The organism is Massilia sp. LXY-6, assembly GCF_051233485.1.
GTDB lineage: Bacteria > Pseudomonadota > Gammaproteobacteria > Burkholderiales > Burkholderiaceae_D > Telluria.
The window spans coordinates 1-49,716 of the sequence record NZ_JBKFGF010000063.1; the positions used below are offsets into that span (position 1 = coordinate 1).

A 49,716-nucleotide genomic window follows, 5' to 3' on the forward strand; every position below is an offset into this window, starting at 1 on the left:
GGCGAAACGGCAGTAGGGACGATCCTATTCGCCCAGCAACTCCGCCACCACCTCCATCCCCTCCACGCGCTCGGCCACCACCTTGATCACCACCACCACCGGCACGCCGAGCAGCAAGCCCCACATGCCCCACAGCCAGCCCCAGAACAGCAGGCTGACGAACACGGCAGCTGGGTTCATCTTCGCGATCTTGCCGGTCATCCAGGTGGTGACGACCATGCCCACCAGGGTCGCGATCGCCAGCGAGGCGCCGGCCACCAGAATCACCATGCGCAGCGATTCGAACTGCAGGAAGGCGACCAGGCCGGTGGCCGACGTGATCAGCAACGGCCCGAAGTACGGCATGATGTGCGCCACGCCGGCGAAGGTGGCCCAGGCGCCGGCATTCTCCAGGCCGATCATGCGCAGCGCAGCCCACAACAGCAGCGCCAACAGCGTGTTGGTGACGAGCAGCATGAACATGTAGTTCTGGATCGAGGTGTTAATGTCCTCGAGAATGTGCACGGTGACTTTCTTGCGCGTCAGCGAAGGGCCTGTCAGCTTGACCAGCTTGCGCTTGAAGGTGTCGCCCGCCAGCAGCAGGAAGAACACCAGGAACACCACCATGGTGGCCTGGGATACGAAGCTGGCCAGGCCCATCGAGCCGGCCAGCAGCCAGTCCATCACGCGGAAATTGCTGGCGCCCGGGCTGCTTGCCGGTGCCGGGTGGCGCTGCTGCAGCGCGCGCCGCGCGTCCGAGCCGGCATTCGCGGCAGCCTGCTCGATCTCGGCCGCGGCCGCCTGCACCTGCTGGATGGTCGAGGGCTGGCCGTCGGAGGCTTCGGTGAGCAGCCTGGTGACCTTGTGGGTGAGCGCCGGGAGCCCGTCGATGATGTTGAAGAACTCGCCCTGCAGGCGCTGGATGGTCAGCCCCATGCCGGCCAGGATCGCGGCCGTGACCAGGGTGGCGCCGATCGCGCGCCTGATGTGCCAGCGCTCCAGCCAGCGCACCACCGGGCTGAGGGTGTAGGCAAGGAAGATGCCGAGCAAAAGCGGCACGAAAAAATTCTTGGCCCATTGCAGGCCGAACACGAAGGCGACGGTGGCCAGGATGCCCAGCGACATCCCGCGCGCGTTCACGTGCACGGGCAGGCGCAGGGCGCCGTGCAGGGCGCCCAGCTCTTCGCCGGTGGGCGCGCCCTCGCCGCTCAGCAGCCCCGCTTCGCGCGCCGCCGCCTCGGGCGAACGCAGGTCCGCGCCAGGATGGGCCGCGGCATGGGGTTCGGATTGCTCTGCGGATGTGTTGCCGGGTGGAGCGAGCTGCATATCGTTACCTGCAAAAAGAAAAGGCCAACCCCAGGGCTGGCCGATATGTTCCTGTCCAGCCGACACGCCCAGGACGATCACCCAGCGGACCGCCCGCAGCGGCCGGAAAGCAGATCCGGCGTCAGCTTATTCTACGCGGATCGCCCGGCGCTTCTTACTTGACGCGAATGTCGTTCTTGACCGAGGTGACGCCCTTCACGCCACGCGCGATGTCGGCGGCGCGCTGGGCATCCGCCGGATTGGCAACGAAGCCCGACAGCTGGACGGTGCCCTGGTAGGTCTCGACCTTGACTTCGGTTGCCTTGACCTGCGGGTCGGCGGCGAAGGCGGCCTTCACCTTGGTGGTGATGCCGGCGTCGTCGAGGTATTGGCCGGTGCTTTCGTGGGTGGCGGTCTGCGCGCAGCCGACGACGCCGAAGGCGACGGTGGCGGTGAAGATGGCGGTGGCGATACGTTTGGTCATGGTCATGATGAGCTCCTTTGTTGTTAATGAATCACAGGGGTGATGCGGATTTGCCGAAACGGCAGGTACAACCATCACTTGCCGAACTGGGTTTTGGCGTTCGACATGCACTGGTCGCGGGCGGCGCCGGCGAAGGCGTCGCAGCGCTCCTTCGCCACTTTCCAGGCCGCGTCCAGCTTGTCGTCGCGCGCCTGGTTGCGCGCTTCGATGGTTTTTTGGTCGGCCTTGGCGTCGGCCTGCGCGGCAACCAGCGCAGCCTTCGCCTGGGCCTGGCAGACATCTTTCTCGTTGCCCGTCAGGCCGGCGCATTTGGTCTTGTCGCGGTCGTATTCCGCGTCGGCGACGCGCAGGCGGGCACGGGTATAGGCCTTCAGCGTGTCTTCGTATTTCGCGCGCGCTTCTTCCTCGGTGCGCACGCGCGCGGCCTTGGCTTCGGCCACGCACACGTCCTTCGGGTTGCCGGTCACGGCATCGCACTGGGCGCGCGCATTCTTGTAATTGGCGGCCGCCAGTTCGCGCGCCTGCTCATACGCCAGCTTGGCCTGCGGTGTGGCGGACCGTCCCAGCTGGCCGGCCGCGCGGGCATGGCCGGCGCCCCACAGCATGGCAGCGCCGAGCAACAGAATCATATGGGGTGTTCGCATTTTTTTTCTCCTTTTTTCAACACGCAGATGATGTTTTACTCTGCCGTAACGAAGAGTTCTGTTCGGTGCCGAACACAGGCAAATAGTGAGTGAAGAACATGGACGCGCTGCAAGTACATAGGGTGCGTCATCGCACAGACCTCAGGCATGGCACTGCTTAATCTGACCCTACATCTTTTGCCAGGAGAATAAGTCATGAAAGCTATCCGCACTCTTGCCGCGCTGGTGGCGGCCGGCGCAATCCTGGGCGGTTGCGCCAGCAGCAGCCCTGACCCCTACTATGGCAACAATGGCTACGGCAACAATGGCTACGCCAATAACGGCTACAACAACGGCTACGGCAACAATGGCTACGCCAATAACGGCTCCCGCGACAACGCCGCGGCCGGCTACGGCACCATTGAATCGATCCAGGTGGCCAGTGCCGAAGCCCGTACCAGTGGCGCCGGCGCCATCGTCGGCGGCCTGGTTGGCGCGCTGGCCGGCAACCAGGTCGGCAGCGGCGGCGGCCGCACCGCGGCCACCGTGGCCGGCGGCGTGGCCGGCGCGGCGATCGGCAACAACGTCGAACGCAACCGCAACCAGGATGGCGGCCAGCAGGTGTATGCGGTGAATATCCGCCTCGACAACGGCGAATACCGCACCGTCATGCAGGACAACGTCTACGACCTGCGCGTGGGCAACCGCGTGCGCATCGTCGACGGCCGCGTCTACCGTTATTGAAATGCGTTGAATGAAGTACACGCCGGCGCCTCCCGCGCCGGCTTTCGCTCGTCGAGAGCATGGAGGACAGCATGAAACAGCCACGAGGAGCCTGGCGCGCCGTCGCGCTGGCAGTCCCGCTCGCCGCCCTGTTGGCGGCCGCGGGCGCGCATGCCCGGACGCAGGACCAGGCCCAGGACGACAGCACGGTCGGCAAGGCCGTGGCGGCCAAGCAGGCCAATGAGATCAGGAACGGCGACCCGGCACGCTGGCATCGCGAGGACCTGTCGCGCCAGGCACGCCTGCGCATCCTGCAGAAGGAAATCGGCGCAGCCTACCAGGAAGCGAAGAATGCCTGCCGCGAAGGCGCGGCGGCCGAGCGCAGCGCCTGCCTGAAGGAAGCGCGCGCGACCTACGAGCAGGACATGAAGAACGCGCCGTCCCAGCTCGATGCGGCGCCCGAGGGATCCGCTCAAACATCCGGTCAACCGACGACGCGCTGAGCGCGGCACGTAAAAAGGCGGCGTCCAATCCAAGGATTGCGACGCCGCTCAAGCCCCACCATATTCTGTCATACGGACCGGCCTTGGATCCTGGCCGGCCACGCATGCGCTCTCAGTATGCCATGTGCTGCGCGCGTTTGCGCTGCACGTACCAAGCGGCAACGCCTGCCAGGGCCGCGATGCCCAGCGCAGGTTTCCCGAGCTTGCGCTTTCGGATGAAGCCTAGCACGGTTAGGGCATAAGGAGCCAGCGCCGTGACGCTTGTACCGGTAGGTTTCAACAGCGTATCGGCACGCGCGCGCAAGGCCCAGCTCGCGTGGTCGATGACCGTATGAAACATTACGTCGGGACGCGCCGCGTGCTTGATCTGGGCACGGGCATGGGCCAGACCCGCGCGGTAGAACTCGCCGTCGCGCAGCAGCGCGCGCTTCTGCTCCTCGTGGCTGCGATGATCGTTGTTCTTTTGCATGTTTCCTCCGTTATCCTTGGGCGCTGGCATGCTCACATCAGCATGTCGCGGTCGTTGCGCAGTTCCTTCATCGTCTCAGGGAAAGCGAGCTTGCCCTGCTTGAGCATGGAGAGGCCCTTGGCCACCAGAATGCCGGTAATGATGATGAAGAGGAAGAACATGACGAGCAGGATCTTCCAGCCCATTTCGTCCCATGCCAGCGCGACGATGGTCGCCGTGCCGTAAGCAAGGGCGAACCAGGTGGCGAGCACGGCCATCGCGAAGATGGCGACGAGCTCGATCACATGGTTGCGCACTTCGGTCATTTCGAGCGCGGCGAGCTCCACACGCGACACCACCAGGCCGAACAGGTTTTTCGCCAGGCCCGTGATCCCACCCATGAGGCCGGGGCCATGCACGACGGTTTCTTCTTTTTCCATGGCTGCCCCCGGCTCGAATTATTTACGGCCCAACAGGACACCGATCAGCAGGCCGGCACCGGCTGCCACGGCAACGGTGCGCCACGGGTTGTCTTTAACGTAGACATCCGCATTGCGTGCCAGTTCCTTGCCCTTGACCATGGCTTGATCCTGGTACTTGCGGCCCTGACCCAGGGCGGCATCCAGCATCCGCATCCCCCGCTCGCGCAGTTCGTCGGCCTTGGTACCGGTCAGGGAAGCGGCCGCCGTCAGCAGCGACTGGGCATCCTTGACCAGCGCCTGCATGTCGGTGCCGGCGTCGTCCAGCTTGCTGTCGACGGATGCGGCATTGGCTTTGGCGCGTACCGAATCGGTGGTGGCGCGGATGGAATCGAGCATGTTGTACTCCTTGTTCTTGGTGGGTTGGGAAAGATTCGTTATGCCAGCAGGTCGCGCATGTCGTCGGCGTGTTCCTCTTCGGTCGCCAGGATCTCGACCAGCATGTTCCTGGTGGTCGGGTCCTTGTCGCCGATCGCCTGGATCATCTGGCGGTAGGACTCGATCGCGACGCGCTCGGCGATCAGGTCGGCGCGGATCATCGCCTGCACGTCTTCCGACTCGTCGTACTCGGCATGGCTGCGCTGGGTCAGCGTGGCCGGGTTGAAGTTCGGCGAACCGTTCAGCTGCACGATGCGCTCGGCGATGCGATCGGCGTGGTCCTGCTCCTGCTGGGCATGCTCGAGGAACTCGGCCTTGATGTGCCCGGTGTTCGGGCCGCTGACGGTGTAGTAATGACGCTTGTAGCGCAGCACGCACAGCAGCTCGGTGGCCAGCGCGGCATTCAGCATCGCGACCACGGCCTCGCGGTCGGCGGCGTAACCCTCGGTGACGGCGCCGTCCTCGAGGTTGGCGGCCGCGCGGCGGATCTCTTCGATGTCGAAGCCGTGGGCCAAGTTGGAATTCGTCTGGTTCATTGTCGCTCTACCCTTCTATCAAAAAACTCAAAGCAAATCAGCGCGCCGGCGCACGCGGCGGGATCGGCGCGTTCTCGTTCGACAGCACGATCTCGACACGGCGGTTCAGCTGGCGGTTCGCGGCGCTGTCGTTCGGTGCCACCGGATACATCTCGCCGTAGCCACGCGTCGCCACGCGTTCGCGCGGCACCCCGAGGCTGGTCAGGGCCATGGCCACCGATTGCGCGCGGCGTTCCGACAGGTCCTTGTTGTGGGAGGAACTGCCGGTGCTGTCGGTAAATCCTTCGACCAGCACGGTACGGTCGGGGTTCTGCATCATGACCTCGGCCAGTTTGCGCACGGTCGCCATGCCGTTCGGCGTCAGCTCGGCGCGATCGGTGGCGAACAGCACGTCGCCGATCGTCACCACCATGCCGCGCTCGGTCTTCTGCGCATGCAGCTCGGCCAGCATCACTTCCAGGCGTGCGGTATGCTGGGCCAGCTGGGCAGCCTGCTGCTGGGCCGCGGCGGCCTGGGCCTGGGCGTCCTGGGCCTGCTGCTGCGCAGAGGCGGCCTGGGCATTGGCGGCGGCGGCTTCGCGCTTGGCGCGCTCGGCCTCGGCGGTACGGGCTTCGAGCTGCACGCGGTCGCGCTGGCGGCTGGCGTCGGCGATCTCGGCCTCGGCCGACTTGGCCTTCGCCACTTCCTGGGCGGTGGCGATGCGCTGCTTGGCCACGTAGGCCAGGCGGTCGATCGTGTCCAGGCTATCGCGCTTGGCGGCGGCCTGGTTGGCGCGGTCGAGGGCTTCGCTGGCCTGGCGGAATTCCACCGGCGCGTAGCTCGACACCTGCGGGTTGTTGCTGGCGGCCACGTAGTCGGCGCGCGCCTCGTCGAGCGTGGCGGTGGTAGTCGGGACGGTGCTGCAGGCGGACAGCAGCACGGTGCCGGCGAAGATCGCCGACTTCAGAAAATGCGATTTCATCGTGGGTCCTTTCTTCTTATTGGCGCCTGCGGGCGCGTTCTCAATGCTGATCGGAATTCGCGCGGTCGACTTCCTGGCGCAGCACGCGCAGGTCTTCGTTGAGCGCGTCCGAGGCGGCGGTGGCCTTGGCCGAATTCGCCTTGGCCTGGGCCAGCTTGGCATCGGCCTGGGCCTGCACCGCCAGCTCGCGCGCCCGCTTGTAATCCTTGGCGGCCAGTGCCTGGTTGGCTTGCATCATCTTGGCGCGCGCGGCGCCGATCTCTTCGGGCGCAAGTTCCGGCGCGCCGGCCGAGACGGCGTTATCGACGGCGTTGTGCGACACCGCGACCGCAGCCGTGGCCGGAGTCTTTTCCGGGCTGGCACAGGCTGCCAGGCCCAGGACCGCGGCAGCCGCGCCAACCCGCAGCAGCAGGTTCATCGATTTCGTATCCATCGTTTTCTCCCAGTGAACGATTTGTGTTGGTAACGTTATAAGCCTCTTGCCCCGAGCGATCGGTTCGCTGGCGCACATAGAGCGGGGTTGGCGCAGCGGGGCGCCCCGGTAGGGTGCGGCACCGCACATTGATCGGCAGACCTTTACGTTAATCTGGCTTCAACACACTCCCACCAGAAGGATTGCCATGACAACCCAACAGCATGAGGAGAACCGGCCGGCGGACGAGGCGAACCGCGGCAACGCATCCACCAGCCAGCACGGCAAGCGCCCCATGTCGCGCACGCTGAAGACCGTGCTCTGGCTCCTCGGAATCCTGGTTGCGATTCCCATCATCGCCATCATCATCCTGCTGAGCTTCGACTGGAATCGCGTCAAGCCCTGGCTGAACGCGAAGGTCAGCGACGCCATCGACCGCCCGTTCGCGATCGTCGGCGACCTGTCGGTGCACTGGGAACGCCCGTCCGAGAGCATCATCCCGGGCCAGCGCACCTGGCGCGATCACATCCCCTGGCCGCACCTGGTCGCGAACGACGTGCACGTCGGCAATCCGTCGAATATGCCAAAGGGCGACACCGCCAGCGTACGCCAGTTTTCGTTCTCGCTGAATCCATTTGCCCTGCTCAGCCACACCATCAGCATTCCGGTGCTGCGCTTCGACGGCCCGCACGTCGAGCTGCTGCGCACTGACGCGACCCACTACAACTGGGTCTACCAGCACGAGCAGAAAAAATCGAAGTGGAACCTGGACCTCGAGCGCCTGGTGCTGTCGAAAGGCGTGATCCATGTGAAGGATGCGCTCACCGATGCCGACATCACGGCGGACGTCGACACCATCGCCAACGATCCGCGCTACGGCATCGGCTTCAAGGTCCACGGCAGCTACCACGACGCGCCGGTCACGGGCGGCGGCAAGACGGGCGGGGTGCTGACCCTGAAGGACCAGGACGCGCCCTTCCCGGTCCAGGCCGACGTCCACTCGGGGCCCTACGCGCTCGCCGTCGATGGCACGGTCACGCGGCCGGCGAAGCTGGCCGGGCTCGACCTGCGCCTGAAGCTGGCCGGCCCCAGCATGGCGCGCCTGTACGCGTTCACCGGCGTGCTGCTGCCCGAGACCCCGGCGTTCTCGACCGAGGGCCACCTGACCGGTTCGCTGGGTGCGGAAGGGAGCCGCTGGACCTACGAGAAATTCAAGGGCAAGGTCGGCGAATCCGACATCGCCGGCACGCTGAGCTTCCAGCACCGCAAGCCGCGCAACAAGCTGAGCGCCACCGTGCACTCGAACCAGCTGCGCTTCGCCGACCTCGGCCCCTTGATCGGCGCCGATTCCAACGCCAGCAAGCGCGCGCGCGGCGTGGCCGCCGTCCAGCCCGAGAACAAGGCGCTGCCGGTCGAGAAATTCCACACCGAGAAATGGAAGGTGCTGGACGCCGACGTGCACTTCACGGCCGACCGCATCGTCAAGACCGCACAGCTGCCGCTCAACAAGCTGAAGACCCACCTGACCATGGACAAGGGCGTGCTGCGCCTGCAACCGCTGGACTTCGGCCTGGCCGGCGGCAGCGTGAACTCGAACGTCACCCTGGACGGCAGCGGCGGCGCCGGCAAGGACGCGATCAAGGCCACGCTCGACGCCACCGCGCGCAACATCGAGCTCAAGCAGCTGTTCCCGGCGATCCAGAAGATCCAGCAGGCCACGGCCGGCGACATCTTTGCCCAGACCAAGCTGACCGCCACCGGCGACTCGGTCGGCGAGATGCTGGCGAAGTCGAACGGCGAGCTGAAGGCCCTGATCAGCCAGGGCGTGGTCAGCAAGCTGCTGCTCGAGGAAGCCGGCCTGAACGTCGGCAACGTCATCCTCACCAAGGTGTTCGGCGACAAGCCGGTGCAGCTGAACTGCCTGGCCTCGGACTTCGGCGTCACCAACGGGGTCGCCAAGACCAATACCTTCGTGCTCGACACCCAGGATGCGATCGTCGACATCAACGGCTGGGTCAACCTGGGCAACGAGCAGATCGACCTGCGCGTGAAGCCGGAAACCAAGGGACTACGCATCTTCACCCTGCGCACGCCCTTCTACGTGCGCGGCACCTTCAAGAAGCCCGACCTGTCGCTCGACAAGAAGGTGCTGGCGCTGAAGGGTGGCGCCGCCGCCGCGCTGGCGGTGGTGGCCGCGCCGGCCGCCGCCCTGCTGCCCCTGATCAACACCGGGCCGGGCAAGGACAGCCCCTGCGCCGCCCTGCTGGCCAAGGCCGGCGCCAAGCCGCAGGCGCCGCCGCCGGGCAAGCAGAAACGTTGAGTACGGTAGTGTGAGTTGTCGTACAGACCCAACTATCGTGCGCGCTTAATCTGAACACACTGCAACACGTAATAAAGCAAGGATGCAAATGAAGCAATTCGGATGTACCGTGACGCTGCTGGCCGCCTTGGTGCTGGGCACGGTGACTGTCTCGGGATGCGCGGCAACCGGCGAAGCAGCCGGCCAGGCCATCGACGACACCACCATCACGACCGGAGTCAAGGCAGCCATCAACGGGGATCCGACCCTGAAGGTTTCAGAGCTCGATGTGGAAACCGAACAGGGAGTCGTCCGGCTGAGAGGATTCGTCAGCTCGGCGGACGATGTGGCGGCAGCAGCAGCGGCTGCCCGCACCGTGAAGGGCGTGAAATCGGTCAGGAATGATCTGCGCCTGAAATAACAACCCACCGTAAGGAGATCAACATGAAAACCATCAAACAAATCATCGTCACCGCTTCGCTGGCAACCGTGGCCCTGGGCCTGACCGGCTGCGCCGGCATGTCCCACCAGGACCGTAACACCGCCGTCGGCGCGGGCGTCGGCGCAGTGGCCGGCTCGGTCCTGACCGGCGGCAGCGCTGTCGGCACCGTGGCCGGCGCAGCTGCCGGCGGCGTGATCGGCAACCAGACCAGCAAGACCCACTAAGCAGGCCGGCCGGCGCAAGCCGGTTGCGCAAGCTAAAACGCCCCGTTTCGACGGGGCGTTTGCTTTGTGGAGCGCGCTTTTGATGGAAGCGCGCATTTCGGCAAGAACGGTTTATATGGTTTATACGAACAGCCGGGCAGGCACGCCGGCGCCGACCTCGCGCACGATCTCGTAGCAGGTGCAGGCGGCCTGGGCCAGGCCTTCGGGATCGAGGATCTCGATATTCCCGCGGCTGTAGTTGATCAGTCCCTGCTGCTGCAGGGCGCTGGCGGCCTTGGTGACGCCGACCCGGCGCACGCCCAGCGCGTGCGCGAGGAATTCATGGGTCAGGTGGAAGCGGTCGGATTGCAGGCGGTCGCGCGTGACCAGCAGCGAACGCGCCAGGCGCGCCTCCAGCACGTGGTAGCGGCTGCACACGGCGATCTGGATGGCCTGGGCCAGCAAGGTGTCCGTGTAGCGGTACAGCACGCGCTGCAGGGCCGGGCTGCGCGCGAACGCGGCGCGGAACAGGTCGGCGTCGATGCGGCTGGCGCTGCCGGCGCGCTGCACCACGGCGCGCACCTGGGTGGTATCGTGGCCGAGGGTGACGGTGGCGCCGATCATGCCCTCGCGGCCGACCAGGCCCACTTCGAGCGTCATGCGGACTTCGGCCACGGCCATCACCGAGACCAGGCAATCGTGCGGAAAATAAATGTGACGGATGGGGTCGCCCGGTTCGCACAACACGGCACCGACCTCCACCTGGACCTGGTCGAGCGCCGGCAGCATGCGTGCCAGATCTTCCGGCGGAAGCGCGGCCAGCAGTAGGTTGGCATTATGCTCGGCGACCATGGGTGCAGCAGGAGAATTCATCGGACCCTCGCGGTTGGACGCCGGCCGAATCGGCCACGGCGTCGCGGTATCATTTGCTTACAACGTGAGGTCAGCGTACCGGCGCCGTCAGGCGAAGTATGTACGGTGACGCACGGAACCGGGTGTTGTTGACAGGGACAATGATCTGACCGAACTGAAGAAAAAAAGGACCCGCCATGAACACCCATCCGACACCGCCGGCACGCCGCGGACAACATCCCCTCCTGATCCTTGCGGCCCTCGCCGTGATCCTGTTCTGCGCGGTCGGCACCGCCGCCATCATGGACTGGCTGCCGTCCTCGAAGGGCCGCACCGCGACCGGCGAACTGAATCCGGCCGACCGCGACGCCCTCGCCGCCAGCCTGCAGCAGCCGGGCGCGGCGCCGGTCGCTGTGCAGGGTGCGATGGCGCCCGCCTATCCGGTCCAGCCGGCGGCCGGGACCTATGCGCCGGCGCCGGCCGCTGCGCTGCCGCCGGTACCGGCGACTGCCAGCACCTACGCGGCGCCGGGCTACGCCGGCCAGGGCAGCGCCGCCTACGGCAGCAGCGCCCAGGGCACGAGCGCTTCCGGCTACGAGGAGCCGGCCCCGGCGCCGCTGCGCGAGAGCCATCCGAAGGCCAGGCAAACGACCCGCGTGGCGCAGGAAGACACGTCCAGCCGCTGGTGCGGCACCTGCGGCAACGTCGAATCGATCCGCCAGATCACGACCCGTGCGCAAGGCAGCGGCGTCGGTGCGGCCGGCGGGGCGATCCTCGGCGGCCTGCTCGGCAACCAGCTCGGCGGCGGCCATGGCCGCCAGCTGGCGACGGTGGCCGGGGCGGTCGGCGGCGCCGTGGTCGGCAACCAGGTCGAAGGCAATATGAAGGCCGGCCACAGCTACGAGATCCGGGTCCGCCTGGACGACGGCACGCTGCGCACCTTCCACCAGCAGAGCGTGCCGCAATGGCGCACCGGCGATCGCGTGCGCATCGTCAAGGGTGCGCTGCGCTCGGCCTGAGGTTTCATGCACGCCGGGTGGTTCAGAACGGGGCTTCGGCCCCGTTTTTATTTTCTTTTTCGCAATGTGCGCTAGCGCACGGAACGCGACCGTATGGCGATTAAGAATCAATCACAATCACGCGAAAGGGGATCCAATGAACAGCATCGCATGGGTAGGGATCATTCTTTGGGGTCTGCTGATCAGCGGCTTCGGCCTCGTCAGCGCAGGGCCGGCGCAGCCCGGCAGCGCCGACATCGCCGCGCACGACGTGTTTTTCCTGATCACGGGCGGCCTGATGATCTGCATGATCGGCTTCGTCGGCCTGATGGGTTTCCTGGGATGGATCCCGGGCTTGCGAAAAGGACAAAAATCCGCCGCATAATGTACGTCAGCGTACGGAGCACAGCCGCGAATCCGGGAATACTGAACTTACGGCAAAGACATCGCCGGTTCAAACGGAAAGGACATCATCATGCTCTACACTATCGCTGTTGTGCTCATCCTTCTGTGGCTGCTTGGTCTGGTCACTTCCTACACCGTCGGCGGCTTCATCCACATCCTGTTGGTCGTTGCCGTCATCATGATCCTGGTACGCCTGATCAGTGGACGCGGAATATAAATACCCGCCACGTAATACCCTGCAAGACCGCCCGATCCGTTTCGCGGTCGTGCCCCTGAATGGCGGCGCGACCTCGAAACGGATGTTTTTTTTGAAGGAGAACACCATGCACACTGCTTTCATCCGGTCGACGCTGTGCGCGACCGTACTTGCCTTGGCCGCCAGCGGCTGCGCTGACATGAATGCCACCCAACGCGGCACCGCCACCGGCGCCGGCGTCGGCGCGGGCCTGGGTGCCATCCTCGGCGCCAGCACGGGGGGCGGCGGCAGTGGCCGTGCCACCCGCGGCGCGGTCCTGGGCGGCCTGGCCGGCGCGGTGGCCGGCAACGTCTGGTCCAAGCACATGGAGCAGCAGCGCCAGGCGATGGAACAGGCGACCCGCGGCACCGGCGTGCAGGTCTCGCAGACCGCCGACAACCGCCTCAAGCTCGAGATCCCGAGCGACATCTCGTTCGACACCAACCGCGCCGACATCAAGCCGAATTTCCGGCCCATCCTCGACCGCTTCGCCTCGACCCTGAACGAGAACCCGGGCACCTACGTGACCATCATTGGCCACACCGACAGTACCGGCGGCGACCAGATCAACCAGCCGCTGTCGCTCGACCGCGCCTCCCATGCGCGCGACTACCTGGCAGCGCGCGGAGTGAATCCGAACCGCATCACGGTCGAAGGACGCGCCTCGCGCGAGCCGGTCGCGTCGAACGACGACCCGGCCGGCCGCGCCCGCAACCGCCGCGTCGAAATCTATGTGAACGAGCCGGCACGCGCCGGCTGAAACCTGCCGGGCGCCGCCATCATCGCGGCGGTGTCCGGCATTGTTGTGAGTTTCCGTGAGTTTTCAGGTGCCCCGGGCAGCGGCTGCGCCGCGCCGCGAGGCCACGCAGCGCTGTGCCTGCCGCCGTGTTGGCACAAGTAAAACCCTATATATTTACAATACTTTAGGACTTCCCCCTCTCCATGCATAAGTTTTTCTTGTGCATCAACGAAAACTTCACAATTGTTGCATAGCACCATCACCCCGGTTTATACCCGTTGTAATCTCCACACAAAATCACGGATGAGATTTGACACTTTCCCATCAGAAATGATCTGATCCTCCCCCTTGGCCCGTCTTTACCCGCCAAGGTTGAAAAGAGAAGCCTTGGCTTCGAGATTAAGCAATGGAGAGATTTTGACTAAGCAACTCGCAGTAAAGCACAGCGTCCTCGCTGTCGCCCTCACCCTGGCAGTACCCGGTTTCGTCTACGCACAGGCCGACCAGGCCGCGGTACAGAAGGTCTACGTGACCGGTTCGAACATCAAGCGTGCAGACAAGGAAGACTCCTCGCCGATCACCGTGATGACCGCCAAGGAAATCACGGCAACCGGCGCCAACACCGTCGCCGAACTGCTGCACAACATCCCGGCCTTCGGCTCGGGTACCGCGAATGACTTCCAGAACGACAACGGCTTCTCGAAAGGCGCATCGACCGCCTCGTTGCGCGGCCTGGGTTCGTCCTCGACCCTGGTCCTGCTGAACGGCCGCCGCATCGCCGCCTCGGCCTACGCCGACCCGAACCAGGGCAAGTCGACCGTCTATGACCTGAACAGCATTCCGGTGTCGGCCATCGCCCGCGTCGAAGTGTTCAAGGATGGCGCCTCGGCCGTGTACGGTTCGGACGCGATCGCCGGCGTGATCAACTTCATCACCAAGGACGACTACCACGGTGCCGAAATCACGGCATCGACCTCGGCCAACGATAATGGCCAGTTCGCCCGCAACAACATCAACGGCGTGGTTGGCTTCGGCGACCTGGACAAGGACCGCTACAATGCCCTGATCAGCTTCGACGTCGCCCAGCGCGGCCACACCGGCATCAAGGATGTGAAGGACATCGAGCAGGACGAGTACGCCCGTATCAACTACCGCCTGAGCGGCTACGGCAGCTACGCCTCGAACACCCCGTTCATCTTCCGCCAGTCGGCACCGGGCGCGGCCTTCTCGACCAGCGCCGCCGCCGGCAAATACATCTCGAACAGCACCGCCGGCTGCGTGGGCAACGTCATCACCGGCGGCCCGCAATACGGCATCGGCGTCACCAACAGCTCGATGCTGACCGACCGCAAGTTCTGCAGCTTCGACACCGACGCCTACGCCGAAGCGCAGTCGAAAGGTACCGACGTCAACCTGCTGTCGAAGATCACCGTCAAGCTGAGCGACACCATCACCTCGTTCACCGAAGTCGGCTTCTCGCGCGTCGAGCGTGAATACGTCGGCCTGCCGAAAACGATCTCGTCGACCACCCCGACCACCGTGTTCCGCGTCAACGGCCTGCCGACCAGCTACCAGCTGCTGCTGCCGTCGGGCCACCCGGACAATCCGTACACCGGTTACAAGGCCGCGGCGGTATTCCGTTTCGCCGGCACCAATGGCGGTTCCGAAAACGTCAACAAGACCTACCGTTTCCTGACCGGCCTGAAAGGCACCGCCGGCGCATTCGACTGGGAAACCGGCCTGCTGTACAACCGCGCAGAGCGTAACGACCTGGGTCACGGCTACCTGTACTTCCCGGTCGTCAACCGCATCGTGACCGAGAACCGCACCATCGCCGCCACCATCGCCGACCCGAACGCGGTGCGCGACGTCAACAACAGCGGCTACTCGCAAGTCACCCAGCTCGACGCCAAGGCCTCGACCTCCTTCGGCAAGCTGGCCGGCGGCGAAATCGGCCTGGCCTTCGGCGGCGAAATCCGCCAGGAAAAGCTGGGTCTGACCTCGGATCCGGAACTGGCAGCCGGTAACATCATCGGCCTGTCGAACTCCGTGCTGCAAGGCCAGCGCGTGGTCAAGTCGGGCTTCGTCGAACTGCGTACGCCGTTCACCAAGACCTTCGAGATGGACTTCGCCGGCCGCTACGACAAGTACCCGAACGCGAAGAGCTTCGTGCCGAAGGTCGGCGCCAAGTGGGAAGCGACCGACAAGGTCACCTTCCGCGGCACTTTCGCCAAGGGCTTCCGCGCTCCGGCGCTGTCGCAGGTGTCGCCGGGCGGCGTGCAGTCGTTCAACAACAACTTCGCCGACCCGCTCCGCTGCCCGGACGGCCGTACCCCGGTCGCCGGCGCCGATCCGCTGGATTGCGCACGCAGCATCTCGTCGATCTCGGCCCCGAACCCGAACCTGAAGAACGAAACCTCGAAGAGCTACTCGTTCGGCGCGATCATCAACCCGACCAAGAACGTCGACCTGCTGATCGACTACTACCGCATCCGCAAGGAAAACGAGACCGCGCTGCTGTCGTCGACCTTCGTGGCGCAGCACCCGGAGCTGTACCCTGGCCTGGCAGTGCGTGACAACAACAACCTGGTCGATGCGAACGGCAACGTGATCCCGAACTCGGGCCAGCTGCTGGCGATCAACCGCACCTTCGTGAACCAGGGCAGCACCGACACCTCGGGTATCGACGTCGAAGCCGCACACCGCCTGAACCTGGGCGAGAACGGCCGCATCTCGACCCGCCTGAACTACACCTACGCGCTGACCTTCAAGCGCGCAGAGCGTCCGGGCGAAGTCTCGCACAACCTGGTCGGCACCAACGGCGGCCTGTCCGACTGGGCGACCTCGGTCGGCGACATCCCGCGTCACCGCCTGAACATCGCATCGACCTGGACCCGCGGCGACCACGCCGTGACCGTGTCGGCCGACTACGTGTCGTCGGTCTCGCTGATGCGCCGCTACGACAACGACGTGACCTACGCACAGCCGTACTGCCACTACGGCGTCGGCCAGCCGAAGGGCGCGTACTCGCTGGGCGGCCTGCCGAACTACGGCTACTCGAACACCGACTGCAACGTCGACGAGTGGCTGACCTTCGGCGCCGCGTACTCGTACACCGGCTTCAAGAACTGGACCCTGTCGGCCAACGTGAAGAACCTGTTCGACACCAAGGCTCCGTACGATCCGCGCGATGCGAGCCTGGGCTTCGACAGCCAGCTGCACAACGGCATGGGCCGCTACTTCCGCCTGACCGCTTCGTACAAGTTCAAGTAATCGCCGCCTGATCGCTTGACGGGCTCGCCGCCCGCATGAAAGCCGCCCCGCGCAAGCCGGGCGGCTTTTTTCATGGCCGCGGTGTATGCTCGGCTGACATGTTGATCAGGAGATGCCATGGCAGAAGACAGGATCCGCATCGTCCGCGAGGACATCCTCTCGGACGACTATTACCCGCTCAAGAAAGTCACGTATGCACAGTTGCGCAAGGACGGCAGCTGGCAGGAGCAGCAGCGCGAGGTCTACGACGCCGCCAGCGGCGCCGCCGTGCTGCTGTATAACCGCGAACGCCGCACGGTGGTGCTGACCCGCCAGTTCCGCCTGGGCGCGCGCCTGAATGGCAGCGACGGCTTCCTGCTCGAAGCCACCGCCGGGGTGCTGGACGGCGCCCCGCCCGACGAGCGCGTGAAGCTGGAAGCGCGCGAGGAAACCAGCTACGAGATCGAGCAGGTGACGCCGGTGATGCAGCTGTTCGTCAGCCCCGGCTCGCTGACCGAGCGCATCCACCTGTTCGTGGCGGAATACGATCCGGCCCGGCGCTGCGGTCCCGGCGGCGGCAAGGCCGAGGAAGGCGAAGACATCGAGGTGCTGGAGCTCGACTTCGACGATGCCCTGGCGCTGATCGAGACCGGCGGCATCGTCGATGCCAAGACCGTGCTGCTCCTGCTGCACCTGGAGCGCAAGGTGCTGGGCCGGCACGAAGCGTCCTGACCACCTTTCCCCCGACAGGAGAACACCATGAAGACATCCCTTCAATCGCTGAGCTGCGCGCTGAGCTGCGCGCTGGCCTGCGCCCTCGCCTGCGCGCTGGCCCTGCCGGCCGCTGCCCAGGACATGAAACCCGGACTCTGGGAGCTGAACAACAAGGTCGGCTCACCGGACCCGCAGCTGAACGCCGCCATGGCCGAGGTGCAGAAGCAGCTGGCCGGCATGCCGCCGGAACAGCGCCAGGCGATGCAGGAAATGATGGAACGCAACGGCATGCAGATGCGCATCGGCAGCGGCGCCGCCCTGAGTACCCGCATGTGCATGACCAGGGAAATGATCGAGCGGAAGGAGTTTCCCGTGCAGCAAGGCGACTGCAGGCAAAAGGTGACGCCGCTTTCCGCCAAGCGGATGAAGGTCGCCTTCAACTGCACCAGGCCGCCCGCCAGCGGCGAAGGCGAACTGACGCTGGACAGCGACACCAGCTACCGTGCCAGGATGCACATCACGGGCACGGACGGCGGCAGGCAACAGACGGTCGACATGGATGTGACCGGCAAATGGCTGGGCACCGATTGCGGCGGCCTGCAAGCAAAATAGCAAAGCCCCTTAAACAGCATCAAACCGGGGTCAGACTCCGGTTTTTGGAAACTTCCTCCAGGTTATTTGCAAAACGCGGAGTCTGACCCCGGTTTGTGCGAACGCAAGCTCAGGTGGTTTCGGTGAACGCCAGGTAGAGATCCCGCGCGTGCTTCGCCACCGGTCCGGCCGGCAGTTCGCGCGATTCGTAGCGTACGCAGGGCGTGACCTTGCCGTAGTTGCCGGTGCTGAAGATTTCGCGCGCCGTGTCCAGCTCTTCCGGCTTGACGGTGCGTTCTTCGACCGTGATGCCGGCGTCCTTCAGCAGCGCGATCACGCGGGCGCGGGTGATGCCGGCCAGAAAGGTGCCGTTCAGGGCCGGGGTGACCACCGCGCCATCCTGCGTGACCAGGAACAGGTTCGAGGACGCGAACTCGGCCACGTTGCCGGCCAGGTCGAGCAAGACCGCGTTGTCGAAGCCGCGTGTACGGGCGTCGCGCAGGGCGCGCGCGGTGTTGGCGTACAGGGCCGAAGCCTTGGCGTCGGTCGGGGCCATGGTCGGCTGCGGGCGGTGCAGCTCGGACAGGCAGGCGGAGAAGCCGGCGAACGGCGGCAGCGGCGCGTCGAACAGGGTCAGGGCGAAGCCGGCCTTTTCCGGCACCGGAATCAGGAAGCCTTCGGAAGCGAACACCAGCGGGCGGATGTACAGTTCGGCATCCGGCGGGAACTTGGCGACGCCTTCGCGCACCAGCGCCTCCATCTGGTCCACCGACAGCGGGCAGGTCAGGCCCAGCTTCGCGGCGGAATCGATCACGCGCTGCAGGTGCGGGCGCAGGTCCGGCAGGTGGCCGTGCAAGGCGCGCGCGCCGTCGAATACCGAGGAACCCAGCCACACGCTGTGATCCATCGCGCCGAACAGCGGCGTATTCCCCTCGGCCCATTCGCCGTTGAAGTAAGTCAGGTACATGTTCTTCCCTAGTTTAATAATCCGATGACATAACGCATCAAGTGTACCGCAGCAGCCTGCCCGGCGCAGTGGCCGGGTCCGCTCAGTTCGGTGGCGTACACAAGCCCGCCGTGTCCACAGGTACACTACGATTTCCGGGCAGTCCGACCGCCCAGCCCTACAATTCTCCATGCTCCACATCCTCGAACGTCTCGACCCGAACAGCGACCGGATCGACCTGCTGGTCGACCTGGTCGACAAGCTGCGACCGCGCCGCGCGGCTGACCACGCCTATGCGCGGGCCCAGGTGCGCACCCTGTGCCAACTGCTCAAGGGCAATCCGGAACAGGCGTGGGCACTGCGCCGCTACATCACGACCCTGCTCGAGACGCGCCGCCACACCAGCCTGTACTCCGATGTCGGCATCCTGTCGAACGACGGTTTCTTTACCGAACTCAAGAGGCGCATCGCCTACCGCATCCTGCCGCCCGCCCTCGACGACCACTATCTCTCCGACACCCTCGACCGCCTGCTGTGCCGGGAGACCGACTACCAGTGGATCAGCGCGGTGCCGAACGCCGATTGGCTGGAGCTGTTCGACACCGTCTCGAACGCCCCGCCGCCGCTGGATGCCACCCCGGACCGCGCGCGCCACGTCACCCTGCTGGGCCTGCTGGACGCGATCCGCACCCTGTCCTGCCGCGTCTGCGCGCTGGGCCTGGAGCCGCGCCTGATCCACGCCCACATGGAAATCGAGGACGTCGATTCGCCCTTCCTGATGCAGAACATCGAGACCAACACCTATCTCGACCAGTACGGCCGCCTGCTGGCCGGCGAGGCCGAGCGCATGGAAGACGCGCGCCACCTGCTGGTGATGCTCGACCAGTGCGAGGACGTGGTGCTGAAGGTCCGCCGCCGCGCGCTGGCGGCCGGCACCAGCGTGTCGCTGACCTACCTGCTGCTGGCGATCACCCAGAGCATCGACCGCCTGCGCAAGCTGCTGTTCCTGGTCGACGTCAGCGGCGAACTGCCGGGCGCGCCGACCATCGACCTGGAGGCGCTGGCCAACGAGGCGAGCGCGCCGTCCGAGCCGCCGACCACGCTGCGCCGCGCGGCCGCGATCTCGCTGGCCCAGGAACTGGCCGAAGCCCACAACACCAAGTACCAGGTGCGTGGCCTGGTACGCGACAACATCGACCTGCTGGCGCGTAACGTGACGGAGAACGCCAGCCGCACCGGCGAGCACTACATCGCCGAGCGCCGCACCGACCTGCGCCAGATGTTCAATGCCGCGGCCGGGGCCGGCATCATCATCAGCTTCATGGCGCTGATCAAGATCCTGCTGTCTTACCTGCACCGCGCGCCGCTGATCGAAGCCGCCCTGTACAGCATGAACTACTCGCTCGGCTTCATGCTGGTGCACGTGCTGCACTTCACCATCGCCACCAAGCAGCCGGCAATGACGGCCGCGCGCATCGCAGCGACCTTGCACGAGAGCGACCAGAAAGGCCGCCACCGCCAGGCCGACGTCGACAGCATGGCGGCCCTGGTCAACAAGGTGTTCCGCACCCAGGTGGTGGCGGTGCTCGGCAACCTAGCGACCGTGATCCCCTTCTCCTTCCTGATCGCGCTCGGCTACTGGTACCTGACCGGCCACCACCTGGTCAGCCCGGACAAGGCGCGCCACCTGATCCACGACAGCCACCCGTGGGAATCGCTGGCCCTGCTGCACGCGGCGATCGCCGGGGTCTGGCTGTTTGTCTCCGGCCTGGTGTCCGGCTACTACGACAACAAGGCGCTGTATACCCGCATGGGCCAGCGGGTGCAGCAATTGCACGGCCTGCGGCGCCTGCTGGGGAAAGAGCGCCTGGAACGCTTCGGCGCCTACGTCGAGGACAACCTGGGCGGCCTGATGGGCAATATGGTATTCGGCGTCCTGATGGGGGTGACGGCCACGGTCGGCTTCCTGCTCGGCCTGCCGCTCGACATCCGCCACGTGACCTTTTCGTCGGCCAACTTCGCGATCGGCTTCGTCGGCCTCGACTATCAGGTCAGCCTGGAGACGATCGGCATCACCGCGCTGGGCATCCTCCTGATCGGCATGGTCAACCTGCTGGTCAGCTTCGGGCTGGCGCTGTGGGTCGCGCTGCGCGCCCGCAAGATCCGCTTCTACCACGGTTTCCGGCTGCTGCGCGCGCTGGGCCGGCGCCTGCGCGCGGCGCCGCTGGACTTCTTTATCGGACCCAAGGACTACGGGGACATGAGCGAGCAAATGAGAGGATACGAATGAGCTTCCCGCGCCTGCAATCCTGGCTGGCGGCCCTGTGCCTGGGCCTGGTCCTGGTTTCCTGCAAGACCCTGCCGGACGTCGATCCGGCCGCGCCGGCGAAGGCCACGCCTACCGTCGCCACCACCAAGGGAACCCTGGCGCCGAAGCAGGTGTCGGCGCTGGTATCGAAGCGCTGGGCGAATGCCACCACCGACCTGAAATCGCTGGCCCTGCTGGAGGAACAGGCGACCGGCGTGCCGCTCATCGCCGGCAACCGGGTGACGCTGCTGTTCGACGGCCCGGCCACCATGCGCGAAATGATGGCCTCGGCGCGCGCCGCCACCAGCTCGATCAACCTGGAAACCTATATCTTCGACCAGGACCAGGTCGGCAACGAGTTCGCCGACGTGCTGATCGAGAAGCAGCGCCAGGGCGTGCAGGTCAACATCATGGTCGACGCCGTCGGCGCGATCGCGACCCCGGCCGCCTTCTTCGACCGCATGCGCGCGGCCGGCATCCGCGTGCTGATCTTCAACCCCGTCAACCCGGCCAAGGCCAAGGGCAACTGGGACATCAACAACCGCAACCACCGCAAGCTGATGGTGGTGGACGGCCGCATCGCCTTCACCGGCGGCATCAACATCAGCTCGACCTATGCCAACAGCTCGCTTTTCCGCTCGCACCAGCGCGCGGACAAGGTCGACGGTTCGAAGGTCGGCTGGCGCGACACCCACGTCAAGATCGAAGGCCCGGCGGTCGCCCCGCTGCAGTGGTCCTTCGTGAATTTATGGGTGCAGCAGGAAGGCGGCGAGCTGCCGAAGGCCGACTACTTCCCGGCCCTGCCCCCCGCCGGCGACAAGCTGATCCGCGTACTGGCCGGCAATCCGGAAGGCGATTCCGACATCTACAAGGCGCTGGTGGTGGCGATCAGCGAAGCGAAGAAGAGCATCCACATCACCTCCGCCTACTTCGTGCCCGACCAGCAGATCGTCGACGCCCTGGCCGGCGCGGCGGGGCGCGGGGTCGACGTCAAGCTGGTGCTGCCGGGCGTGTCCGACCACAGCATGATCCGCTACGCCGGCCAGGCCTTCTACGACCAGCTCCTGAAGGCCGGCGTCAAGATCTTCGAGCTGCAGGTGGCGGTGCTGCATGCGAAGACGGCCGTGATCGACGGCGGCTGGTCGACCATCGGCTCGGCCAACATCGACCGCCGCAGCTTCCTGCACAACTACGAACTGAACGTGGTGGTGATGGACCCGGCCTTCGGGCGCGACATGGAGAGCGCCTTCAACGAAGACCTGCGCGACTCCAAGGAAGTCACGCTGGAGAAGTGGAAGCACCGGCCGTGGACCGACCGGATCCGGGAATGGGCGGCACGGCTGGGCGAATACTGGATCTGACGGCCGTCGTTCCCGCGGCATTTTCGCGTGGTACCCGCGCCATTACCCGTCGTTCCCGCGAAGGCGGGAACCCATGCCGAGCTTCCGATACCGGTATTTCTGAAACACCTCAATAGCGCCGACGTACCGAATCCTGTTCTTCAGCTTGGATCCCCCGCCTGCGCGGGGACGACGTGTATGCGCAGGTGGTCTAGATTCCCGCCGCAAGCAGCCCCTCGTTCACCTCGGCCCAGACGTTCCCGCTACGCATGAACTTTTCCGTCGCCATGATCTGGAACTGCTTGTGCACGGCATCCCAGCCATAGCGGTCGACCTCGATCTTCCGCGGCTCGATCCGGATCACGTTGAAGGAATTGACCTCGCCGCGGCCGCGCGTGGAGGTGGCGGTGCCGGCCTGTACCACCAGGGCCGCGTACTCGCTGATCTTGTAGCGCGCCTGGGTGTTGCCGGCGTGGCTCTGGTGCAGGTGGCCGGCCATCAGGAGATCGACCCCGACGTCCGCGAACACGTCCATGGCCATGTGGGCGCGGTCGACCAGGTCGTCCTCTTGCGCCCCCTCCGGCAGGTCGAAGGGGTGATGGGTGACGACCACCCGCGTCACGCCCTCCGGAAGGCCGGCCAGCGTGGCGCAGATCTTCTCGACCTGCTCCTTGTTCACGCGCCCGTCCTTCCAGGTCAGGGAACGCGCCGTGTTCACGCCCAGCACCGCGATCTCGTCGTCGATGTAGACCGGATCGAGGTCGTCGGTGATGTGGCGCTTGTAGCGTTCGAGCGGCAGTACGAAGCGGCGGAACACGTTGTACAGCGAGATGTCGTGGTTGCCCGGGACGATGATCTGCGGGCCGGGCAAGGTGTCGAGCCAGGCGCGCGCCTCCTCGAACTGCTCGCTCTTCGCCCGTTGCGTCAGGTCGCCCGATACCACCACCACGGTCGGGGCGATGCGGTGGACGAGCTCGCGCAGCGGGTCGAGCAGCTCCTGGTCGACGCGGCCGAAATGCAGGTCAGAGAGATGGACGAGTGTGCGCATGATCTTCCGTTTCCGTTTCCGTTGTGGTTTTCGTTGTAGTTTTCGTTGAAGCGATTGTCGCAGCCGGCACCAGCACCGTCAGTGCGCCAGGCCGCACCCGGTAGCGCAGCGGCGAGTTCATCATCGTGACTTCGCCGTCGGTGGCGACGTGCAGGCGCGCGTGGTGGGTTTCGATCTGGAATCCGGGCGCTTCCAGCACGTCGAAGTCGCGCTCGCTGCCGAGCTTGCCGAACAGGGCGTCGACCGCGAAGCGCAGCAGGCCCAGGCGGGTCGGGTGCTGGGCCACGTACAGGCTGAGCACACCGTCGTCGAGGCGCTCGCGCTCGCCGATCGCCAGGCCCTCCATGATATAGCGGTTGTTGCCGATGAAGACGAAGGGCGTGCGGCGGGCCAGCGTTTCGCCGCGCACCGTCAGGCGCACCGACAGGAAGGGGTAGCGGCGCAGCGCCGCCACGCTCGCCCACAGGGCCGCCGGCCACTTGCCGCGTCCCAGGCGGCGCTGCTGCTTCTCGCGGTCGCGCACGATGTCGGGGTAGAGGCCGAGGCTGGAATTGTTCAGGAAGATGCGGCCGTTGACCTCGCCGACATCGACCTTGCGCGGCACGCCGCCCGCCAGGTTGCGCACGGCGTCGTCGAGGTCGAGCGGAATCCCGAGGTCTTTCGCGAAATGGTTGAGGGTGCCGAGTGGCAGTACGCCGAAGCGCACGCCGCTGTCCGCCATCACGGAAGCGACGGCGTTGATGGTGCCGTCCCCTCCCCCGGCCACGACCAGTTCGGCGCCGCCATGGAGCGCGCGGCGGGCGGTGGCGATCATCTCCTCGCCATCCTTGGCCAGCACCAGTTCGGCGTCCAGGCCGGCATTGGCGAGCTTGGCGCGCAGCTCGGCGCAGGCACGGTCGTCGTGGCCCTGGCCGGCGCCGCCGTTGATGATCACGGTAACGGGTTTCACGCGGGGTTTCATGCCGCCACCTCCCGCCCGCGCGCCCGCGCGATCCGGCGCCGCTGCAGGGTCGACACCGCCGTGATGCAGACCGCCAGCCAGGCCGCGCCTTCCGCGCTTGCCGCCAGCACGTCGGACAGGTAGTGCACGCCCAGGTACATGCGCGACAGCGCCACCAGCATCACCATCAGGCAGCAGGCCGCCACCACGGCGGTGCGTTTCGGCCAGCCCCGCACCCGGCGCACCAGGTAGCAGGCCAGCAGGCCGTAGAACACGGTCGCGGCCGCCGTGTGGCCGCTTGGGAAGCTATACGTACTCAAGGTCAACAAGGGGTCCTCCAGACTGGGCCGGGCGCGCCGGAATACATGCTTGAGGGCGACGTTCAGGAGCATCCCGCCCGGCACCGATACCAATACCACGACCAACCAGTAATGCGCCTTGCGATGCCAGAACCAGGCCGCCAGCAGCGCGCCCATGATGCTGGAGCCGAGGATGCCGTTCCAGTGCGTAACGAACAGCATGGCTTCGGTGAAGCCGCTGCTGGCGTGGGCACGGAACCAGTGGGCCAGGCGCACGTCGAGCAGGGTGATGGCGCTGCCCTCCACCACGTCCTCGGCGATCGCGCCGAACGCCCAGGCCGCGGCCAGGATCAGGACGATGCCGATGGTGAAATGGATGCCCATTTCCCCCTCCGGAGAGAAGCGGGCGGCCAGGAAACGGTGCAGGCGGTCCGGCAGTAGGTTCAGCATGCCCCTCCACTAGCGCTGTTTGCGGGAAAACCACAGTTGCGAAAAAGAACTGGTTTTTTGTACAGTAACTGTGGATTTATACAGTAGTTGTGATATTCTGAATGCACTTGAGCAAGACTTTGTACAACACAACTCAAAAAGGGATCCTCATGACTACTCTGAACAGCTCCTTCGGCATGGAATACGCACCGACCCCGTTCCTGGCCCGCATCGGCCGCCGCGAGATTCTCGTCACGCGTGATTTCCGCAAGCGTTTCTATGCGGTCAACCCGATCATCGAATGCGATACCGGTGTCGAACCCGGCCACGTCGAAGTGCTGCTGTTCCGCCGCTGGCTGCTGATCCTGTCGAAGGCGCATTAAAAACCGCATAAGCTTTGTCGTTTAAATTCGTTTTCTTTCGCTGAGCAGGAACCTAGCCTATGGTTTCCTCACTGCCCGAAAGAAAACGATGTTCCATAAAAAAATCGCCACCGCGCTGGCCCTCGTCGCACTTGTCGGCTCCCCCCTGGGCCAGTCCGCCGCCTTCGCCGCGGACATCACCCTGCTGAACGTGTCCTACGACCCGACGCGTGAGCTGTACCAGGATTTCAACCAGGCCTTCGCCCGCCATTGGAAGGCAAAGACGGGCGACAACGTCACCGTCAAGCAATCGCACGGCGGCTCCGGCAAGCAGGCGCGTTCCGTCATCGACGGCCTGTCCGCCGACGTCGTCACGCTGGCGTTGGCGTATGACATCGATGCTATCAGCGAACGTGGCTTGATCGCGCACAACTGGCAACAGCGTCTCGCCCACCGCAGCACGCCTTATGCCTCGACCATCGTGTTCCTGGTCCGCAAGGGCAATCCGAAACAGATCCGCGACTGGGCCGACCTGGTCAAGCCGGGCGTGTCCGTGATCACGCCGAACCCGAAGACCTCGGGCGGCGCGCGCTGGAACCACCTGGCCGCCTATGGTTACGCCCTGCGCCTGCCGGGTGCGACCGAAGCGTCGGCGCGCGACTACCTGTCCAGGCTGTATAAAAACGTGCCGGTGCTCGACTCCGGCGCACGCGGCGCCACCACCACCTTCACCGAACGCGGCATCGGCGACGTGCTGCTGGCCTGGGAAAACGAAGCCCTGCTGGCGGTAAAGGAACTGGGCCCGGACAAGTTCGAGATCGTGGCCCCGTCCAGCAGCATCCTGGCCGAACCGCCGGTCGCGGTGGTCGACAAGGTCGTCGACAAGCGCGGCACCCGCGCCGTCGCCGAAGCCTACCTGCAATACCTGTACAGCGCGGAAGGCCAGCAGATCGCCGCCAAGCACTACTACCGCCCGGTGGTCGAGCCGTATGCGAAGCAGTACGCGGCGCAGTTCCCGGCCATCAAGCTGTTCACCATCGACGAGGTGGCGGGCGGCTGGACCAAGGCGCAGAAGGCGCACTTTGCAGACGGCGGGGTGTTCGACCAGATTTACCAGCCCGGCAAGAAGCAATAGTTACCGTTGTCCCCGCAATGTCCGCCGTCGTCCCCGCAATCTCCGCCGTCGTCCCCGCGCAGGCGGGGACCCAAGTTCCAGGTGCGTTACATTAACGCGAGCAAGCTTGGGTTCCCGCCTTCGCGGGAACGACGCGTTTAGGCGTGTTTGTAAAAACGACTTGAAATCCCGGGCACGAACACGATTGTCGTGTGCACAAGCCAAACAAGAGGGGGCATTCATGTCAGTGCAATTACGCAAGATCGACGAACAGGTGATGGTCATCACCGGCGCCACCAGCGGCATCGGCCTGACCACCGCGCGCATGGCCGCCGAGCAAGGCGCGAAGCTGGTGCTGGCGGCGCGCAACGGCGATGCGCTGGACCAGCTGGCAAGCGAGCTGCGCCTCAAGGGCGGCAAGGTCGCCACCGTGACGGCCGACGTCGGCAAGCCGGAAGACGTCGAACGGATCGGCAGGACGGCGATGGAGCGCTTCGGCCGCATCGACACCTGGGTCAACAATGCCGGCATCTCCATCTTCGGGCGCAACGAAGACGTGGCGCTGGAAGACATGCAGCGCCTGTTCCAGACCAATTACTGGGGCGTGGTGCACGGCTCGCTCGAAGCCGTCAAGCACATGAAGACGCGCGGCGGCGGCGCCATCATCAACCTGGGCAGCGAACTGTCCGACCGCTCGATCCCGCTGCAGGGCCTGTACGCGGCCTCCAAGCATGCCGTGAAAGCCTTCACCGACGCCCTGCGCATGGAGCTCGAGAAAGAAGGCGCGCCGCTGTCCGTCACCCTGATCAAGCCGGCCGCGATCGACACCATGTTCACCGTGCATGCGAAGAACTACATGGAGAAGGAGCCGGCCCTGCCGCCGCCGGTCTACGCACCGGAAATCGTCGCCAGGTCCATCCTCTACGCGGCCCAGCATCCGAAGCGCGACGTGTTCGTCGGCGGCGCCTCGAAGGCCATCTCCTCGGCCGGCTTCGCCATGCCGCGCGTGCTCGACAAGCTCATGAACGCCTCGATGTTCAGGCAGCAGCAGGCCGACGCACCCAGCGCGTCCGACCGCCGTGACGCCCTGCATGCGCCCGATCCGCGCAACGAACTGCGCCAGCGCCAGGGCATGGAAAACCGCCACGTGATGGAGCACTGCCCGTACACGGCCGTCGCGCTGCGCTCGAACAAGATCGTGCCCGCCCTGCTGGGCGCAGGCGCCCTGTTCGCCGCCTGGAAGCTGGCACGCCGCCCGAGCCTGCGCAGCGCCTACCGAACGCGAAAGGAACAAGCACCATGTCAGTCAAACTCAAGAAACTGAACGAGCAAGTGATGGTCCTGACCGGCGCCACCAGCGGCATCGGCCTGGTGACGGCGAGGACCGCGGCCGAAGCCGGCGTCAGGCTGGTACTGGCGGCGCGCGACGGCGATGCGCTGGACACCCTCGCGCAGGAGCTGCGCCAGCGCGGCGCCGAGGCGCTCACGGTGGCGGCCGACGTCGGCAACCCGGCCGACGTCGAGCGCATCGGCCAAGCGGCGATCGAGCGCTTCGGCCGCATCGACACCTGGGTCAACAATGCCGGCATCGGCGTCTACGGCAGCCAGGAGCAGGTCACGCTGGAAGACATGCAGCGCGTCATGGCAACCAATTTCTGGGGCGTGGTGCACGGCAGCCTCACCGCCGTGAAGCTCATGAAGCAGCACGGCGGCGGCGCCATCATCAACGTCGGCAGCGAAGTCTCGGACCGCGCGGTGCCGCTGATCGGCACCTATGCCGCGTCCAAGCATGCGGTGAAAGCCTTCACCGAATCGCTGCGCATGGAACTGGAAAAGGCACAGATCTCGCTTACCCTCATCAAGCCGGCCAGCATCGATACCCCGTTCACGGCCCACGCCAGGAACTACATGGAGTACGAGCCCGACCTGCCGCCGCCGATCTACGCGCCCGAGCTGGTGGCGAAGACGATCCTGCACGCGGCCGAGACGCCGGAGCGCGACCTGTTCGTGGGAGGACGCGCCAGGCTGATATCGACGCTCGGCGCAGTGCTGCCGCGCCCGCTCGACCGCTTGATGCGGGCCGCCGCCTTCCGCCAGGAACAGCAGCCGGACCAGCCCAACAATCCGGACCGGCGCGACGCCCTGCACGCGCCCGACCCGGCACGCGAACTGCAGCAGCGCAACGACCTGCCGCACAAGACCTTTGAACGCAGCGTGTACCAGGCTTATCAGTTGCGGTCGACGCCGGTGAAGACGGTGCTGGTGGGCGGTGCCCTGCTGGCGGCGTGGCGTTTGATGCGGCGGCCGGCACAGCGGAACGTGTGGCACGCGTGATGTAGCGATGTAAAAAAACCGGGTGCTCTTTCAAGCGCCCGGTTTTTCTTTGCGTCTACGTGATTACTTACCCGGCGCCGGCCCTTTCGGCGGTTCACTGCCAAGGAAATCCACGTCCTCGTCGGTCAGCGGCAGGTCCGGGATCGATTCGATGTGGTCGGTATCGATGTCGCCGCCGTCCCTGATGTTCAGGTCGCGGCCGGCGGCGGCGCGCTCGCCGGTGCCGCCGAAGTCGCTGTCGCTCTCCAGGTTCGGGTCACCCATGTCGGCGCCGGCGGTGTCGTGGGCATAGCCTTCCTCGTTGTCCGAGGTCGTGCCTTTGTCCAGGTCCAGCACCTGGTCGTCGTCCAGGTTGGCCGCGAAGCCAGGGCCGCCGACCACGTCGCTGCCGCTGTCGGTCACGTCGCTCGGGCCAAGGGCGTCCACGCCGTGACCTTTGCCAAGGCTGCGGTCTGGTGCTCCGGGAAAGTTATCCGGATCAAGTGTGCTCGAGCCAGTCATATGTCCTCCGATTCAATGCAATAAGTCAAAAATTCAGGCTACCCCAAAATCAAAACGCATGGCGCATGCCGACGTTCACTGCAAGACTGCCGCTGGGGTGCGCGGCGCCGCCCAGCAGCAGGCCATTGCCGTTCGTGGTGACGGTGCGCGACACGGCCGTGTAGAAGTCGGTCTTGCGCGACACCACATAGCTGGCGCCCACCGCGAACTGGTTGGCGTCGCGGTGGGCGAGGTCGCGGTCGTTCTTGTGGATGAAGGACGCCAGGAAGGTGGTCGCGTGCGTCACCGGCACCGCCACGCCCACCAGGGTGTCGCGGCTGTCGGTGGAGGACGTGCTGGCCACCCCGGCGCCGTAGGGATTGTCCGGGTTGTACAGCGGCGAACTGCCCCAGCCGCGGTTGGCCGCGTAGGCCGCGTAGGCCGTGCCCCAGCGCATGCGCAGGTTGGCGGCGATCAGCGAATTCTTCGCATCCATGTTGGCGCCGGCCAGGTCGTATAAATGGATCTGGGCCACGTGGCGGTTCTGGTGCGCAGCGCGCAGCGAGATGCTGCCCAGGTCGACGCCCACCGTCATGCCCCAGGCGCGGTCGGCCATCGGGTCGCCGCCCAGGGTGTCGACGGTCCAGGACGCGCCGCTCGACAAGTGCTCGGACCGGTTGCTGAAATAGCGCACGTTGTCGTTCGCGCGCCGGCCGCTGGTTCCGACCAGGTTGCTGGCCCTGCCGGCCGTACCGGCGTGGAAAGGATCGCCGACGTCGGCCAGCGTCAGGTATTCTAGGTTGTACTGGCGGCCCAGCGTGAACCCCTCGATGCCGCCGAAGGGCGACCTGAGGTCGAGCTGGCCGTAGGCCCGGCGCGGCGGCGTCGCCCAGTCCGGACTGTGGTTGCGGCTGGGCACGCCTGTAAACACGGCGATGTCGTGTCCGCCTGCGGCCGCGTCCTGTGCGAACGCGAACCTGGCGGCTCCACAGAATACGATGGCAATGATGGGCGGCGTTTTCATGATGTAATCCTCAGTACGCTCCTACAGTAGCCCGTCTTTACATCGTTTCTCTGTCCAAAATCGCACAAAGTCACAGGGAACTTGGCTCGCGTGTTTGTCGGCCTAGTCCCACGTGGCGCGCGGACGTACGCGATCTCATCTAGGCGCAAGCGGGTTTCCGGTTTAGAATCGGCAGACGCATCTGTAATTAAACTACAGGAAAACGATGAGAATGAGACAGCTTACCCGTACCCTTGCTACAGCCACCCTGGCGCTGAGCGGCGCCTGCGCGCTGTTCCCGGCCACGGCCGCGCAGCCCGCAGCTGTAGCGGCAGCGGCCCCGATGGCCCACGTGGCCTGGTCGAAGAATGCCAACATCTACGAAGTCAACATCCGCCAGTACACGAAGGAAGGGACTTTCAAGGCCTTCGCCGCCCACCTGCCGCGCCTGAAGAAGATGGGCGTGGACATCCTGTGGCTGATGCCGATCCAGCCGATCGGCGAGAAGAACCGCAAGGGCACGCTGGGCAGCTACTACGCGGTGCGCGACTACACCGCCGTGAATCCGGAATTCGGCAGCCTGGCCGATTTCAAGGCCCTGGTAAAGCAGGCGCACGGACTCGGCATGAAGGTGCTGATCGACTGGGTCGCCAACCACACGGCCTTCGACAACCCGTGGACGGTCGAGCACAAGGACTGGTACCTGCTGAACGAGAAAGGCGAGATCTTCCCGGTCACCTACACGGAAGGAGCCGAGCCGGAATACTGGACCGACGTGACGGGCCTGGACTGGAGCAAGCCCGGCTCGGGCCTGTGGAAAGGCATGACGGACGCCATGGCCTACTGGGTGCGCGAGACCGACATCGACGGCTTCCGCTGCGACGTCGCCGGCAAGGTGCCGACGCCGTTCTGGAACCAGGCCCGTGACGCCCTCGACCGCATCAAGCCCGTCTTCATGCTGGCCGAGGCCGACAAGCCCGAGCTCCACGAGCACGCCTTCGACATGACCTACGGCTGGGACACGAAGGACCTGTTCAAGGATATCGCCAAGGGCAAGAAGGATGCGCGGGCACTCCATGATTTCCTGGCGCATCCGCCCAAAGCCTACCCGCCGGGCGCCTACCGCATGCGCTTCACCTCCAACCACGACGAGAATTCGTGGGCGGGCAGCGACGTCGAACTGTACGGGCCGGCCTTCAAGGCGATGGCGGTGCTGGCCGCCACCCTGCCCGGCATGCCGCTGATCTACGGCGGCCAGGAAGCTGGGCTCGACAAGCGCATCGAGTTCTTCGAGAAGGACCCGATCCAGTGGAAGAACTACCAGTACGCGCCCTTCTACGCCGGCCTGCTCAAGCTCAAGCACGACAACCCGGCGCTGTGGAACGGCCAGTACGGCGGCGCCGTCGAGGTACTGGAAACCGGCAACGACAAGGTCTTCGCCTTCCAGCGCAAGCGCGAGAGCAACACGGTGAAGGTCAGCGTCAACGTGTCGAACGCGGCCCAGCAGTACACCCTGCCGGGCGGCAAGCGGCAGACGCTGGCTGCCTGGGATTACCGCATCGAGGCGCCGGCCGCGGCACGCTGAGAAGCTTCACCACGCCACGGATCGCCCGCCTTGCGCACATAGTGGGCGATCAGATAGCGCCACGGCAGCACAAAGGGAATCAGCAGCGCAAAAGCGCAGGCGAAGGCATTCGCCTGCGTCGCCTCGTCCATCCGCCCGCCCTGCCAGGCCGGCAAGCCGACCGCTGCCAGCCACACCACCTTCCACATGAATTCCCACAGCAGCACCGGCAGCATCTGCAGCGGATAGCGCAGCCCGAACAGCGCCAGCGTCCAGAAGGCGGTCAACATGCAGTTGACCACGCCCTGCATCAGTTCCCAGGGTCCGCGGTGATGCAGGATGCCGGGCCAGATGAACATGCCGAAGCCCACCACGATGAACAAATACATTGCGCGCAGCAGGTACAGCCGGAACAACGAGACTTCGACCATGATGGCGCCTCCTGGGGTTGATTACTCGACCTGCTTCAGGATCTGCTCGACGCTCGCCGTGCGCGACTCCAGCCTGGCCAGCGTGACGCTCATCGATGCCAGTTGCGCGGCCGTCTCCGCCTGCGATTGCGCGGCCTGGGCGGCGAGCTGGCGATAGGCCTCGTCCTGCGCGAGCCTGCTTCTCGCCTGCTGCACGGCGGCGAAGTACTTCATGCCGAAGACCAGCAGCACGGTGGCGAGCGGCAGGCAAATGGTCAGCAGATAAACGCTTGTGGACATGGCAACCTCTACTCTTCCTTGTTGTTCAGGGTCTTCACCGCTTCGGCGATGAGGCCGGGGGCCAGCGGCAGCGCGAAATCCGCCACTTCGAAATAGTTCAGTGCCTTGCCGTCCGCCGACAGCTCCAGTTTGCTGGTGACTAGCCCGGCCTCCGCCAGCTTCTGCAGGTGCAGGTGCAACAGCGGACGGCTCAGGCCGATATCGCGCGCCAGCTGGCTCACGTAGTTGCGCCCGCCCGTCGCGAGCGCGGCGACGATGCGCAGCCGGTGCGGATTCGCGAGCGCCGCCAGCATGGCCAGCAGGCGGTCGCCGTCGATGTTCTTGGTTTCGTCTTTCACGTGTCAATAATTCCTTACACATGAAAACAAGTCAAGCGAAATCCTGCCGTCACCGGCAGCCGGGGATTCGTCCCACGACGCTTGCAGGCGGCGGGAGGCGGATCGCATACTCTTTTCTCTTTTTAGAAACTTTTCGATCCGATGAAGACTTCACGAGCCGACCTCTGCGCGGCGTTCCTGTTAGCGGTTCCCGCTTGCGCGCACGCGCAATCCCAGGCTATCCAGCAGGTGACGATCAGCGCCGGCGCCCTCGACCAGCGCGCGCAATCGACCACTACCGCCATCGTCGTCACCCGCGACGAGATCCTGCGCCAGGGCGATTCCAGCCTGCTCGACGTGCTCAAGCGCCAGCCCGGCATCAGCATCGACGGCGCGCCCGGCAAGCCGGCGATCCGCATGCGCGGGCTGGGCGCAGGCTACGTGGCGATCCTCCTGAACGGCCTGCCCGCCCCCGGCGGCTTTTCGCTGGAGGCGATCGACCCCGAGCTGGTCGAGCGCATCGAGATCCTGCGCGCGCCCACGGCCGAGACCAGCGGCCAGGCGGTGGCGGGCGCCATCAACATCGTCCTGCGCAAGGCCGGCAAGAGCGCCGCGCCGCAGGCCGAGTTGAAGGCCGGCGCGATGCTGGATGCCGGCCATACCTCGCCCAGCCTGACGGCCCAGCGCTCGGGCCGCACCGGCGCGCTCGGCTATACCTTCGCCGCGACCGTCAAGCGCAACGACAAGACCTACGCCGGCGTCGCGACCGAGGAAGGCCGCGCCCCTGCTCTGCTGCGCCATACGGCCTACGACGACCATCAGGTCAACGACTCGCTGGAGCTGGCGCCGCGCCTGGACTGGCAGCCGGGCCAGCGCGATACGCTGTCGTCGCAGAGCTATGTGCGCTGGCAGCGCGTCGACAACGCCAAGAGCGAACTGGAAGACGTGGCCATCGGCGCCCCGACCAGCTTTCCGCACGGGTACCACAGCTACCGTGCCCACGTGGCCCAGGGGTATGCGGACCTGTCCTGGACCCGCAGGCTGGACGAAGGCGCGCGCCTGAGCGCCAAGCTGTCCGGCTATGCGATCAAGCGCGATGCCGATTTCGTCTACCGCGGCATGACGACGGGCGATGTTTTGCTCGCGACGCACCGGGTGGCGTCCGGCCCCTCCGAGCGCGAGCTGAACTTCAACGGCAGCTACCGGCGGCCGCTCTTCAAGACCCATGCGCTGGCGCTGGGCTGGGAGCTGGGCCGCAAGCGGCGCGACGAATACCGGCGCGAGCACCAGTTCGACGCCGGCGGCCGTCCGCTGCTGGACAGCGACGAGGACTATCAGGCGCGGGTAGAGCGCAGCGCCTTCTGGATCCAGGACGAGTGGGAGCTGAACGAGGCCTGGTCGGCCTACCTGGGCCTGCGCCGCGAAGACCTGCATACGACCGGCGAAGGCAACGCGCACGCGCCGGTCGACGTCGACTCGGGCGTGTGGAGCCCGATCTTCCAGACCTTGTTCAAGCCCGGCGGACCCGAGAACAAGGGCGACCAGTTCCGCTTCGCCCTCAGCCGCACGTACAAGGCGCCGCAGATCGTCCAGCTGATGCCGCGCCGCTACACGGTCGACAACGGCAACAGCGCCACCAACCCGGACCAGCAGGGCAATCCGAACCTGCGCCCCGAACTGGCGCTCGGCGCCGACCTGGCCTGGGAACACTATGTGGGGAAGGACGACATGCTCAGCGTCAGCGCCTTCGCCAAGCGCATCCGCGACATCACGCTGGACCGCGTGTTCCAGCAGAACGGCGTGTGGATCGTCATGCCCGACAACCTCGGCGCGGCCTCGGTGCGCGGACTGGAGTTCGAAGCCAAGAGCCGGCGCGGCGCCGTGGCCGGACGCGTGAACCTGGCGCGCAACTGGTCGCGGCTGGACGCGGTGGCGGGGCCGGACAACCGCATCGCCGGCCAGCCTTCCTGGAGCGGCAGCCTCGGCCTGGACTACGCGGCGCCGGGACAGTCGCTCGAGATGGGCGGCACCTACAGCCATCGCGGCGGCTACGCCGCGCGCCGCAGCCCGCAGGCGGCCGACTACGGCGGCGCCAAGCGCCAGCTCGACCTCTACGCGGTGTGGAAGCGCGACGCTCGCTCGAGATTACGCTTATCGGTGACTGATCTGCTGCATCGGAACTATGTCGAGCGCAGTACGTATTCAGGCGATCCGGACCTTGCCATGACGGTCGTGCACCGCACGCGGACCGTCTGGCGGCTGGTGTGGGAGCAGAGCCTGTAGGCATTGCGGCAGGGTTTCTTTTATGACAATATGTGGTGTCAAATTACACCGCATTAACATAAGGAACCCCATGCAGCTTGCCGACTACCTTGCCAGCGACGCCACCGCCCTCGCCCAGCACGTGGCGCGCAGCGAGGTCCGTGCCGGCGAACTGCTGGACCTGGCGCTGGCCCAGCACCGGCGCGTGCACGGCAGCGTGAACGCCATCGTGCGGCTGATGGAGGACCAGGCGCGATCGCAGCTGTCCGGCCCGCTGACTGGCCCGTTCGGCGGCGTGCCCTTCCTGATCAAGGATGGCGTGCAGGATTACGCCGGCCTGCCGACCAGCTATGGCAGCCGCTCGATGGCGGGCATCGTCTCCGCGCGTCACGCGCACGTGGTCGAGCGCTACCTGAAAGCGGGCCTGGTCATCTTCGGCAAGACCAACCTGCCCGAGTTCGCGATCCGCGCCGTCACCGATCCGGAGCTGTTCGGCCGCACGAACAACCCCTGGGACCTGGCGCGCACGCCGGGCGGCTCGAGCGGCGGCGCGGCGGCGGCGGTCGCCGCCGGCATCGTGCCGATGGCGGCCGGAAACGACGGCGGCGGCTCGCTGCGCATCCCGGCGGCCTGCTGCGGCTTGTTCTCCCTGCGTCCATCGCGGGGCCGGGTGTCGTCCGGGCCGGGCATCGGCGAGGTCTGGTTCGGGGCCTCCAGCGAAGGCGTGATCTCGCGCAGCGTGCGCGATTCGGCCTTGGCGCTGGATGTGCTGCAGGGCGCGGAACCGGGCGATCCGTTCGTGATCGCGCCGCCATCCGAGCCCTACGCGCAGGCGATGCTGCGCGAGCCGGGGCGGCTGCGGATCGGCTTCACGTCCCTGTCGCCGATCGGGACCGAGGTGCATCCGGAAGCGGTACGCGCGGTCGAGCAGGCTGCACGATTGCTCGATAGCCTCGGCCACCACGTCGAGGAGGCCGCGCCGCAGATCGACGGGGCTGCGCTGGCGCAGAGCTATCTGCACATGTACTTCGGACAGATTCCGGCTGCGGTGTCGCGCGCCAAGGCGCTGGGAGCCCGGGAACGTGACCTGGAGCTGATGAACCGGATTCTCGTCACGCTGGGGTCGAGCGTATCGGCGGTGGAGCTGACCACGCAGCTGAACCGGTGGAACGCGTTCTCGCGCGCGCTTGCCGCTTTCCACGCGCAGTACGACCTGCTGTTGACGCCGACCCTGGCTGCGCCGCCGATCACGCATGGTACCGGCGATCCGTCCGGTGCCGAAAAGGGCCTGCTGGGCTTTTTGCACGGGACCGGCGTGCTGGGCGTGCTGGCGCGGCTCGGCTTGCTCGATTCGACCGTGCAGAAGATCGCGACGGATAACCTGCGCTATGTGCCGTTCACCCAGCTGTCGAATCTGACCGGAACACCGTCGATGAGCGTGCCGCTGTACTGGACGCCGGACGGCTTGCCGCTGGGGGTGCAATTCGTCGGTCCGTTCGGGAGCGAGGACAAATTGCTCCAGCTGGCGCATCAGCTCGAACAGGCGCAGCCGTGGTTCGATCGCTTGCCGGGGTTGGCGCGGGGGTGAGGCGGGCCTTCAGCCGACGATTAGCATAATGCTTGTTACTTTTGGTTAGACTTTGATGTCTACGCATAAGATAAACTGGTTCGTAATTCCGGAGTGAAACTCGCCTACAGCGCGATTTCTCTTTTGCCCGCAATCTCTGGCGGGCTTTTTTCTTTTCGGCCGGATGACCAAACCGAACCGTTCCATCACCATCGGATCAGGCCATGTTCAACTCCGCACGGACTTCTTGGTGGCGCCTGGCGCCCAATCAACTCCTGGAAAAGTACAGTGCATTTTCATTCGACAAACGCCACGGCACGGATACGAAAACGTTCGCGGAACTTCGGGAACTGGACATTAGCAGCGAAAACAAGCGGCACGGCGAACGCTATCAGCCCTCCCCCGTCTACTCGCTGAGACGTTTGCTCAAGCGACTCAAGCTGCATTATCCGACGTTTTCCTTCGTCGACTTTGGATCCGGCAAGGGGCGCACGCTCCTGGTTGCAAGTGAGCTGCCCTTCAGGCAAGTCATTGGCGTGGAATTCAGCGAAGACCTTCACCGCACGGCAGAGGACAATATCAAGCGCTATGGTTCCCGCCTGGCCGGCGAGGTGGAGGCAGTGCACGCCGACGCAACGCAGTTCGCACTTCCCTCGGGGGACCTCGTGCTTTACTTCTTCAATCCGTTCACAAAACCGGTGCTGGACAAGGTCCTGGAAAACATCGTGAGATCCGCCACCGCGGAGCCGCGCAGAATTATTCTTATCTACTTGTACCTCCCGGAACAACAGTGGATTACGGGACTGGAAGGCTTCCGTTTGCAGGAACGATGGCGGAACTACGATGTGTTTGAATGTTCGACGACCTGACCATGGCCGGGGCCTGCTGTAGAAATCCCTGCTTTGCACTGATGGCCAAGCCGCCCCGGTCGCCGATCCAATTTCTGCGCGTAGCTTCACTTCTATAAAGGATTTACCCGATGAGTAAAGGCTTGACTGGACTGGCAATGCTGGCATTGGTCGGCGGAGCTTCACCCTCCTTATTGGCCGCACCAGCGGCGCAGTGGGCGACCGCCGACGCATTTGCCAAGCCACACCAGCTTGTCGATATCGGTGGCCGCAAGATGAACCTGTATTGCAGCGGCCAAGGCGCCACCACGGTGGTATTCGACGCGCCATCCGGCGAGGCGGGCTGGAACTGGTTCAGAGTGCAGCCTCTCGTCGCCGGGCACACGCGCGCCTGCGTGTTCGACCGCGCCGGTCTCGGATTCAGCGACCCCGCAAAGCGCCCGAATACGTCGGAGAACGTGGCGGAAGATTTGCATAAGCTCTTGGCTGGCGCGGGCATCAAGCCACCATATGTCATGGTCGGCAATTCGCTGGGCGGCGCGAACGTGCAGGTCTATGCCTATCGCTACCCTGCGGAGGCCAAGGGATTGGTGCTCGTCGAACCGCAACACGAGGATGAAACCAGCCGCCTGGATAGGGCCAGCCAGGGCAATCTCAACAAGGTCTATGCGATGGTCACGGAGCAGAACAAGTACTGCATGGCCGCCGCCCAAAAAGGCATGAAGCCTGGCAGCCAAGAACGGATGAATTGCATCGGCAACCCGGCGGAAGTGTATGGCCCCACCCTGGGGGCCGCCGTGACGTTGGCGACGGCCAAACCTGCCTACTGGCGCACCAGCGTCGACGAATGGGATGCCATCAAAGTCAGCGACGAGCAGCTGCGCAAGCTGCGCCGGCCGTTCGGCGATCTGCCGGTGGTGGTGCTGACGCGCGGCGTGAGCCCTTATGCCGTACCGGGAAAGCCGCAGAGCGCCTTGAACAAGGCGATGGAAGACGAGAACGCCGCTATTCAAAAAGAGACCGCCGCCTTGTCGACGCGCGGCCAGCAGCGCGTGGTGCCGGGTGCCAGCCATGTGATCCACGCCGATAAGCCGGAGGCCGTTGTTGACGCAGTGTTGGAAGTGTTGAATCAGGTGAAGTAGGAACTGCTCGCTATCTCTGCGGCATGGATAAAAAGCGCCATCACCCTCAGCTGCCCGGCACTTTCTTCCACAACAATAAGCTCATTCACCGACGTTTCCATATTACAATACAAAGTATCTAAAAAATAATGAACAAAAGTCGATGGCGACCATCCCTCACTACGAACGGCACGCGGCTCGACTGGTCGAACAGTATGAGTCGCTGTCCTTTCAAGAGGTGCACGGCGGACTCCTCGACCTTCTGCCACCACCCGGCGCAACAGTCCTCGACGTTGGCGCGGGCTCCGGCCGTGACGCGGCCTGGTTCGCAGCGAATGGGTACGACGTGCTTGCCGTCGAGCCGTCGGAGGCCATGCTTGCCCATGCGCGCAAGCTCCATCCATCAAGCCGGATTCACTGGATCTCCGACAGCCTGCCAGACCTCGCTAACGTTCGACGCCTTGGCCTGAGTGTTGATTTCATCCTCTTGTCCGCCGTCTGGATGCACATTCCGCCGGCAGCGCGCCAGCGCTCCTTGAGAAAGCTGGCAACGCTGCTGGCGCCGAAAGGACGCATAGCGATCAGCCTCCGGCTCGGCACACCCGACACCGAGCGCGCCATGTATGAGGTCTCACTGCCGGAACTGTCGAGCCTTGCCCAGCAGTTCGGGCTACGCGTTGTTCACACGACCGACAGCGACGACAAGCTTGGCCGGAGCGAGGTGTCGTGGACGAACGTCGTGCTGGGACTTCCCGATGACGGTCTTGGCGCCCTGCCCTTGCTGCGGCATCTGATCCTGGTCGACGAGAAGTCGTCGACTTACAAGATCGCGCTCCTCCGCGTACTGGCCCGGATCGCCGATACCGCGGCCGGCTTGGCCCGCTATGAGGCGGACTCCGTGGTCGTTCCACTGGGCCTGGTATCGCTCTTCTGGATGCGCATGTACAAGCCGCTGATCGACAACGCGCTGCCGCAAATGCCTGTGTCACGCTTCGGAACCGGTCCTGGTTTCGTCACAGACAGTTTCCTTGCTCTCAGACCTGTCACCGCCGTCGAGCTGCGAGTCGGTTCCATGTTCAGCGGACAAACCGCAAAGCACCTGCACCGAAGTCTTTCGGAGATCTCGCAAGTGATACGCAACATGCCCGCGACTTACCTGCGCTGGCCGTCCAGCGACAAGCCCATCTTCGAGCTCACGCGGCGCAGAATGATCTCCACGCCCACTCAACTGCAAATCGATGATGCCTTTTTGTGGAGCCTCGGCGAGTTCCGCATCCCGCTCGAGATCTGGCAGGCGCTGACCCATTACAACGTATGGATCGAGCCCGTGCTGGTGTCGGAGTGGGTCAGGCTGATCGAATCGTATAGCGCCGACGGGAGAGCAGACGTTCGCACACTTGCGTACTCACTGCTCGCCTGGGTGGATCCTGCGCGAGACACCAGTTTCGCCAGGGCGGCAGTCGAACGTATCCGCGCCGCCGGCAAGCCGGTGTACTGCGTCTGGTCGGGCGCTCGCCTGCGCGACGAGTACGACGTGGACCACTGCTTCCCCTTCGCAGCATGGCCCTGTGGAGACGCATGGAACCTGATGCCGGCAGGGCGACAGATCAACATCCAGAAGTCGAACCGCCTGGTCACCCAGACAGCGCTGGAGCGCGCCAGCGATACCATCAGCAGCTGGTGGAACGACGCATTCCTGAGCGAAAGCGAGGGCAGGCGTCGACAATTCTTCCTTGAAGCTTCGCAGACCTTGCCGATTCTAGTGACCAGTCCCGACCCGGCGGACGTCATCGACGCGATGAAGCTGCATCGCATCAGGTTGAGCAAGGATCAGGGCTTGCGGCCCTGGGAGCCTTCCAACGCCAGCAGCCGCAACCGGACAGAGGCCGGCAGCGCCCTGTCCCAGCCGATTATCAATTGAACTCACTGACATGAACATCTTTCTCCCCTTCTTCATCCTGGTCATACTGGCATGCTTCGTTGTAGCGCTGTCGAAGAATACGAAAGGCAAAGCCCGGACCGGGACATACAAGCGGCGCAAGTTAATGACCGATAACGAGGCGGAATTTTTCGGCAGGCTCGTCGTTGCGCTTCCCGAGTATTACATTTTTCCTCAGGTCGCCATGTCGGCCTTGCTCGATACAGCAAGCGGCGACAAGAAAATCGCGCATAGCGACAGACTGCGGATCGCCCAGCAGCGCGTCGATTACGTCGTTTGCACCAGGAGCTGCGAGCTTGTCGCCGTGGTCGAACTGGACGACAAAACGCATTCGCGCGCCAAGGATCAACTGCGCGATGCACGGCTCCAGCAGGCGGGAATCCGGACGCTCAGGTTTCAGTCACGCGAGAAGCCCAGGGCGGATGCGATCCGGGCGATGGTCCTCGAACCGACGATATCCGAGGCGAGCAATGGCCGGACTGAGCCGTCGCTTGCTTCTGTAAAAGCGTCCGCTAACGATCTCAACGCGATGAGCAGGGCTCGCGCAACGAAAGAAACCGCAAGCTGAGTCATGGCGTCTACGACACCGTTGCCTCATGCCCTTGCAGCAGCCCGCCGAAAACGGAACCTGTAGCCTTCTCCCTCCAACAGCACGAGCTCGCCGATCAGGTCCATGCGCGGATCGAACGATTTCTTGACCTTGCTGGCGTCCTTACCGGATTCGACATACTCGATCTCATGCGTGCTGGCGACCACCAGACGCACCCCGCTGCGCTGCCGATATGCGCGCTCCAGATTCCTGCGACACTCGGCGTTCCCCGGTCCCTGCCAGCGGTCGAGCCGAGCGAAGTATTCCGCTGTCCCGGCCGGACTGGCGGGGTCATCGTGGTGTGACCAAAGCCCTACGACGCGTGAATCGCCTAAAACCGATTAATCCCAAACCCATCAACGCGAGACTTCCAGGCTCTGGAACATGACCCACCTTTTGGATAGTGCCAGTCGGCAGCGGCGGACACCCATATTCTGAATTTGGACCACAGTTAGAAGGATTAAGTGCCCAGTCCCCGTCGGCAATCTGTTGGGTGGTAAACAGTCCGGAAGCATTGCTTACCAACACAACACTAAGGTCAGTGTAGCCTTCGCCCAAACCAATCCCACCAGCAGCGTACCCGGATGGCAATAAGTTCAAATGAACTCCAATTACGATTGGCCCGCTTTGTTGAAATTCATAATTAAACCCGAATGAAGCTCCGAACCCCCCATCCGACCACGATAACCATAACTCTTGCACATCAGTAGATGATGCACGAAGGTTGACGGGACTTGTTCCATAATATGTGAAGTCAACATGCCCTGCTTTAACGGCATCGTCTGAAATCACGAGAGTCAGCGACATCGCGGATGGGTTAGGAGATGCAGGGTCACCATGCCATTTGTAAATCGCATCCGCCTTGCTCTGAGTTACGACCGCCCCATAAAGCATTACAACACTCGCTACTGCCGCTAACATTTTCATAATATCCCCAGTGTGTTTAAGGAAGCGACTGCATAGTTAGCAACACTTGTGCCATTAAAATAAATTTCTATTTATCAATGACTTAGTGGATGTCTACTGCCGGAACTTACCAGAAGTGTAAGTTTTTCCGACACGAAACCTTGGGAGACTTGGGGATAGAAGCAATCGCTGAGCAAGTCAGCGCAAGGCCGAGGTGCCCGGATAGAGGTCTGATCAGAAACCACAATAACCGGGCGGGAGATGTTGGTTACATGTACGTCTATACATACGATATACACAAGCAAAAAAAGCCGTCGCAATGAAAGCGTTACCCCGGCGCATATCGGAAGAAAAAAAGCCACAGCATAGGCTGTAGCTCTACAGGACCAACTTGTAGCCTTTTTGTCGCCTCTGAACAGGACGCAAAAAACTACTTTAAATTCAAAGAGGGTTAGGCAACCCAATGGCGGAAGCGGTGTCAGCAGTAGTTTGTCTATGAAAATGGAGACATTTTTCTCAGGCTACCCACCAGGGTGCCCACTGGGCCATTTAGCTTCTCCCTGAGAACCGGTTGTCAGTACAGATGCAGCAAGGTTTTTACCAAAGCCTGCTTCGGCCCATTGCGGATGTTCACAATTTGTTAAAGTAATCGTTTAACGCTCAAATCGATTACGTCAAGAATCGTATAGGACAAAGACTGTCCAGTTGACAGCAAGTTATGGATAATAATTATTAAATCAGTCAACAACCTCTGTTCGCTTTAAACCGGGCCTTAGGTATTTTTCTACTAAATTTTACAAGCAACAAAGAGAGTGCGCCTACCCACCATCATAATAACAAGGATTTAGATTAACCTTACGGCGTAATTATTATGCACGGAATCAACCTCCGCTTATTGCAATAATCTGCATTTTCTCAGTCTAGCAGCCCTATTATGCTGAGCCGCACGGAAAAGCCAGGTCCGCCATTTATAGTAGGAAAAATCCCCTCCTAAGAGATATTTGCATGGCAGATTAGGGCCTAGTATCGCCTTTCGGTTAAGGCTAAATTTCACAACCTTGCGGCTGAAACATTGCTTCTAAGATTATGCACCTGATTATCTACCGATTCACGGATCATCTAAAGTTCACGCCCTGTTTAGGCAACATACCCGGCGGTCTCTATAAAATAAGCTTGTAGCAAATGTGAAATAGAAGCATCGGCCGGCACTTCACCAAAACTTTGAACGCTGCTTAACATAGTTACGGATCAATCGGTGAAGAACAGACTTTGGAGCTGAACTTTGAAGAGCATCTTCCAATTGTCGCAGATAATTACAGCCGCCCCACACCTCCCATACTTCATCGAATAAACTTATAAGCAAAGACTCGGTAGATGTTAGTGAAAAAAAGCCCTCTGGCGATATACGCTCGTCAACGCACTTCTTGGCCACTGCCTGCCTAAGACGGCGGGCGACGTCCTTTTTCTTGCTGGACGATACCCAAGGTAAAGCGCCCTCAAGAAGATTCCAAGATTCCTGAGGCACTGCACTGTGCAATGCCGCATTATGCAGCGGTTCGAACGTAAGTACGAGCAATTGCTCGACGCTTCTAGATCGCCAGCCTAACGCTCTACGGAACCCGTATACACAAAGGTCCGCCGGCAATCTTCCTTCACTTGCTCGTTGCGCCGTCAGTGCCAATAGCCAAGGGTCCGCACCGCGATCGTTAGGAATCGCGTCGGGAAGCATTACACCGGCAATTAGTTGCAAAATCTCTTGGGCTGGAGCCGACACTTGCGCCAGGAATTCCGCAACTCCCTCAGAATTATTGCAAGCGAAGCGTACCCATCGCTGCAACTGAGATATCTCATGCTTGCCGTTTTCGTTCAATAGCTCCTGCACACACGTCAAGGCAAACGGCACACGAGCTATATGGAGGGCGGAATTGATCGCCCCTTCCTCGCGTAACCCTAATACCATTGCGCGCAGGACGTCAATGCTCAGAAGGTTTCGCTCCTTGATTGCGATAGTCGACGGCCACGCCTGTGTAGAAGCCCAAAACTGGCGCTCAGTGGCGAGTTGTGGCCAGATATCCAGTAAAGGTTCGACAAGGTCGGCGACTTGCGACAATACTTCGATCACTGCACTCCGTGCTATTGATTTCGCTCCGGCCCGGGTTGCTACTCGAAGCTGCTCGCTTCCATCATGGCTAAATTGGATAAAGGCTCGTGGGCTCCTTTTCCACAGGGCTTGGGCTAAGACATCTGCGTAAGCAAATAGCTCCTCATTCGAGAGCACATCAAGATGCTCGAGAACAAATGTCAATGACTCGTCAGGTAAAATATCTTTAACACCCAGCGCATAGCGAACTACCATTGTCTTGGCTAGCTCTGAGTTTGATAGCGGCGGCACAGACTGAACCATGTCTATTGCCAGCGGCAGGCCAAGCTGAACAGGTGCATCAAAGGCAGCATGCAGCGCGCAAACTGGCTTCATAGTTTCACGACCGCCGAGCATATCAAGACCAAGTTCGCGAAGCATCGGACGAAGTGATGTCTGATGCGGTTCATTAGCGTCGCGTACCAAACTCTCGAGCCATAGCCCTTCAGAAGTCGTAGTGGCTTCGAAGCCATCCATTGTTGAAGCGAAACGAAGCCGTACGCTCTGTTCACCGCCGTGAGTAAGTTGGAGATCAAACTGGATAGGCTCCTGCGAACGATCTCTGGTAGTAAGCGTGCAGAATTTGAATGAACGCCGCAATCGAGGCCACTGCTGATCCCATAAACGAAGCATCACATCTTCAGCATCTACTCCTGGAGCGCGCCGCGCCCAAATTTGCTCTGTTGGATGCTCGTATAAACCTGTAGCAAGCATCGCAAACCACTTCTTTTCATTTGGGGCAAACGGACGTTGAATGCGTGACGATATGTCGGCGGTCACCTCACGGCCAAACACCTCCAAATCCCCGAGTGAGGGCCGCTGAAAGAGGCTCGCGAGCAAGGAAGGCGCACCCAAGGCCGCTAAGTCTGTAAAACCAATTAATATGTGTGGGTCCACACACAGCCCGGTCGTGGCATTTCAGGCGCTGGCCACGTCTTCGACAGCGCGTAAAAGCCGGACTCCTGTAATGGGTATCCAGTTAGGTATGCCAGACCACTCTGCGCGACTCCTGGGCCAGAGACATCGCTCATCACAAGCATTAGCCGTGTATCTTTAGGACCAACCCTTGCGGAGCAAGCTAGTTGACGATGACCATCTGAGTAGCCATGTAGCGCCTGATGAACTTTTAGCTGCACAGATGACCCTAACCTAAGAGCCAAAAAAGTGGTTCAGTCAGATCGTTGGAAGACGAACCGCTAGCTTCAACTTTAATACGATGAGATGGCACGTCGAGGTCCCTCATGCGTTGAGCATCAGCACAGGGTTCATCTTTATCGCCATCGTATTCACCACCTTGGGCGCTCACTCCATAGATCTTGAATTGCCAAGACGCGTTCAGCCCATAATTTAAATACTGATGCAGCAGCGGCAAGTGCGCCTCAAGGTACTTCTCGGGAGTTTTTTCTTCACCTTCCGCCAAGTCCCAAGCAGAAAGAATCACCGCAAGTTTTCGTGGACCAACATTTAGTGGGCCTTCCTGAAGGCAACGCAGCAGGTCAACTAATTGCACCTGAGTTGGAGCAAATCGGGCTTCCCATGGAATTGGTTCTCCGGGCTTACGAGTGATGCCCAGTTGCTTGCTGAGCCTCGTGTCGTCCGAAATCCAGCCTGGGTAGTTGATGTTGCTTGAATGAATAAACAACATTACTCCTTGGGCCTTGAGCGCGTCTACTACATCAGTATCACACTCACGAGACTCCCAAATCTGAGCGAACGCTTCACCGGCAATATCCGGAAATGAAAGGTGACATTCTTGGCCCTCTGTCGTCTTCAACGAGATTACCGCTGTCCGGTTCTTGGATTGGAACGTCCGCTCCTGCTTCCTTGCGTGTAGCCAACGAGTAGTGATTTCTTTAAGATGCTCAGCTTCCATTGCTTTCAGCTTGACGAGACTTAGTCTTGAAGGCACTTTCCGCGCAGACAAAAGATGCCACAGAGCAGCAAGGAAAGTTGTTTTCCCAGATGCTGGCAGTCCTAATACGACAACAGCCTCATTATTCATCAAGGCCTCCCGATATTGTCGGGCGCAAGCGCCCGAAGGAGCGTAGAGGTACTGTGATCATAGGGCCCACCTTAACGTGGCCGCAACCGGGAGCAGACATCCAATAGCTCAAGAGCTCAACCATACCTTCACCTCGCTCTGCCATTTCATTCTTCGGCGAAGCAGCCACTTGGAATGCTTGAATCTCCACGAAATCATTCGAGAATTGCTCGCGGACGTCCATCACGATACTGTCGAAGTGACGTAAAACGCGCTGACACTTTTCCTGATTCTGGCGAACAGCGTCGACCTTCGTCAACACGACAGCTAGACGCTGCCATGTCCGGGTCTGTCCCGCCTCGTGGAAAGCTCGAATGCTCTGGCAGATGTCCTCACGGACTAGATGGCGCTCTCTATCGTCCAATAATTTGACTCCATCGGCCAGCAAGGTCAGTGTGTCGGATCGACGTAATTCTACAAAGCTCTTTGCTAGGTCAGGATCGCTGTGTGTGTCCATATAATCTTCGCCAGCGCGATTTGCGAACAGGGCGGCACGCTTACTCCGACCTTTCGCCTGCACAAGATCAAGATGGAAGTAGGTTGCTTCCCCTGTTGCCGTGCGCTCCATATGAGGTTCTTCGCGGTTCGAGGCGGTACGGGAATCGTGACACGCGCGCTCGAATGAATGTAGCGTTGTAGACCCAGCAAAGACGTATCCGCCCACAGGCCCGTACTGAAGCAGGTCATAGATACCACCGATCAGACTAGTCTTTCCCGACTCATGAGGCCCAATGATGGCAATCACGCTACAAGCCTGGTTTCTGAGAACTGTCTGGGCCCCGGTAACGGACAGTGCATCGGCATCAGGCAGCCTTAATCCACGGCTCACGGCTGCAGCGCTCTCTGACTTTGTATCTTCAATAATCAGGACAGCTCGGCCATAATGAGGGCATAGCTTGAGGTCTGAAACCCCTTCGACACATCGGCCATCCATAGCAACCTGACAGTCTGGATTGGCGCACTGATGGGGTGATGCCTCCGTTACAACATCCATGACTGTCACCCGAGCTTGGCCAGAACGAACTCGCGATAGGCAGTCTCCGCGAGCTGCAACGGGCCCAACTCAGTCGCTTGATCTAAGCCCGTCAGCTTACTCCAGCCTTGAATCCAACCATCATTACCTTCCAGTTCCTGATGACGTACGAACGCAAATAGGATCGGCTTCGTGTACCGGTCAGATTGACCGATGGAGAACTGCCCCAATGCCTCGGCGAGCCATTTCGCAGGCATGCCTTGAACTGCAGCTGCGATGGAAAGACGTGGTGCCGCCGACACGCCTGCACGTGTTAGAAGCGAAGTAACCGCACTTGGGCCAGGGAGCACTGTGGTCAACCTGGCGAGTTCACGGGCAATTGCCAGCGGGCGTTGCTCGGGAGGTATCTCCGAGAAACTCAAGCCAAGGTCATTGCAATGATTACCCAGCAACCACCAAAGTATGTCGAGTTCCTCATCTTGTACTAGGACGTATCTCTGGACGGCGGCTTCGAACGATGCTTGCCGCTTAGCGAGGCCGCTAAGGATTTTATTCGTAGACGTCGCGATGGCCTGCGCGGCCTCACCATGTTCACCACCGTTAGCCTTGCTTACAAACGCGGTTACCTCATTCGGATCCAAGGTCGACTTGGGCGGCTTTTGCGCCTCCAGTGCCGGCCGACGGCGGGATGTTTCTGCCATGCGCCGCAAGACGTTTTCGCTGATGCCTAGTAAGTCCATCGGCTGTTTAACGGGCCTGAGACCGGCGCAAGAAGCCGTGGATACTGCAGTCGCGGCCAAAGCGGCCTCATCGGAGTCAGCGTTCATCTCGTACGCGAGCGCGGCTGCAGCCAACAATGCAAATTCTTCATCGCCGGGAGACCCCAAGTCTCCGGATAGTTTGCTGCGCAGAGCAGCTACTTCAGCCGATCCCGTCTGCACTTTGATGCGGAAAGCGATCTGTATGAGGAGCTCAAGGTCACTTCCGTCGCTTTCCCCAATCAGCTTTTCCACAGACGCCCACCGTTTGGCGATGTAATTTGCGTCGTCGTTGAACGACAGGCTGGAATACCAGCCAGCGAACTCATTTTGCAATTTTGCCCTCGCGTTATTTGTTCTTTTCGTGCTTCTGAATCTGTCCAGCCAGTTCGGCAATCAATCCCTTGTCCTTCGCGGCCTCCATCGCCTTGTAGTACCGCTGAGGCGGAGGCAAATCCAAGTCGGCTTTATTGATAAGCCCAAGTCCTACTGCGATTTCACGCATATCCTTGGCACTCAACTGCCAAAATCGGAAAACAAGATTTTCCGTAGATGGTTCCGGCATCTTGACCTCTGACAGCTGTTCCAACTGTGGCAGAGAGCCGTCCAGATTGGCTGAAACCTCGAACGCCGCGTGTAATGCAGCGGCCACTTTCGTCTCATACTGGTGAGCCCCCTCCGGACTTTCTGCAGCAGCCGGAACCGACGTGGTCGAGGTTGTTGCCCGCGCTCTTTGGGCCCGTCCTGCGGGAATGCTGATCGAATGTCGCCAAACGTCCGCCTTTGTAGCAGGGTCGCGGTATGGAATGAACAGCTCAGCCGGCGCTGCTTGAAATTGCCGCATGTGCGCCTCTATTTTGAGCGCTCGTGCCGCTCCTTCGCCTTCTACGTGAAGATCGACAAGGTTGTAACCAGGTTGCCACCCTAATGCATCACGCTCTGGGTTCACGGCTCCAGCGTGGAAACGCATGTATTCTGGCGGGCGGGTGCAACGCTGATTGTGCTCATGACCGAAAAATTGGAGTTTCGCCCGTGCGTCGATAGTGTTCTCTGCCTCGGTGGAGTCAGAAAACCATTTCGGCGGGTGGTGGCAGAGCACGAGTGCTATCACGTCCCGCTCGGGCTTTAATACAGTTTGCGTAGCACCCAAGAATAAGTGGCCGGGCTCGCGATCCCGGCCTCCGCCTCCAGAGACGATAGTCGAATTAAGTCCAAATATCCGAAGCTTTACGCCTCCGTTGATTTCCAAAGTTTCATCCCAGAAGGGACGGCCATGGAAGAGGTTACAGTTGAACTGCGCGGCGAAGTCGTTGTACGCGGCAAGCGGCTGGTACAGGTGCCGTGCGGATTCAGCATATTCCAGTTGACGCCTCAAAGCGGCATCCCGTTCATGAAAGGTCCTCTTGGCAACGATGGCATCTTGTGCGTTGGAAACAGGAGGCAGCGCACAGATGGTCCAATCGACGTCGTGGTTCCCGGGCACTGTAAAGATGCGTGACGGGTCACAGTAGCAAATGTCAGCCACACGCAGCAACCAGTCCTTCGCGGCCGCATATTCGTCGGAGTGGGCCTTGTATGCAATGTCCCCGCCGACAAGAATCGCGTCGACGGGCACGCCGTCGCTGCACATTTCCTCAAGGTCCTCCTCGAGACGTACGCGGAAAGATTCGTTCGGATCCTGATCTGGGGTTAAGCAGAGGGGTGAACCGCCCCGGATTTGATGGAGGCTCCAACTCTTGAGAGAATGGAGCTATGAACAAGAAGCCAAGCAAATTTTCGCCGGAAGTCCGGGAGCGCGCAGTCCGTCTAGTACGTGA

The 49,716-nt window shown here is 62.9% G+C and carries 52 protein-coding genes; 25 read left to right on the plus strand and 27 right to left on the minus strand.

All coding sequences use genetic code 11. The features are described from left to right. Nucleotides 1–24 precede the first annotated feature (24 nt). From ACI48D_RS23225 to ACI48D_RS23235, 3 genes are all read right to left on the minus strand, one after another. A complete protein-coding gene (locus tag ACI48D_RS23225) occupies nucleotides 25–1,104 on the minus strand; it encodes an AI-2E family transporter (protein ID WP_435573656.1) in 1,080 nt (359 codons plus the stop codon). Nucleotides 1,105–1,459: 355 nt separating this feature from the next. Beyond that, on the minus strand, nucleotides 1,460–1,774 hold the full coding sequence (locus tag ACI48D_RS23230) for a BON domain-containing protein (RefSeq protein ID WP_435573606.1): 315 nt from the start codon (nucleotides 1,772–1,774) through the stop codon (nucleotides 1,460–1,462). Nucleotides 1,775–1,842: 68 nt separating this feature from the next. After that, on the minus strand, nucleotides 1,843–2,412 hold the full coding sequence (locus ACI48D_RS23235; RefSeq protein ID WP_435573607.1) for a hypothetical protein: 570 nt from the start codon (nucleotides 2,410–2,412) through the stop codon (nucleotides 1,843–1,845). Between the two features lie 195 nt (nucleotides 2,413–2,607). Between ACI48D_RS23235 and ACI48D_RS23240 the strand changes: the two genes are divergently transcribed. Together ACI48D_RS23240 and ACI48D_RS23245 are read left to right on the plus strand one after the other, a co-directional pair. Then, complete coding sequence (locus ACI48D_RS23240) at nucleotides 2,608–3,135, plus strand: glycine zipper 2TM domain-containing protein (protein WP_435573608.1); 528 nt, start codon at nucleotides 2,608–2,610, stop codon at nucleotides 3,133–3,135. 71 nt (nucleotides 3,136–3,206) lie between these two features. Then, complete coding sequence (locus ACI48D_RS23245; RefSeq protein WP_435573609.1) at nucleotides 3,207–3,617, plus strand: hypothetical protein; 411 nt, start codon at nucleotides 3,207–3,209, stop codon at nucleotides 3,615–3,617. A gap of 112 nt (nucleotides 3,618–3,729) precedes the next feature. Here the strand turns inward: ACI48D_RS23245 and ACI48D_RS23250 are convergent, their stop codons facing one another. From ACI48D_RS23250 to ACI48D_RS23275, 6 genes are read right to left on the minus strand one after another with little or no spacing between them, the layout of a single operon-like run. After that, nucleotides 3,730–4,086 (minus strand): hypothetical protein, encoded by a 357-nt coding sequence (locus tag ACI48D_RS23250; protein ID WP_435573610.1) that lies wholly within the window; start codon nucleotides 4,084–4,086, stop codon nucleotides 3,730–3,732. Between the two features lie 32 nt (nucleotides 4,087–4,118). Continuing rightward, nucleotides 4,119–4,505: a phage holin family protein gene (locus tag ACI48D_RS23255; protein ID WP_435573611.1), complete on the minus strand. Its 387-nt coding sequence runs from the start codon at nucleotides 4,503–4,505 to the stop codon at nucleotides 4,119–4,121. Nucleotides 4,506–4,523: 18 nt separating this feature from the next. Continuing rightward, nucleotides 4,524–4,883 (minus strand): DUF883 family protein, encoded by a 360-nt coding sequence (locus tag ACI48D_RS23260; protein WP_435573612.1) that lies wholly within the window; start codon nucleotides 4,881–4,883, stop codon nucleotides 4,524–4,526. Nucleotides 4,884–4,921: 38 nt separating this feature from the next. Further along, nucleotides 4,922–5,458: a ferritin-like domain-containing protein gene (locus tag ACI48D_RS23265; RefSeq protein ID WP_435573613.1), complete on the minus strand. Its 537-nt coding sequence runs from the start codon at nucleotides 5,456–5,458 to the stop codon at nucleotides 4,922–4,924. 37 nt (nucleotides 5,459–5,495) lie between these two features. Then, complete coding sequence (locus tag ACI48D_RS23270; RefSeq protein WP_435573614.1) at nucleotides 5,496–6,419, minus strand: OmpA family protein; 924 nt, start codon at nucleotides 6,417–6,419, stop codon at nucleotides 5,496–5,498. A 40-nt stretch (nucleotides 6,420–6,459) separates the two neighbouring features. Then, entirely contained in the window at nucleotides 6,460–6,852 is a 393-nt protein-coding gene (locus tag ACI48D_RS23275) for a DUF4398 domain-containing protein (protein WP_435573615.1), read from the minus strand. Between the two features lie 187 nt (nucleotides 6,853–7,039). Between ACI48D_RS23275 and ACI48D_RS23280 the strand changes: the two genes are divergently transcribed. The 3 genes from ACI48D_RS23280 (at nucleotide 7,040) to ACI48D_RS23290 (ending at nucleotide 9,796) form a co-directional block, all read left to right on the plus strand. Next, a complete protein-coding gene (locus ACI48D_RS23280) occupies nucleotides 7,040–9,151 on the plus strand; it encodes an AsmA family protein (RefSeq protein ID WP_435573616.1) in 2,112 nt (703 codons plus the stop codon). An 88-nt stretch (nucleotides 9,152–9,239) separates the two neighbouring features. Beyond that, complete coding sequence (locus ACI48D_RS23285) at nucleotides 9,240–9,551, plus strand: BON domain-containing protein (protein ID WP_435573617.1); 312 nt, start codon at nucleotides 9,240–9,242, stop codon at nucleotides 9,549–9,551. 23 nt (nucleotides 9,552–9,574) lie between these two features. Then, complete coding sequence (locus tag ACI48D_RS23290; RefSeq protein ID WP_435573618.1) at nucleotides 9,575–9,796, plus strand: glycine zipper 2TM domain-containing protein; 222 nt, start codon at nucleotides 9,575–9,577, stop codon at nucleotides 9,794–9,796. Nucleotides 9,797–9,916: 120 nt separating this feature from the next. Here ACI48D_RS23290 and ACI48D_RS23295 read toward each other — a convergent pair whose 3' ends face one another. Then, nucleotides 9,917–10,648, minus strand: a complete 732-nt coding sequence (locus ACI48D_RS23295; protein ID WP_435573619.1) for a Crp/Fnr family transcriptional regulator — start codon at nucleotides 10,646–10,648, stop codon at nucleotides 9,917–9,919. 176 nt (nucleotides 10,649–10,824) lie between these two features. Between ACI48D_RS23295 and ACI48D_RS23300 the strand changes: the two genes are divergently transcribed. The 7 genes from ACI48D_RS23300 (at nucleotide 10,825) to ACI48D_RS23330 (ending at nucleotide 17,582) form a co-directional block, all read left to right on the plus strand. Then, a complete protein-coding gene (locus ACI48D_RS23300) occupies nucleotides 10,825–11,646 on the plus strand; it encodes a glycine zipper 2TM domain-containing protein (RefSeq protein ID WP_435573620.1) in 822 nt (273 codons plus the stop codon). Nucleotides 11,647–11,782: 136 nt separating this feature from the next. Beyond that, nucleotides 11,783–12,010: a hypothetical protein gene (locus ACI48D_RS23305; RefSeq protein ID WP_435573621.1), complete on the plus strand. Its 228-nt coding sequence runs from the start codon at nucleotides 11,783–11,785 to the stop codon at nucleotides 12,008–12,010. A 90-nt stretch (nucleotides 12,011–12,100) separates the two neighbouring features. Further along, entirely contained in the window at nucleotides 12,101–12,247 is a 147-nt protein-coding gene (locus tag ACI48D_RS23310) for a lmo0937 family membrane protein (protein WP_109370519.1), read from the plus strand. A gap of 106 nt (nucleotides 12,248–12,353) precedes the next feature. After that, on the plus strand, nucleotides 12,354–13,025 hold the full coding sequence (locus ACI48D_RS23315) for an OmpA family protein (protein ID WP_435573622.1): 672 nt from the start codon (nucleotides 12,354–12,356) through the stop codon (nucleotides 13,023–13,025). A 396-nt stretch (nucleotides 13,026–13,421) separates the two neighbouring features. Further along, nucleotides 13,422–16,277, plus strand: a complete 2,856-nt coding sequence (locus tag ACI48D_RS23320; protein ID WP_435573623.1) for a TonB-dependent receptor domain-containing protein — start codon at nucleotides 13,422–13,424, stop codon at nucleotides 16,275–16,277. A gap of 117 nt (nucleotides 16,278–16,394) precedes the next feature. After that, the gene (locus ACI48D_RS23325; RefSeq protein WP_435573624.1) at nucleotides 16,395–16,988 is read left to right on the plus strand and encodes a GDP-mannose pyrophosphatase; all 594 of its coding nucleotides are present in this window, start codon (nucleotides 16,395–16,397) and stop codon (nucleotides 16,986–16,988) included. 27 nt (nucleotides 16,989–17,015) lie between these two features. Continuing rightward, nucleotides 17,016–17,582: a DUF3617 domain-containing protein gene (locus tag ACI48D_RS23330; protein ID WP_435573625.1), complete on the plus strand. Its 567-nt coding sequence runs from the start codon at nucleotides 17,016–17,018 to the stop codon at nucleotides 17,580–17,582. A gap of 109 nt (nucleotides 17,583–17,691) precedes the next feature. Here the strand turns inward: ACI48D_RS23330 and ACI48D_RS23335 are convergent, their stop codons facing one another. After that, nucleotides 17,692–18,528, minus strand: coding sequence for a branched-chain amino acid aminotransferase (locus tag ACI48D_RS23335; RefSeq protein WP_435573626.1), 837 nt, complete (start codon nucleotides 18,526–18,528; stop codon nucleotides 17,692–17,694). A 169-nt stretch (nucleotides 18,529–18,697) separates the two neighbouring features. Here ACI48D_RS23335 and ACI48D_RS23340 point away from each other — a divergent pair, with 169 nt between their 5' ends. Together ACI48D_RS23340 and cls are read left to right on the plus strand one after the other, a co-directional pair. Continuing rightward, nucleotides 18,698–20,797, plus strand: coding sequence for a site-specific recombinase (locus tag ACI48D_RS23340; protein WP_435573627.1), 2,100 nt, complete (start codon nucleotides 18,698–18,700; stop codon nucleotides 20,795–20,797). Continuing rightward, nucleotides 20,794–22,176 (plus strand): cardiolipin synthase, encoded by a 1,383-nt coding sequence (gene cls, locus ACI48D_RS23345; RefSeq protein ID WP_435573628.1) that lies wholly within the window; start codon nucleotides 20,794–20,796, stop codon nucleotides 22,174–22,176. The genes ACI48D_RS23340 and cls overlap by 4 nt, the downstream gene beginning before the upstream one ends. A gap of 190 nt (nucleotides 22,177–22,366) precedes the next feature. Here the strand turns inward: cls and ACI48D_RS23350 are convergent, their stop codons facing one another. From ACI48D_RS23350 to ACI48D_RS23360, 3 genes are read right to left on the minus strand one after another with little or no spacing between them, the layout of a single operon-like run. Then, nucleotides 22,367–23,203 carry a metallophosphoesterase family protein gene (locus ACI48D_RS23350; protein WP_435573629.1) on the minus strand — a complete coding sequence of 279 codons (837 nt, stop codon included), beginning with the start codon at nucleotides 23,201–23,203 and terminating at the stop codon, nucleotides 22,367–22,369. Then, nucleotides 23,178–24,152: a diacylglycerol/lipid kinase family protein gene (locus ACI48D_RS23355; protein WP_435573630.1), complete on the minus strand. Its 975-nt coding sequence runs from the start codon at nucleotides 24,150–24,152 to the stop codon at nucleotides 23,178–23,180. Before ACI48D_RS23355 ends, ACI48D_RS23350 begins: the two co-directional genes overlap by 26 nt. Before the next feature lie 8 nt (nucleotides 24,153–24,160). Further along, nucleotides 24,161–24,892: a phosphatase PAP2 family protein gene (locus ACI48D_RS23360; protein ID WP_435573631.1), complete on the minus strand. Its 732-nt coding sequence runs from the start codon at nucleotides 24,890–24,892 to the stop codon at nucleotides 24,161–24,163. A gap of 149 nt (nucleotides 24,893–25,041) precedes the next feature. Here ACI48D_RS23360 and ACI48D_RS23365 point away from each other — a divergent pair, with 149 nt between their 5' ends. The 4 genes from ACI48D_RS23365 (at nucleotide 25,042) to ACI48D_RS23380 (ending at nucleotide 28,681) form a co-directional block, all read left to right on the plus strand. Then, nucleotides 25,042–25,254 (plus strand): hypothetical protein, encoded by a 213-nt coding sequence (locus ACI48D_RS23365; RefSeq protein WP_435573632.1) that lies wholly within the window; start codon nucleotides 25,042–25,044, stop codon nucleotides 25,252–25,254. 88 nt (nucleotides 25,255–25,342) lie between these two features. Continuing rightward, on the plus strand, nucleotides 25,343–26,368 hold the full coding sequence (locus tag ACI48D_RS23370; protein WP_435573633.1) for a sulfate ABC transporter substrate-binding protein: 1,026 nt from the start codon (nucleotides 25,343–25,345) through the stop codon (nucleotides 26,366–26,368). A 220-nt stretch (nucleotides 26,369–26,588) separates the two neighbouring features. Beyond that, on the plus strand, nucleotides 26,589–27,671 hold the full coding sequence (locus tag ACI48D_RS23375) for an SDR family oxidoreductase (RefSeq protein WP_435573634.1): 1,083 nt from the start codon (nucleotides 26,589–26,591) through the stop codon (nucleotides 27,669–27,671). Continuing rightward, on the plus strand, nucleotides 27,647–28,681 hold the full coding sequence (locus ACI48D_RS23380; protein WP_435573635.1) for an SDR family oxidoreductase: 1,035 nt from the start codon (nucleotides 27,647–27,649) through the stop codon (nucleotides 28,679–28,681). The genes ACI48D_RS23375 and ACI48D_RS23380 overlap by 25 nt, the downstream gene beginning before the upstream one ends. 63 nt (nucleotides 28,682–28,744) lie before the next feature. Here ACI48D_RS23380 and ACI48D_RS23385 read toward each other — a convergent pair whose 3' ends face one another. After that, nucleotides 28,745–29,107 (minus strand): hypothetical protein, encoded by a 363-nt coding sequence (locus ACI48D_RS23385; RefSeq protein ID WP_435573636.1) that lies wholly within the window; start codon nucleotides 29,105–29,107, stop codon nucleotides 28,745–28,747. A 124-nt stretch (nucleotides 29,108–29,231) separates the two neighbouring features. Next, nucleotides 29,232–30,185 (minus strand): porin, encoded by a 954-nt coding sequence (locus tag ACI48D_RS23390; RefSeq protein ID WP_435573637.1) that lies wholly within the window; start codon nucleotides 30,183–30,185, stop codon nucleotides 29,232–29,234. A gap of 211 nt (nucleotides 30,186–30,396) precedes the next feature. On the opposite strand from ACI48D_RS23390, the gene ACI48D_RS23395 reads away from it, so the two are divergent. Next, nucleotides 30,397–31,749, plus strand: coding sequence for an alpha-amylase family glycosyl hydrolase (locus ACI48D_RS23395; protein WP_435573638.1), 1,353 nt, complete (start codon nucleotides 30,397–30,399; stop codon nucleotides 31,747–31,749). Here ACI48D_RS23395 and ACI48D_RS23400 read toward each other — a convergent pair. From ACI48D_RS23400 to ACI48D_RS23410, 3 genes are read right to left on the minus strand one after another with little or no spacing between them, the layout of a single operon-like run. Beyond that, a complete protein-coding gene (locus ACI48D_RS23400) occupies nucleotides 31,716–32,159 on the minus strand; it encodes a hypothetical protein (RefSeq protein WP_435573639.1) in 444 nt (147 codons plus the stop codon). The genes ACI48D_RS23395 and ACI48D_RS23400 overlap by 34 nt on opposite strands. Before the next feature lie 21 nt (nucleotides 32,160–32,180). Next, nucleotides 32,181–32,438 carry a hypothetical protein gene (locus ACI48D_RS23405; RefSeq protein WP_435573640.1) on the minus strand — a complete coding sequence of 86 codons (258 nt, stop codon included), beginning with the start codon at nucleotides 32,436–32,438 and terminating at the stop codon, nucleotides 32,181–32,183. 8 nt (nucleotides 32,439–32,446) lie between these two features. Continuing rightward, a complete protein-coding gene (locus tag ACI48D_RS23410; RefSeq protein ID WP_435573641.1) occupies nucleotides 32,447–32,776 on the minus strand; it encodes an ArsR/SmtB family transcription factor in 330 nt (109 codons plus the stop codon). Nucleotides 32,777–32,917: 141 nt separating this feature from the next. Between ACI48D_RS23410 and ACI48D_RS23415 the strand changes: the two genes are divergently transcribed. The 6 genes from ACI48D_RS23415 (at nucleotide 32,918) to ACI48D_RS23440 (ending at nucleotide 41,060) form a co-directional block, all read left to right on the plus strand. Then, complete coding sequence (locus tag ACI48D_RS23415; protein WP_435573642.1) at nucleotides 32,918–35,038, plus strand: TonB-dependent receptor plug domain-containing protein; 2,121 nt, start codon at nucleotides 32,918–32,920, stop codon at nucleotides 35,036–35,038. Nucleotides 35,039–35,108: 70 nt separating this feature from the next. Beyond that, the gene (locus ACI48D_RS23420) at nucleotides 35,109–36,605 is read left to right on the plus strand and encodes an amidase (protein WP_435573643.1); all 1,497 of its coding nucleotides are present in this window, start codon (nucleotides 35,109–35,111) and stop codon (nucleotides 36,603–36,605) included. A gap of 203 nt (nucleotides 36,606–36,808) precedes the next feature. Beyond that, on the plus strand, nucleotides 36,809–37,453 hold the full coding sequence (locus ACI48D_RS23425) for a class I SAM-dependent methyltransferase (RefSeq protein ID WP_435573644.1): 645 nt from the start codon (nucleotides 36,809–36,811) through the stop codon (nucleotides 37,451–37,453). A 110-nt stretch (nucleotides 37,454–37,563) separates the two neighbouring features. Further along, nucleotides 37,564–38,574, plus strand: a complete 1,011-nt coding sequence (locus ACI48D_RS23430; protein WP_435573645.1) for an alpha/beta fold hydrolase — start codon at nucleotides 37,564–37,566, stop codon at nucleotides 38,572–38,574. Between the two features lie 142 nt (nucleotides 38,575–38,716). Then, nucleotides 38,717–40,474 carry a methyltransferase domain-containing protein gene (locus tag ACI48D_RS23435; RefSeq protein WP_435573646.1) on the plus strand — a complete coding sequence of 586 codons (1,758 nt, stop codon included), beginning with the start codon at nucleotides 38,717–38,719 and terminating at the stop codon, nucleotides 40,472–40,474. A gap of 10 nt (nucleotides 40,475–40,484) precedes the next feature. Next, nucleotides 40,485–41,060 carry a DUF2726 domain-containing protein gene (locus ACI48D_RS23440; protein ID WP_435573647.1) on the plus strand — a complete coding sequence of 192 codons (576 nt, stop codon included), beginning with the start codon at nucleotides 40,485–40,487 and terminating at the stop codon, nucleotides 41,058–41,060. A gap of 26 nt (nucleotides 41,061–41,086) precedes the next feature. On the opposite strand, the gene ACI48D_RS23445 is transcribed toward ACI48D_RS23440, so the two are convergent. The 8 genes from ACI48D_RS23445 to ACI48D_RS23480 all read right to left on the minus strand — a co-directional run bounded on the left by ACI48D_RS23445 (nucleotide 41,087) and on the right by ACI48D_RS23480 (nucleotide 49,529). Further along, nucleotides 41,087–41,248 carry a hypothetical protein gene (locus ACI48D_RS23445; protein ID WP_435573648.1) on the minus strand — a complete coding sequence of 54 codons (162 nt, stop codon included), beginning with the start codon at nucleotides 41,246–41,248 and terminating at the stop codon, nucleotides 41,087–41,089. Between the two features lie 124 nt (nucleotides 41,249–41,372). Then, a complete protein-coding gene (locus ACI48D_RS23450; protein ID WP_435573649.1) occupies nucleotides 41,373–42,008 on the minus strand; it encodes a PEP-CTERM sorting domain-containing protein in 636 nt (211 codons plus the stop codon). 1,189 nt (nucleotides 42,009–43,197) lie between these two features. Continuing rightward, nucleotides 43,198–44,967, minus strand: coding sequence for a hypothetical protein (locus ACI48D_RS23455; protein ID WP_435573650.1), 1,770 nt, complete (start codon nucleotides 44,965–44,967; stop codon nucleotides 43,198–43,200). 38 nt (nucleotides 44,968–45,005) lie between these two features. Next, the gene (locus tag ACI48D_RS23460; protein ID WP_435573651.1) at nucleotides 45,006–45,263 is read right to left on the minus strand and encodes a hypothetical protein; all 258 of its coding nucleotides are present in this window, start codon (nucleotides 45,261–45,263) and stop codon (nucleotides 45,006–45,008) included. 8 nt (nucleotides 45,264–45,271) lie between these two features. Beyond that, entirely contained in the window at nucleotides 45,272–46,129 is an 858-nt protein-coding gene (locus ACI48D_RS23465) for a TRAFAC clade GTPase domain-containing protein (protein ID WP_435573652.1), read from the minus strand. Then, nucleotides 46,122–47,162 (minus strand): TRAFAC clade GTPase domain-containing protein, encoded by a 1,041-nt coding sequence (locus tag ACI48D_RS23470; RefSeq protein ID WP_435573653.1) that lies wholly within the window; start codon nucleotides 47,160–47,162, stop codon nucleotides 46,122–46,124. The genes ACI48D_RS23465 and ACI48D_RS23470 overlap by 8 nt, the downstream gene beginning before the upstream one ends. A 5-nt stretch (nucleotides 47,163–47,167) precedes the next feature. After that, on the minus strand, nucleotides 47,168–48,295 hold the full coding sequence (locus tag ACI48D_RS23475) for a GTPase-associated system all-helical protein GASH (RefSeq protein WP_435573654.1): 1,128 nt from the start codon (nucleotides 48,293–48,295) through the stop codon (nucleotides 47,168–47,170). Further along, nucleotides 48,249–49,529, minus strand: a complete 1,281-nt coding sequence (locus tag ACI48D_RS23480) for a metallophosphoesterase (protein ID WP_435573655.1) — start codon at nucleotides 49,527–49,529, stop codon at nucleotides 48,249–48,251. The genes ACI48D_RS23475 and ACI48D_RS23480 overlap by 47 nt, the downstream gene beginning before the upstream one ends. Between the last annotated feature and the right edge of the window lie 187 nt (nucleotides 49,530–49,716).

Coding starts and splice junctions, on each gene's coding strand:
- ACI48D_RS23405 (WP_435573640.1), bottom strand. CDS start 32,438: ATGTCCACAAGCGTTTATCTGCTGACCATTTGCCTGCCGCTCGCCACC.
- ACI48D_RS23280 (WP_435573616.1), top strand. CDS start 7,040: ATGACAACCCAACAGCATGAGGAGAACCGGCCGGCGGACGAGGCGAAC.
- ACI48D_RS23285 (WP_435573617.1), top strand. CDS start 9,240: ATGAAGCAATTCGGATGTACCGTGACGCTGCTGGCCGCCTTGGTGCTG.
- cls (WP_435573628.1), top strand. CDS start 20,794: ATGAGCTTCCCGCGCCTGCAATCCTGGCTGGCGGCCCTGTGCCTGGGC.
- ACI48D_RS23270 (WP_435573614.1), bottom strand. CDS start 6,419: ATGAAATCGCATTTTCTGAAGTCGGCGATCTTCGCCGGCACCGTGCTG.
- ACI48D_RS23260 (WP_435573612.1), bottom strand. CDS start 4,883: ATGCTCGATTCCATCCGCGCCACCACCGATTCGGTACGCGCCAAAGCC.
- ACI48D_RS23255 (WP_435573611.1), bottom strand. CDS start 4,505: ATGGAAAAAGAAGAAACCGTCGTGCATGGCCCCGGCCTCATGGGTGGG.
- ACI48D_RS23275 (WP_435573615.1), bottom strand. CDS start 6,852: ATGGATACGAAATCGATGAACCTGCTGCTGCGGGTTGGCGCGGCTGCC.
- ACI48D_RS23470 (WP_435573653.1), bottom strand. CDS start 47,162: ATGGATGTTGTAACGGAGGCATCACCCCATCAGTGCGCCAATCCAGAC.
- ACI48D_RS23245 (WP_435573609.1), top strand. CDS start 3,207: ATGAAACAGCCACGAGGAGCCTGGCGCGCCGTCGCGCTGGCAGTCCCG.
- ACI48D_RS23360 (WP_435573631.1), bottom strand. CDS start 24,892: ATGCTGAACCTACTGCCGGACCGCCTGCACCGTTTCCTGGCCGCCCGC.
- ACI48D_RS23225 (WP_435573656.1), bottom strand. CDS start 1,104: ATGTCGCTGGGCATCCTGGCCACCGTCGCCTTCGTGTTCGGCCTGCAA.
- ACI48D_RS23480 (WP_435573655.1), bottom strand. CDS start 49,529: ATGTGCAGCGACGGCGTGCCCGTCGACGCGATTCTTGTCGGCGGGGAC.
- ACI48D_RS23440 (WP_435573647.1), top strand. CDS start 40,485: ATGAACATCTTTCTCCCCTTCTTCATCCTGGTCATACTGGCATGCTTC.
- ACI48D_RS23350 (WP_435573629.1), bottom strand. CDS start 23,203: ATGCGCACACTCGTCCATCTCTCTGACCTGCATTTCGGCCGCGTCGAC.
- ACI48D_RS23380 (WP_435573635.1), top strand. CDS start 27,647: ATGTCAGTCAAACTCAAGAAACTGAACGAGCAAGTGATGGTCCTGACC.
- ACI48D_RS23305 (WP_435573621.1), top strand. CDS start 11,783: ATGAACAGCATCGCATGGGTAGGGATCATTCTTTGGGGTCTGCTGATC.
- ACI48D_RS23435 (WP_435573646.1), top strand. CDS start 38,717: ATGGCGACCATCCCTCACTACGAACGGCACGCGGCTCGACTGGTCGAA.
- ACI48D_RS23230 (WP_435573606.1), bottom strand. CDS start 1,774: ATGACCATGACCAAACGTATCGCCACCGCCATCTTCACCGCCACCGTC.
- ACI48D_RS23395 (WP_435573638.1), top strand. CDS start 30,397: ATGAGACAGCTTACCCGTACCCTTGCTACAGCCACCCTGGCGCTGAGC.
- ACI48D_RS23310 (WP_109370519.1), top strand. CDS start 12,101: ATGCTCTACACTATCGCTGTTGTGCTCATCCTTCTGTGGCTGCTTGGT.
- ACI48D_RS23265 (WP_435573613.1), bottom strand. CDS start 5,458: ATGAACCAGACGAATTCCAACTTGGCCCACGGCTTCGACATCGAAGAG.
- ACI48D_RS23250 (WP_435573610.1), bottom strand. CDS start 4,086: ATGCAAAAGAACAACGATCATCGCAGCCACGAGGAGCAGAAGCGCGCG.
- ACI48D_RS23335 (WP_435573626.1), bottom strand. CDS start 18,528: ATGTACCTGACTTACTTCAACGGCGAATGGGCCGAGGGGAATACGCCG.
- ACI48D_RS23370 (WP_435573633.1), top strand. CDS start 25,343: ATGTTCCATAAAAAAATCGCCACCGCGCTGGCCCTCGTCGCACTTGTC.
- ACI48D_RS23240 (WP_435573608.1), top strand. CDS start 2,608: ATGAAAGCTATCCGCACTCTTGCCGCGCTGGTGGCGGCCGGCGCAATC.
- ACI48D_RS23315 (WP_435573622.1), top strand. CDS start 12,354: ATGCACACTGCTTTCATCCGGTCGACGCTGTGCGCGACCGTACTTGCC.
- ACI48D_RS23300 (WP_435573620.1), top strand. CDS start 10,825: ATGAACACCCATCCGACACCGCCGGCACGCCGCGGACAACATCCCCTC.
- ACI48D_RS23290 (WP_435573618.1), top strand. CDS start 9,575: ATGAAAACCATCAAACAAATCATCGTCACCGCTTCGCTGGCAACCGTG.
- ACI48D_RS23420 (WP_435573643.1), top strand. CDS start 35,109: ATGCAGCTTGCCGACTACCTTGCCAGCGACGCCACCGCCCTCGCCCAG.
- ACI48D_RS23450 (WP_435573649.1), bottom strand. CDS start 42,008: ATGAAAATGTTAGCGGCAGTAGCGAGTGTTGTAATGCTTTATGGGGCG.
- ACI48D_RS23390 (WP_435573637.1), bottom strand. CDS start 30,185: ATGAAAACGCCGCCCATCATTGCCATCGTATTCTGTGGAGCCGCCAGG.
- ACI48D_RS23365 (WP_435573632.1), top strand. CDS start 25,042: ATGACTACTCTGAACAGCTCCTTCGGCATGGAATACGCACCGACCCCG.
- ACI48D_RS23415 (WP_435573642.1), top strand. CDS start 32,918: ATGAAGACTTCACGAGCCGACCTCTGCGCGGCGTTCCTGTTAGCGGTT.
- ACI48D_RS23375 (WP_435573634.1), top strand. CDS start 26,589: ATGTCAGTGCAATTACGCAAGATCGACGAACAGGTGATGGTCATCACC.
- ACI48D_RS23465 (WP_435573652.1), bottom strand. CDS start 46,129: ATGAATAATGAGGCTGTTGTCGTATTAGGACTGCCAGCATCTGGGAAA.
- ACI48D_RS23425 (WP_435573644.1), top strand. CDS start 36,809: ATGTTCAACTCCGCACGGACTTCTTGGTGGCGCCTGGCGCCCAATCAA.
- ACI48D_RS23295 (WP_435573619.1), bottom strand. CDS start 10,648: ATGAATTCTCCTGCTGCACCCATGGTCGCCGAGCATAATGCCAACCTA.
- ACI48D_RS23400 (WP_435573639.1), bottom strand. CDS start 32,159: ATGGTCGAAGTCTCGTTGTTCCGGCTGTACCTGCTGCGCGCAATGTAT.
- ACI48D_RS23430 (WP_435573645.1), top strand. CDS start 37,564: ATGAGTAAAGGCTTGACTGGACTGGCAATGCTGGCATTGGTCGGCGGA.
- ACI48D_RS23325 (WP_435573624.1), top strand. CDS start 16,395: ATGGCAGAAGACAGGATCCGCATCGTCCGCGAGGACATCCTCTCGGAC.
- ACI48D_RS23235 (WP_435573607.1), bottom strand. CDS start 2,412: ATGCGAACACCCCATATGATTCTGTTGCTCGGCGCTGCCATGCTGTGG.
- ACI48D_RS23340 (WP_435573627.1), top strand. CDS start 18,698: ATGCTCCACATCCTCGAACGTCTCGACCCGAACAGCGACCGGATCGAC.
- ACI48D_RS23330 (WP_435573625.1), top strand. CDS start 17,016: ATGAAGACATCCCTTCAATCGCTGAGCTGCGCGCTGAGCTGCGCGCTG.